The sequence below is a fragment of the Halocynthiibacter sp. C4 genome, from assembly GCF_028823805.1.
In the GTDB taxonomy this organism is placed as follows: Bacteria; Pseudomonadota; Alphaproteobacteria; order Rhodobacterales; family Rhodobacteraceae; genus Falsihalocynthiibacter; species Falsihalocynthiibacter halioticoli.
Map to the genome: position 1 here is coordinate 1,419,427 of NZ_JAPEIE010000001.1, position 47,611 is coordinate 1,467,037.

Annotated in this window: 45 protein-coding genes and 1 tRNA gene (1 of these 46 cut by a window edge); 17 read left to right on the forward strand and 29 right to left on the reverse strand. The window is 54.8% G+C overall.

Going from position 1 to position 47,611, the window contains the following annotated elements; genetic code table 11:
- The 8 genes from bamA to pyrH all read right to left on the reverse strand — a co-directional run.
- On the reverse strand, positions 1–1,089 hold the 5' portion of the coding sequence (bamA, locus tag OU789_RS06895) for an outer membrane protein assembly factor BamA (RefSeq protein WP_274654390.1). The gene continues 1,296 nt to the left of window position 1, outside the view; 1,089 of the gene's 2,385 nt are visible here — the first part of the coding sequence; the start codon lies at positions 1,087–1,089; the stop codon falls past the left edge of the window.
- Positions 1,090–1,228: 139 nt separating this feature from the next.
- Positions 1,229–1,351 (reverse strand): hypothetical protein, encoded by a 123-nt coding sequence (locus OU789_RS06900; protein ID WP_263953126.1) that lies wholly within the window; start codon positions 1,349–1,351, stop codon positions 1,229–1,231.
- 80 nt (positions 1,352–1,431) lie between these two features.
- The gene (rseP, locus tag OU789_RS06905; RefSeq protein ID WP_274654392.1) at positions 1,432–2,769 is read right to left on the reverse strand and encodes an RIP metalloprotease RseP; all 1,338 of its coding nucleotides are present in this window, start codon (positions 2,767–2,769) and stop codon (positions 1,432–1,434) included.
- Between the two features lie 39 nt (positions 2,770–2,808).
- Positions 2,809–3,999: a 1-deoxy-D-xylulose-5-phosphate reductoisomerase gene (gene dxr / locus OU789_RS06910; RefSeq protein WP_274654394.1), complete on the reverse strand. Its 1,191-nt coding sequence runs from the start codon at positions 3,997–3,999 to the stop codon at positions 2,809–2,811.
- A gap of 1 nt (position 4,000) precedes the next feature.
- Positions 4,001–4,714, reverse strand: coding sequence for a phosphatidate cytidylyltransferase (locus tag OU789_RS06915; RefSeq protein ID WP_274654396.1), 714 nt, complete (start codon positions 4,712–4,714; stop codon positions 4,001–4,003).
- Positions 4,711–5,430, reverse strand: coding sequence for an isoprenyl transferase (locus tag OU789_RS06920; protein ID WP_446719159.1), 720 nt, complete (start codon positions 5,428–5,430; stop codon positions 4,711–4,713). The genes OU789_RS06915 and OU789_RS06920 overlap by 4 nt, the downstream gene beginning before the upstream one ends.
- Before the next feature lie 24 nt (positions 5,431–5,454).
- Complete coding sequence (frr, locus tag OU789_RS06925; protein WP_274654400.1) at positions 5,455–6,021, reverse strand: ribosome recycling factor; 567 nt, start codon at positions 6,019–6,021, stop codon at positions 5,455–5,457.
- Positions 6,022–6,066: 45 nt separating this feature from the next.
- The gene (gene pyrH, locus OU789_RS06930; protein ID WP_263953120.1) at positions 6,067–6,816 is read right to left on the reverse strand and encodes a UMP kinase; all 750 of its coding nucleotides are present in this window, start codon (positions 6,814–6,816) and stop codon (positions 6,067–6,069) included.
- A 137-nt stretch (positions 6,817–6,953) separates the two neighbouring features.
- Here pyrH and miaA point away from each other — a divergent pair, with 137 nt between their 5' ends.
- From miaA to OU789_RS06960, 6 genes are all read left to right on the forward strand, one after another.
- Positions 6,954–7,835 (forward strand): tRNA (adenosine(37)-N6)-dimethylallyltransferase MiaA, encoded by an 882-nt coding sequence (miaA, locus tag OU789_RS06935; RefSeq protein WP_274654405.1) that lies wholly within the window; start codon positions 6,954–6,956, stop codon positions 7,833–7,835.
- 233 nt (positions 7,836–8,068) lie between these two features.
- Positions 8,069–8,920 (forward strand): AraC family transcriptional regulator, encoded by an 852-nt coding sequence (locus OU789_RS06940; protein ID WP_274654407.1) that lies wholly within the window; start codon positions 8,069–8,071, stop codon positions 8,918–8,920.
- Positions 8,921–9,157: 237 nt separating this feature from the next.
- Positions 9,158–10,816, forward strand: coding sequence for an ABC transporter substrate-binding protein (locus tag OU789_RS06945; protein ID WP_274654409.1), 1,659 nt, complete (start codon positions 9,158–9,160; stop codon positions 10,814–10,816).
- A gap of 124 nt (positions 10,817–10,940) precedes the next feature.
- Positions 10,941–12,023 carry an ABC transporter permease gene (locus OU789_RS06950; protein WP_274654411.1) on the forward strand — a complete coding sequence of 361 codons (1,083 nt, stop codon included), beginning with the start codon at positions 10,941–10,943 and terminating at the stop codon, positions 12,021–12,023.
- 9 nt (positions 12,024–12,032) lie between these two features.
- Positions 12,033–13,223: an ABC transporter permease gene (locus OU789_RS06955; protein ID WP_274654413.1), complete on the forward strand. Its 1,191-nt coding sequence runs from the start codon at positions 12,033–12,035 to the stop codon at positions 13,221–13,223.
- Positions 13,224–13,226: 3 nt separating this feature from the next.
- Positions 13,227–15,314, forward strand: coding sequence for an ABC transporter ATP-binding protein (locus tag OU789_RS06960; protein WP_274654415.1), 2,088 nt, complete (start codon positions 13,227–13,229; stop codon positions 15,312–15,314).
- 3 nt (positions 15,315–15,317) lie between these two features.
- Here the strand turns inward: OU789_RS06960 and OU789_RS06965 are convergent, their stop codons facing one another.
- Positions 15,318–15,893 carry a lytic transglycosylase domain-containing protein gene (locus OU789_RS06965; RefSeq protein ID WP_274654417.1) on the reverse strand — a complete coding sequence of 192 codons (576 nt, stop codon included), beginning with the start codon at positions 15,891–15,893 and terminating at the stop codon, positions 15,318–15,320.
- Positions 15,894–16,094: 201 nt separating this feature from the next.
- On the opposite strand from OU789_RS06965, the gene OU789_RS06970 reads away from it, so the two are divergent.
- Complete coding sequence (locus tag OU789_RS06970; protein WP_274654419.1) at positions 16,095–16,595, forward strand: single-stranded DNA-binding protein; 501 nt, start codon at positions 16,095–16,097, stop codon at positions 16,593–16,595.
- Between the two features lie 80 nt (positions 16,596–16,675).
- Here OU789_RS06970 and aroB read toward each other — a convergent pair whose 3' ends face one another.
- Both aroB and OU789_RS06980 read right to left on the reverse strand, forming a co-directional pair.
- On the reverse strand, positions 16,676–17,809 hold the full coding sequence (gene aroB / locus OU789_RS06975) for a 3-dehydroquinate synthase (RefSeq protein ID WP_274654421.1): 1,134 nt from the start codon (positions 17,807–17,809) through the stop codon (positions 16,676–16,678).
- Entirely contained in the window at positions 17,806–18,315 is a 510-nt protein-coding gene (locus tag OU789_RS06980) for a shikimate kinase (protein ID WP_446719167.1), read from the reverse strand. The genes aroB and OU789_RS06980 overlap by 4 nt, the downstream gene beginning before the upstream one ends.
- 210 nt (positions 18,316–18,525) lie before the next feature.
- Here OU789_RS06980 and OU789_RS06985 point away from each other — a divergent pair, with 210 nt between their 5' ends.
- The 4 genes from OU789_RS06985 to OU789_RS07000 all read left to right on the forward strand — a co-directional run bounded on the left by OU789_RS06985 (position 18,526) and on the right by OU789_RS07000 (position 22,558).
- Positions 18,526–18,660 (forward strand): hypothetical protein, encoded by a 135-nt coding sequence (locus OU789_RS06985; RefSeq protein ID WP_263953109.1) that lies wholly within the window; start codon positions 18,526–18,528, stop codon positions 18,658–18,660.
- A gap of 19 nt (positions 18,661–18,679) precedes the next feature.
- Positions 18,680–20,197, forward strand: coding sequence for a hypothetical protein (locus OU789_RS06990; protein WP_274654424.1), 1,518 nt, complete (start codon positions 18,680–18,682; stop codon positions 20,195–20,197).
- 2 nt (positions 20,198–20,199) lie between these two features.
- Positions 20,200–21,141: a site-specific tyrosine recombinase XerD gene (locus OU789_RS06995; protein WP_274654426.1), complete on the forward strand. Its 942-nt coding sequence runs from the start codon at positions 20,200–20,202 to the stop codon at positions 21,139–21,141.
- Positions 21,142–21,280: 139 nt separating this feature from the next.
- The gene (locus OU789_RS07000; RefSeq protein WP_274654534.1) at positions 21,281–22,558 is read left to right on the forward strand and encodes an HlyC/CorC family transporter; all 1,278 of its coding nucleotides are present in this window, start codon (positions 21,281–21,283) and stop codon (positions 22,556–22,558) included.
- A 33-nt stretch (positions 22,559–22,591) separates the two neighbouring features.
- Here OU789_RS07000 and OU789_RS07005 read toward each other — a convergent pair whose 3' ends face one another.
- The 3 genes from OU789_RS07005 to OU789_RS07015 form a co-directional block, all read right to left on the reverse strand.
- The gene (locus tag OU789_RS07005) at positions 22,592–24,049 is read right to left on the reverse strand and encodes a carboxypeptidase M32 (RefSeq protein WP_274654536.1); all 1,458 of its coding nucleotides are present in this window, start codon (positions 24,047–24,049) and stop codon (positions 22,592–22,594) included.
- Positions 24,050–24,086: 37 nt separating this feature from the next.
- Positions 24,087–25,226: a heme A synthase gene (gene ctaA, locus OU789_RS07010; RefSeq protein WP_274654428.1), complete on the reverse strand. Its 1,140-nt coding sequence runs from the start codon at positions 25,224–25,226 to the stop codon at positions 24,087–24,089.
- Positions 25,227–25,342: 116 nt separating this feature from the next.
- A complete protein-coding gene (locus tag OU789_RS07015) occupies positions 25,343–26,101 on the reverse strand; it encodes an RNA methyltransferase (protein ID WP_274654430.1) in 759 nt (252 codons plus the stop codon).
- Between the two features lie 93 nt (positions 26,102–26,194).
- Here OU789_RS07015 and OU789_RS07020 point away from each other — a divergent pair, with 93 nt between their 5' ends.
- Together OU789_RS07020 and OU789_RS07025 are read left to right on the forward strand one after the other, a co-directional pair.
- Positions 26,195–26,524, forward strand: coding sequence for a TfoX/Sxy family protein (locus OU789_RS07020; RefSeq protein WP_274654432.1), 330 nt, complete (start codon positions 26,195–26,197; stop codon positions 26,522–26,524).
- A 74-nt stretch (positions 26,525–26,598) separates the two neighbouring features.
- Positions 26,599–27,258, forward strand: coding sequence for a thiamine phosphate synthase (locus tag OU789_RS07025; RefSeq protein ID WP_274654434.1), 660 nt, complete (start codon positions 26,599–26,601; stop codon positions 27,256–27,258).
- Positions 27,259–27,271: 13 nt separating this feature from the next.
- On the opposite strand, the gene OU789_RS07030 is transcribed toward OU789_RS07025, so the two are convergent.
- From OU789_RS07030 to OU789_RS07040, 3 genes are all read right to left on the reverse strand, one after another.
- Positions 27,272–28,114: a lysophospholipid acyltransferase family protein gene (locus tag OU789_RS07030; RefSeq protein WP_274654436.1), complete on the reverse strand. Its 843-nt coding sequence runs from the start codon at positions 28,112–28,114 to the stop codon at positions 27,272–27,274.
- The gene (locus OU789_RS07035; protein ID WP_263953101.1) at positions 28,111–28,890 is read right to left on the reverse strand and encodes a GNAT family N-acetyltransferase; all 780 of its coding nucleotides are present in this window, start codon (positions 28,888–28,890) and stop codon (positions 28,111–28,113) included. The genes OU789_RS07030 and OU789_RS07035 overlap by 4 nt, the downstream gene beginning before the upstream one ends.
- 85 nt (positions 28,891–28,975) lie before the next feature.
- Positions 28,976–29,152, reverse strand: coding sequence for a DUF3553 domain-containing protein (locus OU789_RS07040; protein WP_263953100.1), 177 nt, complete (start codon positions 29,150–29,152; stop codon positions 28,976–28,978).
- A gap of 27 nt (positions 29,153–29,179) precedes the next feature.
- Here OU789_RS07040 and OU789_RS07045 point away from each other — a divergent pair, with 27 nt between their 5' ends.
- Positions 29,180–29,779: a histidine phosphotransferase family protein gene (locus tag OU789_RS07045; protein WP_274654440.1), complete on the forward strand. Its 600-nt coding sequence runs from the start codon at positions 29,180–29,182 to the stop codon at positions 29,777–29,779.
- 2 nt (positions 29,780–29,781) lie between these two features.
- On the opposite strand, the gene OU789_RS07050 is transcribed toward OU789_RS07045, so the two are convergent.
- From OU789_RS07050 to OU789_RS07080, 7 genes are all read right to left on the reverse strand, one after another.
- Entirely contained in the window at positions 29,782–31,035 is a 1,254-nt protein-coding gene (locus OU789_RS07050; protein WP_274654442.1) for a glutamate-5-semialdehyde dehydrogenase, read from the reverse strand.
- A 111-nt stretch (positions 31,036–31,146) separates the two neighbouring features.
- Positions 31,147–32,280 carry a glutamate 5-kinase gene (gene proB, locus OU789_RS07055; RefSeq protein WP_274654444.1) on the reverse strand — a complete coding sequence of 378 codons (1,134 nt, stop codon included), beginning with the start codon at positions 32,278–32,280 and terminating at the stop codon, positions 31,147–31,149.
- Positions 32,268–33,305, reverse strand: coding sequence for a GTPase ObgE (gene obgE, locus OU789_RS07060; RefSeq protein ID WP_274654446.1), 1,038 nt, complete (start codon positions 33,303–33,305; stop codon positions 32,268–32,270). Before obgE ends, proB begins: the two co-directional genes overlap by 13 nt.
- A 119-nt stretch (positions 33,306–33,424) precedes the next feature.
- A complete protein-coding gene (locus tag OU789_RS07065) occupies positions 33,425–33,955 on the reverse strand; it encodes a GNAT family N-acetyltransferase (protein WP_274654448.1) in 531 nt (176 codons plus the stop codon).
- 167 nt (positions 33,956–34,122) lie between these two features.
- A complete protein-coding gene (gene rpmA, locus OU789_RS07070) occupies positions 34,123–34,392 on the reverse strand; it encodes a 50S ribosomal protein L27 (protein ID WP_263953094.1) in 270 nt (89 codons plus the stop codon).
- 11 nt (positions 34,393–34,403) lie between these two features.
- Complete coding sequence (locus OU789_RS07075) at positions 34,404–35,105, reverse strand: 50S ribosomal protein L21 (protein WP_274654451.1); 702 nt, start codon at positions 35,103–35,105, stop codon at positions 34,404–34,406.
- Positions 35,106–35,360: 255 nt separating this feature from the next.
- A complete protein-coding gene (locus tag OU789_RS07080; protein ID WP_274654453.1) occupies positions 35,361–36,197 on the reverse strand; it encodes a DUF2059 domain-containing protein in 837 nt (278 codons plus the stop codon).
- 197 nt (positions 36,198–36,394) lie between these two features.
- On the opposite strand from OU789_RS07080, the gene OU789_RS07085 reads away from it, so the two are divergent.
- Together OU789_RS07085 and OU789_RS07090 are read left to right on the forward strand one after the other, a co-directional pair.
- Positions 36,395–36,484 (forward strand) — tRNA-Ser (locus OU789_RS07085).
- A 130-nt stretch (positions 36,485–36,614) separates the two neighbouring features.
- Positions 36,615–37,967 (forward strand): DUF6538 domain-containing protein, encoded by a 1,353-nt coding sequence (locus OU789_RS07090; protein ID WP_274654455.1) that lies wholly within the window; start codon positions 36,615–36,617, stop codon positions 37,965–37,967.
- A gap of 1,049 nt (positions 37,968–39,016) precedes the next feature.
- On the opposite strand, the gene OU789_RS07095 is transcribed toward OU789_RS07090, so the two are convergent.
- Genes OU789_RS07095 through OU789_RS07115 form a run of 5 tightly spaced genes read right to left on the reverse strand, consistent with a single transcriptional unit; the run spans position 39,017 to position 45,377 of the window.
- Positions 39,017–41,170 (reverse strand): beta-galactosidase, encoded by a 2,154-nt coding sequence (locus OU789_RS07095; protein WP_274654457.1) that lies wholly within the window; start codon positions 41,168–41,170, stop codon positions 39,017–39,019.
- A gap of 14 nt (positions 41,171–41,184) precedes the next feature.
- Positions 41,185–42,315: an ABC transporter ATP-binding protein gene (locus OU789_RS07100; RefSeq protein WP_274654460.1), complete on the reverse strand. Its 1,131-nt coding sequence runs from the start codon at positions 42,313–42,315 to the stop codon at positions 41,185–41,187.
- A 3-nt stretch (positions 42,316–42,318) separates the two neighbouring features.
- On the reverse strand, positions 42,319–43,170 hold the full coding sequence (locus OU789_RS07105) for a carbohydrate ABC transporter permease (RefSeq protein ID WP_274654462.1): 852 nt from the start codon (positions 43,168–43,170) through the stop codon (positions 42,319–42,321).
- Positions 43,170–44,054 (reverse strand): carbohydrate ABC transporter permease, encoded by an 885-nt coding sequence (locus OU789_RS07110; protein ID WP_274654464.1) that lies wholly within the window; start codon positions 44,052–44,054, stop codon positions 43,170–43,172. The genes OU789_RS07105 and OU789_RS07110 overlap by 1 nt, the downstream gene beginning before the upstream one ends.
- A gap of 57 nt (positions 44,055–44,111) precedes the next feature.
- The gene (locus OU789_RS07115) at positions 44,112–45,377 is read right to left on the reverse strand and encodes an ABC transporter substrate-binding protein (RefSeq protein WP_274654466.1); all 1,266 of its coding nucleotides are present in this window, start codon (positions 45,375–45,377) and stop codon (positions 44,112–44,114) included.
- Positions 45,378–45,465: 88 nt separating this feature from the next.
- Here OU789_RS07115 and OU789_RS07120 point away from each other — a divergent pair, with 88 nt between their 5' ends.
- Positions 45,466–46,632 carry an ROK family transcriptional regulator gene (locus OU789_RS07120; RefSeq protein WP_274654468.1) on the forward strand — a complete coding sequence of 389 codons (1,167 nt, stop codon included), beginning with the start codon at positions 45,466–45,468 and terminating at the stop codon, positions 46,630–46,632.
- Positions 46,633–47,611: the final 979 nt, after the last annotated feature.

The following is a 47,611-nucleotide window of genomic DNA, read 5'->3' on the forward strand; positions in this document are numbered from 1 at the left end:
CTGGATATCAAGCGTGCGATTGCGGCTGTTGCGTGTAATACGAGGCTCAACCCGCACGAAGGAATATCCCTTCTTAAGTGCGAGATTTTCCATGCGTGTCACAGATGCTTCAACCGTCAATGGCGAGTAAACCTTGCCTGAACGCAAACGGTTCTGTCTCTGAAAATCGGCTGGATCTGCTTCCGGAATTTCCGACACAACAGAGACTCTGCCTACTCGGAATTGCTGACCTTCACGAATGCGGAACGTCAGGAAGACGCCATCGCGCTCTTGGGCAAGCTCGCTCGTTACAGATAGTGTCTGGAAATCAATATAACCGTTGTCGTTGTAGAATTCCTTGAGGATCTGCTTGTCAAACTCGATGCGGTCGGCAACGAAAGTGTCTGCTTGAACGAAGGTCCGAAGCAAGCCGGCTTGCTTTGTCTCCAAAACACGACGCAGGCGACGGTCTGAATAGGCACGGTTGCCAAGGAAGCTCAAGCGCTCAATCTCAACGGTTTTGCCTTCTGTCACTTCAAAGACAAGGTCAACGCGGTTGTCAGAACGGCGGATGATCTTTGGAGTCACTGTTGCAGCAAGTCGCCCAGAAACCTCATAGGCCTCGGTGATCGAGAACGCATCCTGCTCCGCCAATGTGGGGTTGTACACAAGGCGCGGTTGCGAACGGACCACTTCAAGCAGCACGTCATCTTTGAGGCGCTTGTTGCCTTCGATGTTGATCTGATTGATTGTCGGCCATTCCCGAACCTGAACACGAAGCGTGTTCCCCTGTGGCGTAATCTCCACAGTTTCGAACAGACCTGAGCGCACGAGCCGCTGGTAACCGTCGTTCAACTCGCTGGTTGAGACCGGCTTTCCGCGCTCGATTCCCAGATAACTGATCACGGTGGCCTGATCTACACGGATCGCTCCGTCGATCTGCACGTTGCTGAAAGTGTAGTTTTGCGCCTGTGCTGCCGTTGGTGCAACGGTGTAAACAACTGATACGCACAGAAAAACTAAAGCTGCAAAACGTCGCATCCAAGCTGAAATCGCCTGTCCTGCGCCGCTCTTGGCGTGTGTCCCCACAGCCGCAACAAATCCGCTCATTGGCCCCCGTCCATTTTTTATGTTTTTTACTATGAACCTGACTTAGCGTGAAATGCCCTTTGAGTCAAAAATGAAAAAGCGCCCCGGAAGGACGCTTGTTCTCGTTTTGATAAAAATATTTGGGTCGCGCAGGCGTGTCCTACGAAGCGAAATACGCTCCGACCGCTAGAGATCCTGCAATCACACCAAGTGCGATGATCCGATCAAGATTCAGCCCAACAAGGAGCGAAAGACCACGATATCCGGCTGTCAAAGTCTGCATGACGTACCTCATCCATTTCTATCACCCGAAGATGTAGCAATCGAATATGGCACAAATTGGGCAATTTCGGCAAAATTGCCTTAACAGAAGATATCCGTCGTGAGCCCCAGCGTCATAAGCGACAGGATCAGAACAAGCCCGAATGACATCAATATCCGCATCGCGCCATCACTAGGAGGTTTGCGGAATACGGCTTCATAAGCGTAAAACACCAGATGACCGCCATCGAGAACCGGAATGGGGAACAGGTTCATCAATCCGATTGCCGCCGATATCAGGGCAATAAAGCCAACGAAATCCATAAATCCACCACTTGCCGCCTGCCCGCTTGCTTGCGCAATGCCAAGCGGCCCGGCGATGTTACAGGTAGAGATTGCGCCCGTCACAAGGTGGTACATTCCAGACAGAGACAGCTTGATCACGCCATAGGTGCTCATCACGCCGATCTCAGCGGCCTCAAAAAGCCCCACGCTTTCGGTTGCTGGTGTAAAGGCAAGGCCGCTGCTTACGCCCATAAGGTAACGGGTTTCAAATCCGCCGTCCGCATCGGGAATGTCGGTGCGCTTTGGTGTGAGGGTCAGGCTGATCTCCTCCCCGTCGCGCCACAGATCAACAGCGATTTCCTGCCCGCCAGAGGCTTCGACAATCGGAATCATCTGCTCAAAGGTGGCGATCGGTGTATCGTTAAGGCGCAGGATAACGTCACCTTCTTCAATACCCGCGGCCAACGCAGCACTTTGCGGCGATACATTCTGAACGCGTGGTGGTTGAAGGTGTGGACCGAGGATGCTCATCGGCGTTCCGTCACGCTCGATCGCATACGTCAGGAACGGCTCGTCTCGTGGCAAATCTCTCAAGGCCGCAATCAAGGTTTCTTCGCCCTCAAGGCCGATTTCCTCAACCCCGAGCAAAACGTCACCACTCCGCAATTCCGCACTTCCTTGCGGCAGCGGCAATATCTCTCCAACGGTCAGAGGCTCTTTACTAACGCCGGTTGCGAGCGCCATGGCCGCAAAAATTACAATGGACAGGGCAAAGTTAAACAAAGGCCCCGCCGCAACGGTTGCTGTTCTTGCCCACAACGGTGCGCCTTGCATCGTGCGGCGCTTTTCACGCTCCGAAAGCCCCGTGAGCGCCTCCGGATCAGCGGCACTCGCCGCATTGGCGTCACCGGCAAATTTGACGTAGCCACCAAACGGCAGCGCCGCGACCTGCCACTTGGTGCCGTGCTTATCGACTCGCGAAAAGAGCACTTTGCCAAAGCCAAGCGAAAACACATCCGCATGAATGCCCGACCATTTGCCAACGATGTAATGGCCGTATTCATGGATCGCCACGATAATCGAAAGCACCACAACAAAGGCAACAAATGTCGCCAGCCCGCCGCCAAGCGATGGTAAAAACGTTGATAAATCCAAGAGTCGTCCTCGTTTTAAATTCGGTCGGCGCTCTGCCGATTATCCTGCCGTTAACTCCGGCGCGATTTCTCGCGCGCGAATTCGTGCAATCTGGTCATATTCCAGCGTGTTTTCCAGAGGGATCACGGCATTATTATGACCATTCGTTGCGGAAGGCTCCTCTGCCCAGAAATTCTGCAAAACGCGCTCAACCAAACGCGCCATATCCTGGAAGCCGATTTCCCCCGCGATAAAGAGATCGAGCGCAGTTTCCTTTGCCGCATTGAATATCGTTCCAGATAGCCCGCCCCGCTCCATCACATGATGCGCAAGTGTCAGCGCGGGCCACCGTTCGAAATCGGGAGCGGCAAAATCAAGCTGGCCGATCTTCGCAAGGTCAAGCCGCTCAACAGGGAGATGCGCGCGCTCTGGCCAGTTGAGCGCATAACCAATTGCGTGCCGCATATCGCTCGGCCCCACATGAGCCATCAACGCGCCGTCATTAAACCCAACAAGCGCATGCACGAGGCTCTGGGGATGTACGAGCACCTCGATTTGGTCAGGCCTGAAACCGAAAAACTCTTTAGCCTCAATAAGCTCCATCGCTTTGTTGAACATCGAAGCGGAGTCAATTGTGATGCGTTGGCCCATGTCCCAATTGGGATGTGCGCTGGCGTCTGCGACCGTGGCCGTGGCCAGCTTTTCCTTGGGCCAGCTTCGGAGTGCGCCGCCACTTGCCGTAATAATCACGCGCTCGACATGGGCAATATCCTCGCCCACCAGCGCCTGAAACACTGCTGAGTGCTCACTATCTACCGGTAAAACTTTAGCGCCATGTTTGGCAGCTTCGGACAATAGAAGCGGCCCTGCGGTCACAAGGCTTTCTTTATTGGCTAGAGCGAGCGTGCCCCCATGGCGCAAGCTGCGCAAACCAGGAGCGAGCCCCGCTGCGCCGAAAATCGCGCTCATGGTCCAATCTGTTGGACGGTCCGCTGCCTCGAGCAATGCTTGCTCACCTGCGGCGGCTTCAATCCCCGATCCGGCAAGCGCCTCTTTGAGCGCAGGCAAACAGGCCTCATACCCTGTCACGGCAATCTCGGCATTCAAACGTCGTGCATCTTCAGCAAGCTTTTTCACATTGCGCCCACCGGTGAGCGCCACAACGTGATACGCCTCCGGCGCGCGGCCGATCAAATCAAGCGTGGACTGGCCAATAGACCCCGTCGCCCCAAATACAGAAACGCGCCGCATGTCAGCCTCCGGCCACCAACGAGCCGACTGTCATGGCGATGCCGCCGACAAACCCAAGACCAACCATACCGTCGAACCGGTCCATAAACCCGCCATGTCCCGGAATGAGGTTGGAGCTGTCTTTAATGCCATAGCGACGTTTGTAAGAGCTTTCGACGATATCGCCCATTTGCGCGGCAAAAGACAGTGCGATGAACAGGATGATCGTACCGATGGTTTCAAGGTGAAAACTATGAACAATATCGCGCGTCTCAAACTGCGTTACCGAGATGCCGAGCGTTGCAGCTCCAAGCCAGCCGGCCACGGTTCCAGACCATGTTTTCTTGGGGCTAATGCGGGGCCAAAACTTGGGGCCTCCGAGCGTACGCCCCGCAAAATAGCCAAGCACATCTGTGATTACGACAATCGCAAAAAGCTGCACCGTGGCTTGCAAGCCGCCACCAAAGAGCCGCACATAGATAAAGAACGCCGCCGCGATCACAATCGCCACAGCATAGATCACGAAGCGCGCACGATCCCGCCCTTCGGCAAGCGCCCCGCGCATCATGCGCCAGAGTTCCCAGAGCATCGCACCGGCAATCCCGACAAGAAGCGCAACAAACCAAATGCCGCCAGCCCACGTCGCCCCGCCAGCGATTATCACCATCGCAATCGCAGATAACGTGCGCGGCGCGAGATCAGACCAGTTTGTCTTGGATTTCGGTAATTCGTTCATGTCAAAACCGCTCCGAAACGGCGCTCGCGAGTTCCGTATTTGGCCAAAGTCTCGGCGAAAACATCACGCGTGAAATCAGGCCAAAGTGTTTCGATAAATTCGTACTCGGAATAGGCCGACTGCCAAAGAAGGAAGTTACTGATCCGAGCCTCTCCAGACGTGCGGATCACGAGGTCCGGGTCTGGTAAAACATGCGTATCGAGATAACGCGTTAGCGTCGATTCATCGACCGTTTCCGGATCAAGATCGCCTCCCGCAACATCTTGCGCCAGTTTCTTGATCGCGCGGGCCACCTCATCGCGCCCGCCATAGTTCAGCGCAATGGTGAGGTTCACCAATGTGTTGTCTTTGGTCAGATATTCGAGGTTGTCCATCAGCTTCTGCAACTTCGGATCAAGCTGTCGCCGATCACCGATAAAGCGCACGCAGACACCTTTTTCCACGAGCTCTCGTGTCTCGCGCTGGATGTAACGGCGGAACAGGCTCATCAAGCCTGCCACCTCGCTCTGTGTACGCTTCCAATTCTCTGTCGAGAACGCGAAAATCGTCAGGTATTTGACCCCATGTTCGGGACAGGCTTCAACGATCTCGCGAACACGTTTCGCACCCGCGTGATGTCCGAAAAGCCGCGGCCGCCCGCGTTTCTGCGCCCACCGCCCATTGCCATCCATAATGATGGCAACATGTTCAGGGCCGTTTTCAATTGATTGGGGCACGCGGGCCACCTTTCGAAATAAAGGTCAAACCTGCATAATCTCGGCTTGTTTCGCTTCAAGCGCGCTGTCGATGCTGGAGATGTATTTATCGGTTAGATCCTGAACCTCATCACTCCAGATCTTGTGATCGTCCTCGCTCATGCCGTCATTCTTGGCTTTCTTGAGCTGGTCCATCCCGTCACGACGCACGTTGCGCACGGATACACGGGCGTTTTCGGCGTATTGCGCGGCAACGCGTGTTAGGTCGCGGCGGCGCTCTTCGTTCAGCTCGGGGATTGGCAACATAATGATCGTGCCGTTGAGTTGCGGGTTAATGCCCAGACCGCTTTCACGAATGGCTTTCTCCGCAGGGCCGATCAGCGCCTTGTCCCAAATGTTCACAGTGACCATGCGCGGCTCCGGAACGTTGACGGTTCCGACCTGATTGATTGGTGTTTTCGAGCCATAGGCGTCAACCATCACCGGATCGAGCATGCTTGCGCTGGCGCGGCCTGTGCGAAGCGATGCAAACTCCGAACGCAACGCCCCCATGGCGCCGTCCATCCGGCGTTCAAGGTCATCCATGTCAATTTCAAATTCTTCGTCGGCCATAGTCCACTCTTTTCTCTTATTCTGGCGGTTCGTTCCGTTATACGTCTATCCAGCAACCTTTGTATAGGTGCCCTCACCGGCAAGGATTCCTTTGAAGCCACCAGGCTCGTCCAGCGAGAATACGATAATCGGCAGGTTGTTGTCCCGCGCGAGTGCGATTGCGCTGGCGTCCATAACCCCAAGGCGCTTCTGCAAAACATCATCATAAGACACGTTGTCATAGCGCACGGCATCGTCGTTCTTGGCAGGGTCTTTGTCATAGACACCGTCAACCTTGGTGCCTTTAAAGATCGCCTCGCAAGACATCTCGTTTGCGCGCAGGGTCGCAGCGGTATCCGTTGTGAAATAGGGGTTGCCCGTTCCGGCCGCAAAGATACAAACACGTTTTTTCTCTAGGTGGCGCACGGCGCGGCGGCGGATATATGGCTCACAGACCTGATCCATCGGAATGGCCGAAATCACCCGAGTATGGATGCCCTGCCCTTCAAGCGCGCTCTGCATCGCAAGTGCGTTCATCACAGTGGCGAGCATTCCCATGTAGTCAGCCGTTGTGCGCTCCATCCCTTGCGCGGAACCTTGAAGCCCGCGGAAAATGTTGCCGCCGCCAATGACCATGCAAATTTCCACGCCAAGGTCGTGGCACGTTTTGACTTCACGCGCGATCCGCTCAACGGTTGGGGGATGAAGTCCAAAACCTTGGTCGCCCATCAGCGCTTCGCCGGAAATCTTCAGCATCACCCGCTTGAACGCAGGCTCCGCGCTTTGGGCGCTGCTTTCTGTTTGTGCTTCGCTCATCCCGCATCCCCTATAATTTGTGTGTTTGCTTTAGGGGGCAAAATGTCTCAAAACGGACGCGGGTTCAACGGCTAAACCACCGTCTCCCGTGCAATTTGAGCGAAAACCCGAGTATCTCGCAAAGCAAGGCAATCAATATGCAGGCCCTTCCCGAAATTCCCGCTGACAAACCGGTGTTGATTGCCGGTCCGACGGCCTCGGGTAAATCGGCATTGGCCCTTGAAATTGCCGAGCGACACGGCGGCGTCATTGTGAACGCCGATGCGCTTCAGGTTTTTGATGGCTGGAACATCCTGACCGCACGCCCTCCTGCCGAAGACCTCGCCAAGGCGCAGCACTATCTCTATGGGCATGTGCCATTTGACGCGAATTATTCCGTTGGCCATTGGTTGCGCGATGTGACGCCCTATTTGCAAGGAACGGGGAATGCGCGGCCGATTATTGTTGGTGGCACAGGCCTGTATTTTCTGGCCCTCACTCAAGGACTTGTGGAAATACCGGAAACTCCAGCCGAAGTGAGGCAATTGGCGGATACCCGCAAAAACGCCGAAGGGTTTGAGGCGCTTTTAGCAGAGCTCGACGCCGAAACCGCAAGCCGCATCGATACGCAAAACCCCATGCGTGTTCAGCGCGCTTGGGAAGTGTTAACCGCAACGGGTCGTGGGTTGGCCGCGTGGCAGGACGATACACCGCCCCCGCTCTTGCCGATTGAAGCGGCGACTCCAATTGTAATGCAGGCAGAGAAAGACTGGCTCAACGACCGAATCGAGCGGCGGTTTAACCAAATGATCGAGCAAGGCGCTTTGGATGAGGCCCGCGCAATGGAGCCAACCTTTGATCCGAACTACCTTTCTAGCAAGGCCATTGGCGCGCCGGAGTTGATTGGTTATCTGCGCGGCGAACACACGTTGGATGAGGCCATCGAAGCCGCGATCATTGCCAGTCGCCAATATGCCAAGCGCCAACGCACATGGTTCCGGAGCAAGATGAAGCACTGGTACCCCTATGTTCCCGTTTAGTTCGCGTCCTTCGTGTCACGGTTGTGGATAACTCGCGCTGAATTGTCCTTTTCCGACATTTTCCTTTTGGGATTGCCGGAATGCTGCGTCAAACTTGTCAGCAACGAACATACGACCGATCTCGCGTGTCTCCCTCGCCCGGTATTCACAATCAGATCAAATACTTGAATGTCGCAATTTCTGTGTCTGCTTACGGAAATGCTGCCTGCGATTAAAAACAACGGACTTGTGACATGACTCAAATTGCGACCAATTCACCTCACATCATGACTCCCTCCGAACTTGCGGAGCGGATTGCGCGGCCTGAACCTGAAGTGCGGATGACACCCATCCCGCAACTGGCAAAGGGTGGCCGTTGGCGGGTTGAGGCGATGCGGAGCTATTCAAGCTCGGTGTTCCTGTGGTTCACACGCGGCCAAGGCCGCATCACCGTAGGCGGTGTCACGCGCGGCTATGGTGCACATAACGCAATTTTCATTCCTGCAGGCGTCATGCACGGCTTTGAGGTTTCGACACAAGTCTTTGGGTCCGCACTGTTTATTCCGCCGCTCGATGGCATCTCCCTACCCCAGAAAAACATGCACCTGCGCATTCGCGAAACCGCCCCCCAGAGCGAGTTGACAGGATTGCTCGAAGCACTGCAGCGCGAAATTGAGGGAAATCGCCCAGAACGTCGCCGCGCCATGGCCTATCACACAGGGCTTCTAACTGTTTGGCTTCAACGCCAAAGCCTCTTGGCCGACCTCAATGACAACAGCGCCGATTCCGGCCAACGCCTCGCCGCGCGCTTCTCCGAAATGGTCGAAAAACACTACGCCGAGGGGATGACGATCAATGACTACGCCGACGCGCTTGGCGTTACACCAACGCATCTCACACGTGTCTGTAACAAAGCCTGCGGCCGTCCTGCTTCTGCGCTTTTGAATGATCGCGTTCTCTTTGAAGCGCGCCGTCGCCTTGTGGAAACAGAAGAGCCAATCCAAGACGTCGCCGAGGCGCTCGGGTTCCGCTCTGCGGCGTATTTCACCCGCGCCTTCCAGCACCACATCGGCTGCACGCCCTCAAGTTTCCGTCGCGACAACTGATTTTTTCCGGACTTTTCAAATCCTCCTCCGGCCCCTTGTCTGCTTGGCAATTGTCGTTTTTTGGCAGGTTTCATGTCGCTTTTGTGACTTGAAATGCCTGTCCCCGCTGTTGACGCGCCCAATTATACGTGCACCCTTAAACTCATAAGGAAAAACACACTGTCACGCGGCATCAATAGTGCGGCGCGGCTTAGCGACTGTGTTTAAACAATAATTGACGACTAGGGAGCCAAAAATATGACGAAAAAGACCATTACCGGAAAACCGGTCCATTCCGCCGCCGCCGCCTTCATTGACGAATTCAAGGCCGGAAAACTTGACCGGCGCGAATTTTTGGCCCGCTCTACGGCCTTTGGTCTGACAAGTGCCGCGGCTCTGACAATTGCGGGCGCACCGAAACCAGCTGCTGCTGCCGAAGCTCAGATGGGTGGCACATTGCGCATTCAACAATCCGTACGCGCTATGAAAGAACCGCGTCTTTATGATTGGTCCGAGCTTGGCAATGTGACCCGCGGTTTCCTCGAGTATCTCGTACTCTACACCAAGGAAGGTACATTTGAGCCTTACCTGATGGAGAGCTGGGACATTAACGAAGACGCTACCGAATATACGCTCAACCTGCGCAAAGGCGTCACTTGGAACAATGGCGATCCATTCACCGCCGAAGATGTTGCGATGAACATCGAATGGTGGTGTGACGGCACAGTCGAAGGCAACTCCATGGCCACGCGTTTTGATGTTCTGGTTGACCCAGACACCAAAAAACTGCGTGAAGGTGCGGTTGAGGTAATCGACGAAACGACCCTCAAACTCACATTGCCGCGCCCTGACATTACGCTCATCGCGGGTATGGCCGATTATCCTGCTGCGATTGCGCATAAATCCCTCAATCATGGTGATCCGTTCGACAATCCGGTTGGAACAGGCCCCTACATCCCTGAAAGCTATGCCGTGGGTGAAAGATGCGTGCTCGTGCGCAACGAAGATCATACGTGGTGGAACGAAGGTAATGGCGCATGGCTCGACCGGATCGAATTTATCGACTACGGCGAAGATCCTGCTGCTTGGGTCGCCGCATTTGAGGCCGAAGAAGTTGACACCATGTATCAATCCACCGGCGATTTCATCGACATTCTCGACAGCCTCGGCCTTGAGCAATCCAGCGCCGTTACGGCCGCAACCCTTGTCACCCGCCCCAACTCGGAAACCGAAGTGGACGGGATCAGACCATACGAGAAAGCCTCGGTGCGCCGCGCTCTGGCGATGGCCGTGGATAACGCCGTTGTGCTTGAGCTTGGGTACAACAACCGAGGCACCGTGGCCGAAAACCACCATGTTTGCCCAATTCATCCTGAGTATGCAGAGCTTCCGCCCCCCGTTCACGATCCTGAAGGCGCGTTCAAAATCATGCAGGACGAAGGCATGGCCGATTACGAGCACCAGCTTGTGTCGATCGACTCTGGGTTCAACACCGACGCAACCGATGCCGTCGCCGCGCAGCTGCGTGATGCAGGCATGAAGGTAAAGCGGATTGTTCTTCCGGGTGCAACCTATTGGAATGACTGGGCAAAAATCTCGTTCAGCTCTACTGAATGGAACCAGCGCCCGCTAGGCGTACAGGTTCTTGTTCTTGCTTATAAGAGCGGTGTTCCATGGAACGAAACCGGCTTTGCCAACGCCGAGTTTGACGCGCTTCTTGATGAGGCGCTCGCAATTGCCGACGCCGATGCGCGCCGTGAAGTCATGGCGAAACTCGAAAAAATCATGCAGGATGAAGGGGTTACAATCCAATCCTTCTGGCGCAAGATTTACCGTCATTCGGTGCCGGGCCTCGTGGGCAACGAGATGCACCCGCAATTCGAGATTGCTCCGCAGTTCATCGGCTGGGCAGCTTAAATACGGACTGCAGGGTCGGGCTATCCGGCCCTGCGCCATTCGCCTGATCCGCGTTTGAAATCACGGACCAAGCCAAACAAAAGCACGGGTGGACTGCAAAAACCACCTCAGAACAGGGCTTTACATGGGGTACTTCATTCTTCGCCGCGTCGGCTTGATGGTGCTAACCGCGCTGTGCCTGACGTTCATTGTTTTCTTCCTGACCAACCTTGGCCCCAATCTTGAGAAACTCGCCAAGAGCCAAGGTTCCGTCCGTATGGAGGACGCACAGGTTGAAAGCTGGCTGGCGAAAAACGGCTTTGATCGCCCTCTCGTCACCCGCTACGGCGAATGGATCGGGGTTGTGCCCGGCTGGACCTATAAGAACGACGACGGACAGGTATCCGGTCGCTGTGTTGATGCTGCAACCGGTGAACAATGGGGAACCTATTGCGGCATCCTGCAAGGGTATTGGGGCGAAAGCAGTGTGTTCAAAACCGAAGTTGGCCCGCTGTTGTTGCAAAGACTGGCCCTCACTGGGAAGCTGATGTTCGCGGTGATGATGGTCATGGTGCCCGCCGCGCTCTTTGTCGGCATTATGGCCGGCATGCGCGAAGGGAGCCGCACGGATCGGACCTTCTCGACCATATCTATCCTTTCGACCGCCACGCCTGAATATGTCTCTGGCGTGATCCTGATCGCGTTTTTTGCCTCTTCTCAAGTCGGGATTTCGCCAATCCTTGCGGAATGGGGCTGGATCGAAAGCAAAACCCTGTTCAAAGGAACGGCAACCACCGCGGCCAAAGATGCCAACTGGCAGAACTTTACGCTGCCCGTCATAACAATCGCCGCCTATGGCATGGGCTATATCGCCCGCATGACCCGTGCGAGTATGACCGAAGTGATGACCTCGCAATACATCCGAACAGCGCGCCTCAAGGGTGTGAGCTTTCCGAATATCGTGATGAAACATGCGCTCCGCAACGCTTTGATTGCGCCTTTCACTGTTATTATGCTGCAGTTCCCTTGGCTGTTGAACGGGGTCGTGATTGTTGAAACCTTGTTTAACTACAAAGGCTTCGGGTGGACATTGGTTCAGGCCGCAAGCAACAACGACATTGATCTCTTGCTGGGCTGTTCTGTTGTTGCGGTTGTTGTTGTGTTGGTGACGCAGCTCATATCCGACATCGGGTATGTCTATCTCAACCCCCGCATTCGGTTGGCATAGGAGGCACTCATGGAAACCATCGGTTGGGGCGCCATCATCCTACGCATCCTCTTTCAATTCTGGCCCGTGTGGATTGCGCTCGCAGCAACATTCGCCCTATCGGTTCGCTATAAAAAACGGCTGGGCCTATACGGCAAACTCTTTGACAGCCCCATTGGCATGATCGGATTTGCGATTGTGATGTTCTGGGTCTTTACGGCAATCTTCGGTGCGGCTGGTTTTATCTTGACCCATCCGCCGCTTGAACAGATCTCAGGCCTGAAAAACAAGGTTCCAGGCACACCTTTGCCCGACGGGGTTGAAGGCTATCCCTATTACCTCCTTGGCGGCGACAACCTTGCCCGCGATGTGTTTAGCCGCATGGTCGTCGGTGCATGGGAAGTCCTGAAACTCGTACCTCTGGCGACAATCTTCGCCTTTATGGTCGGCATCACACTGGGCCTTCCGGCGGGTTACTATGGCGGGAAGCTCGACACGAGCCTATCGTTTGCAGCAAACCTTGTACTGGCGTTTCCGGTGATCCTGTTGTTCTACTTATTGGTAACGCCCGAAATCGTTGAAACGGGCCTGCCGAGCTATATGGCGGCCGTGCTTTTCCTGTTTCCGCTGATTTTTGTCACGCTTGTTATCAACTCGCGCTACCACACCCAGCCGCAAACACGGAACCGCATCCTTGGCGTCACCTTGCTCATCGGTGGTGCCGCTTATCTCGCCGTAATCAGCGAAGGCGGTACGGCGCTGAACTTCGTACCAAACGCCATTGATTTCATTAGCATTCCTGGCAACACGCTGATTGTTTTTGTGGCCGTGGTGTTTGTAAACGCACCTTTGGTGTTCCGCATCGTGCGTGGGCTAGTGTTTGATATCAAGACCCGCGATTACGTTGCCGCCGCACAGACCCGCGGCGAAGGCGCGTGGTATGTGATGCTCTGGGAAATCCTGCCTAATGCGCGCGGACCATTGATCGTCGATTTCTGTCTACGTATCGGATACACGACCATCCTGCTCGGAACACTTGGGTTCTTTGGCCTCGGTCTTGAGCCGGAAAGCCCTGACTGGGGCAGTACGATCAACGATGGTCGTCGCCTCCTCTCCATCTATCCTCACGCGGCCCTTGCCCCTGCGATCGCGCTCATGAGCCTTGTTCTTGGGCTCAACCTCTTGGCCGACGGGCTGCGTGAAGAAAGCCTGAAGGATTAAGCCATGACAAATGAGTATACCGGCCCCATCCTTGAGATAGACAACCTCTCGATCAGCTTTTTCACCCGAAAGGGCGAAATCCCTGCGGTGATGGACTTTTCATGCGCCGTGCAACCTGGCGAGGCGCTTGGCCTTGTGGGGGAAAGCGGTTGCGGGAAATCCACTGTTGCACTTGGGGTGATGCAAGACCTTGGCGAAAACGGGCGCGTCGTGGGCGGCACGATCCGGTTCAAGGGCCGTGACCTTGCCACCTACTCTGCCGAAGAACTGCGCGACCTGCGCGGATCTGAGATCGCGATGATCTATCAGGAACCGATGGCCAGCCTGAACCCTGCTATGCGGGTTGGTGCGCAATTGATGGAAGTTCCGATGATCCATCAGGGCGCGAGCAAGAAAGAGGCCCGCGCACTCGCCCTTGAGGTCGTGAATGATGTGAAGCTTCCAGACCCCGAGCGCATCCTGAAAAGCTACCCCCACCAACTCTCCGGAGGCCAACAGCAACGCATCGTCATTGCCATGGCGCTGATGAGTAAGCCCAGCCTGCTTATCCTTGATGAGCCCACGACCGCGCTTGATGTGACGGTTGAAGCGGGGATTGTTGATCTTGTGAAAGGCTTGGGCGAGAAATACGGCACATCAATGCTCTTTATCTCGCACAACCTCGGCCTTGTTCTGGAAACATGCGACCAACTCTGTGTGATGTATTCGGGCGAAGCCGTCGAGCGCGGCAGCATTGCCGATGTGTTTGACGATATGCGTCATCCATATACGCAGGCCCTGTTCCGCTCGATCCCCCTACCCGGTGCCGATAAAAACGAACGCCCTCTTGTGGCCATACCGGGGAATTTCCCGCTGCCGAACGAGCGTCCGCAAGGATGCAATTTTGGGCCGCGCTGTGATTATTTTCAGGCTGGGATTTGTGATCAGGGCGATATCGCCATGTTCCCCGTGCCGGATAACGCCCGTCACACCACCCGCTGCGCCCGATTTGCCGATATCGACTGGGACGCGCCGCTCAAGGTTGAAACCGAAACCGAAGCCACAGATGCGGGTCGCACGGTGCTTAAGGTCGATAATCTCAGGAAATACTACGATGTGCCCTCGGGCCACTTTGGTGGGCCAAACCGCGTTGTGAAGGCCAACGAGAGCTTGAGTTTTGAAGCACGCGAAAGCGAAACCCTTGCCATTGTGGGGGAAAGCGGCTGTGGGAAATCGACACTCGCCAAGGTTTTGATGGGCTTGGAGCCTGCGTCCGAAGGGACAGCGATCCTGTTTGACGAGCCGGTTGAGGACATCGCAATTGATGACCGCGGGGCCGAACTTGTCTCGCGGCTCCAGATGGTGTTCCAAAACCCGTTTGACACGCTTAACCCGTCTATCGGTATTGGCCGCCAAATCATCCGTGCGCTTGAGGTGTTCGGGATTGGCGATAACGATGCGGAACGACACGAGCGCATGTTGGAACTGCTTGATCTTGTGAAACTGCCGCGTGAATTTGCCGAGCGCATGCCACGCCAGCTTTCTGGCGGTCAGAAACAGCGCGTCGGTATCGCGCGTGCCTTTGCGGGCGACGCAAAGCTCGTGATTGCGGATGAGCCTGTCTCTGCGCTTGATGTGTCGGTTCAGGCGGCGGTGACGGACTTGTTGATGGAGCTTCAACGCAAGAACAAAACCACGCTCCTGTTCATCAGCCATGACCTTTCGATCGTGCGCTATCTCAGTGACCGTGTGATGGTCATGTATCTTGGTCATGTGGTTGAGATTGGAACCACCGATCAGGTGTTTGCCCCGCCGTATCACCCTTATACCGAAGCTCTTCTTTCGGCTGTTCCAATTGCGGACCGCGCGATTGAGAAACAGCATATCGTGCTTGAGGGGGATATCCCCTCGGCCATGAACCCGCCAAGCGGTTGCCCGTTCCAGACGCGCTGCCATTGGAAAGACAAGGTTGAAGGCAACATCTGCGAGACCGAGGTTCCTTCGGATCGCACTCTTGCCAACGGGCATAAGATCAAATGCCACCTCTCCGAAGACATGCTGGCACGCATGAAGCCGGTCATTGCAACCAAAGATACAGAAAAAGCTGGTTAGACCCTAGCGGCCAAGAATGGCCACAACGTAGTTCTGGGTTTCTTTGTAGGGCGGAACACCGGAGTGTTTGCTGACCGCTTCGGGGCCTGCGTTATAGGCCGCAAGCGCAAGGCGCCAAGAGCCGAAGCGAATATACTGTTCCCGAAGATAGCGCGCGCCGCCTTCAAGGTTATGCACGGGATCATTGATATTCACACCAAGATAGCGCGCCGTGTCAGGCATAAGTTGGGCGAGCCCAGTGGCACCTTTGTGTGATTTCGCATAGATGTTCCAGCCGCTTTCCTGCTGTACCAACCGCAGGAACAGGTCTTCTGGAATATTGTATTTACGGGCCATCTCGCGGGCAATCGGAAGATACTGCCCCTTGTATTTGCCGTTATAAGCCGGAACCGCATCGCCCGCACCGCGGGGGCGCAAACGCTCGGAGCCACGATACTGCGTGGCCGCGCGTGTATCCAGAACTTTGAGCTGTGAGGAAAACAGATTGCGCTTGGATTTTGTACCGGTTGCAAGCGGGTCAGCGAAGACCGCCGTTCCGATAACAAGAGCAGCGCAAGTTGTGATTACTCTTACAAACATCCTAAATACAATTCCTTGGCAACAAACGAGCGACACTGTCGCAACTCGGAAAATATACCCGAAACGAAAGCTAAATCCACCCCTCTTAAAACCTCGGCCTATGGGACCAAAGGAAATTTGCACATATTTTACCTTGCCCCGAACCTTGGCGGGTGGTGTAACTTTGCGTTCAACACAATAGATTCGAAGGGAGCATCCTGCATGGCGGGTTCGGTCAATAAAGTTATTCTAATTGGTAATCTTGGAGCCGATCCAGAGATCCGCTCCTTCCAGAACGGCGGTAAGGTTGCCAACCTGCGTATCGCGACTTCTGAGACGTGGAAAGATCGCAATACAGGTGAACGCCGCGAAAAGACCGAATGGCACACTGTGGCAATTTTCAGCGAGGGATTGGTTCGAGTTGCTGAACAATACCTGCGAAAAGGCTCTAAAGTTTACATCGAGGGCCAGCTACAGACTCGCAAATGGCAAGATCAAAGTGGCAACGACCGGTATTCAACCGAAGTTGTTCTGCAAGGCTTTGGCAGCACATTGACCATGCTCGACGGACGCAATGACGGTGGCTCTGGCGGCGGCGGCGGATATTCCGGCAGCAGCAGCGGTGGCTACTCCGGTGGTGGCGGCAACGATTACGGTGGAGGCTCCCAAGGCGGCGCGCCAAGCGGCGGCGGCGGCAACATCGACGACGAGATCCCGTTCTAAAAAACAGAACACCACAAAGACAAAAGCCGCCCCATTTGGAGCGGCTTTTTCTTTTAATAACAATATAGAACGCGGCGACCTTAACGCTCGCCCAAGGCATCCTTCAGAACCGACAAAACAACATCGGTATCTGTGTCCGGCGAAACGAACGCATCCCCAATTCCACGTGTCAGGATGAACTTGATCTTGCCATCCACGACTTTCTTGTCTTGCCCCATCAAATCAAGCAGCGCCCGTGCATTGGGAAGGTCACCAGGAATGTCAGAGATATCCGCCTTCATCCCCATGTCTTTCAGATGCGCACGCAGACGGCTTGGGTCTTCTTGGGAACACAGCCCCAAACGCGCCGACGTTTCCAATGCCAACGCACACCCAATCGCAACACCCTCGCCATGCAGCAACCGGTCGCTATAGCCCGTCGCCGCTTCCAGCGCATGACAGAACGTATGCCCAAGGTTTAGAAGAGCGCGATCCCCCTGCTCTGTTTCGTCGCGCGCAACGATATCGGCCTTCATCTCGCAGGACCGCTTCACCGCATATGCCCGCGCCGCAACATCGCCTTTGGCCATCGCAGGCGCATGTTCTTCGAGCCATTTAAAGAACGCGGCATCTCCCAAAAGGCCATATTTAACGACCTCGCCATAACCAGACAGGAAATCACGCGCCGGCAAGGTTGCGAGAATACCGATATCTGCCAAAACCAACGAGGGTTGATGGAATGCACCGATCAGGTTCTTGCCCTGTGGTGCGTTGATACCGGTTTTCCCGCCAACGGAACTATCGACCTGCGCCAATAGCGAGGTGGGTATCTGAACAAACCGAACGCCACGGCGCACGACCGCTGCGGCAAAGCCCGCCAGATCTCCAATCACACCGCCACCAAGCGCAATCACAACATCGTTGCGCTCGACTTTGCTTTCAAGCAACCACTCAACGGCGCGCGAAAATTGAGGCCACGCTTTTGTAGCCTCTCCCGCAGGCAATGCGAGCGCATCGGACTCTATCCCCGCCGCCGCCAAACCGTCTTGAAGTGTTGCAAGATGAAGCTTCGCCACCGTCTCATCCGTCAGAATCGCAACCTTCTTTCGGCGCAACAACGGTGCGATATAGGTGCCTGCATCTGCGAGCAGCCCTTCGCCAATCTTTATCTCGTAACTCCGCTCCCCAAGCGCAACTTGTACGGTTTCGATGTTGGTTTGCGACGCGGTATTCACGCGATTTCCTCCAGTAGATTATCTTGTTTTTTCAATTCGCTCACCACGGCATCCACCATATCCTCGATGGAATATTCTGCCTTACCTTTGACCGACAGATCTGCCAGCTCATAAGACGGCACCCGCGCCTCATAGAGGGTTTTAAGGGTCTCGTAGGGGTTGTCTGTCCGCAGCAAAGGCCGCGTATTCTTGTGCCGAACCCGCGACCACAAAAGCGCCAGATCGGCGTTGAGCCAAACAGCTTTGCCCTTCTCTGAAATGATCTTTCGGTTACGTTCTGAAAGGTATGCGCCGCCTCCGGTCGAAAGCACACAGCGCTCCTCGGTCAAAAGTCGCGTAATAACTTGCGTTTCCTTGTCACGGAAGAAGGGCTCTCCATCGCGCTCGAAAATCTCGGCAATCGACATATTCGCCGCCTTAACAATCTCTTCGTCGCTATCAAGAAACGGAACACCAATGCGCGCCGCGAGCGCCTTGCCGACGGCCGTTTTTCCGGCCCCCATCATTCCGACCAACACAACCGTCTTATGTAACTTGAACCCCAAAACAGGCTGCCATCCGCTTAAATTTTCACTTCTTTACCTGAATGGCGTGATCTTGCAAAAAAGGCCATATATAAAGAGACATATCCGACAAAAAACTGCATAATCACGGCAGCAGGAAATCATCATCGCCAAACAATGGCGAGAAACACAGAATAGAGACAGGACAGAGTCATGGGGCGACTTCTAAAATTGATCATCGGGCTGTTGATCGGAATCTTTATCGGATTTGTGGCGTTTGCCTATTTTGGCAATCTCGATCCGAACATAACCGAAATTCGCCAACCCGTCACATTGAGCGACGGTTAACGTGCGCAGGGCATTTCTTTTGAAAACCGTGGCGGTTGCCGCGCTCTTTTCCGGTTTTTCCGCACCTATCGTCGCGCAGCAAGAAGAGCCGCTATCTGCGATTGACTGGTTGTCGGAAACGGTTGTTACGCCGCAGACCGCACCAAATTCCGACGTGACCGACTCCGCCGCGATCGAGGAGATCGAGACATCTCCGCTTGGGCAACCATCGCGGGATGGAGTGGGCTTGCTGCCTGTTAGCGTGACAGGGTTCCCGCGTGAATTGTGGGGTCCAACCCCGAGCGAAGATCTTGCGCGCGCTCTTTTGTCCCAACCCGTAGAGACATACCCCGCGTTGCAAGCGCTTCTGATGAAGCTGCTTCTTGCCGAAGTTTCTCCGCCATCTGACACCGATCCGCGCGCGGTTTTGTTTCAAGCCCGTATCGATAAGCTGCTCGACATTGGAGCGCTCGACCAAGCGGCGTCATTGATGGAAATTACTGGCACAGAATCCGCAGAGATGTTCCGCCGCTATTTCGACATCGCGTTGTTGATCGGCGTCGAAACCGCGGCCTGCGAAAACCTACAAAACACCGCTACAATGGCACCAACCTTGCCTGCCCGCGTGTTTTGCCTTGCGCGGACTGGGGATTGGAATGCTGCGGCGCTGACCTTGGAAACTGGGCGTGCACTTGGCTATATATCGGAAGAGGAAGACGAGCTTCTAGCGCGGTTCCTTGATCCAGAGCTTTTCGAGGGCGCGGATGAATTGCCGTTGATTGCAAGGCCTTCGCCGCTGACTTTCCGACTCTATGAGGCCATTGGCGAACCGATTCCAACAACCCATTTGCCCCGCGCTTTTGCGCAAACTGATCTCAATAAGAACAACGGATGGCGCGCGCGCCTTCAGGCCGCAGAGAAACTCGCGGCTTCTGGTGCTGTGGCCGACAACGTTTTGTTCCCGCTCTATACAGATCGTAAACCACCAGCTTCTGGCGGCTTGTGGGACCGTGTTGCGGCGGTGCAGGATTTTGATGACGCGTTGCGCGCCAAAGACACCGCTGGCGTAGCCTTAACATTGCCAAAAGCACAAAGCGCCATGGCAGAGGCCAACCTGCTTACCCCCTTCGCGCGTTACTATACCCCTTTGCTTGCGCCTTTGCTGCTTGACCCGGAAACGGCGCAGGCGCGGTTTCACCTCGGGCTGTTAACGGACGACTACGAAACCGTCGCGCTTCAATACGCGCCAGGTACAGCAGAAGATCGTTTCCTCGTTGATTTGGCCAAAGGTATGCCCAAACTCCATGGCCTAACCTCTTCAAAAGCCCGTGCGATTGTGGACGGGTTTAACACCCTTACTCCGCCGCCCGCCGAAGCAGCGATGCTCAAGAATGGCGAGATTGGACGTGCGATCTTGTCGGCAATGACGCTTTTTGAACGGGGCAGCACTGGCGATCCGGACGATATTGCCGCGGGGCTTACGACGCTTCGTGCTCTTGGTCTTGAGGATGTGGCGCGCCGGGCGGCCTTGCAACTTATGCTGCTTGAACGGAGCTGATCATGTCACTCGCCCAAATGCACCGCGAAATCGAAGATTTCATTCTGGCGCAGGTGGCAGAGCGCAATTCCTCGCCCAACACTCAAGAGGCCTATCGGCGGGATTTGCAAGACTATGCAGAGTTTCTTGCCAGCAAGAAGGAAACACTCAACAGCGCCGTTCGCGACACGGTTGAGGACTATTTGATCCATTGTGACGCGCAGGGGTTCTCGCAATCCACGCGCGGACGCAGGCTTTCAGCTATCAAGAGCTACTACCGTTTCGCTTATGAAGAAGGGCTCCGCGAAGATCACCCTGCCCTGCAAATCCGCGGACCAGGACGGAGCAAGCGCCTGCCGAAAACCCTGTCAGAAAACGATGTAGACCGCCTTCTTGAGGCCGCAAAATCGCAAGGACGAAACAAGACAGACCGTTTGCGCAACACATGCCTGATGGAACTTCTCTATGCGAGTGGCATGCGTGTGACGGAACTTGTGAGCCTGCCCGTCGCCTCTGCGCGAGGGAATCCGCAAATGCTGCTGATCAAAGGCAAAGGCAGCAAAGAACGGCTTGTACCATTATCTCCGCCGGCGCGTGACGCTTTGGAGGCGTGGCTTGAAACGCGTGACGCACAGGAAGAGGTGGAGCGCATTGAACACGGCACACCGCCCTCGTCTTTCCTGTTCCCCTCTCGTGGCAAACTCGGACACCTCACGCGGCATCGGTTCTATGCGCTGATCAAGGAGATCGCCGTTGCGGCGGGTGTTGATCCGTCTTCTGTCACTCCGCACCGCCTGCGCCATGCGTTTGCCACGCACCTTCTGGCAAATGGCGCAGACCTTCGTGTGATCCAGACACTCATGGGCCATGCGGATTTGTCGAGCACCGAAATCTATACCCATGTGCTAGAGGAACGCTTGCAATCTCTGGTGCTTGAACACCACCCTTTGGCCAAACCTGACTAGCAAATCCCGATAACCGCACCAAAATTCGCCCCCTCGTCTTGAACCCGCGGGGTTTGCGCCCCATAACGGAATGGCTGGCATAGTGCTGGCATACCGCAACCAATTGGATGTTTTTGGCCTCGTGTTTGACACCGCCCTCATGATTTCCGCCGGTGCAATTTTTGCACTTCTGATTTTCTCGGCTTTCTTTTCCGGCTCCGAAACTGCGCTAACCGCCGCCTCACGCGGAAAATTGCGCAATATGGCCGACAAGGGTTCTCGCGGGGCCGAACGCGCGCTCGACATTACCGAAGACAGCGAAAAGCTGATCGGCTCGGTGCTCTTGGGCAACAACCTCGTCAACATCCTCGCAACTTCGCTTGCCACCGCTCTGTTTACCCGTCTTTACGGCGAAAGTGGTGTGGCATTGGCGACGCTGGTCATGACCCTGCTGGTCCTGATCTTTGCCGAAGTGCTGCCGAAAACCTATGCGATCACCAACGCTGAAACCGCAGCCAGCGCCGTCAGCGGGCCGATTGCACTGGTGATCAAAATCTTCGCGCCTGTCGTTGCTTTTGTCCGAATGTTGGTGCGCGGCGTTCTGCGCGTGTTTGGTATCCAAACAGACCCTGATGGCGCGATCCTTGCTGTGCGCGACGAGATTGCTGGCGCGATCTCTCTTGGCCATTCCGAAGGGGTTGTCGAAAAAGAAGACCGCGACCGTATCCTTGGCGCGCTAGACCTTTCTGAGCGCACCGTTGAAGAGATCATGCTTCACCGCAGCCAGATCGAGATGATCGACGCGGATCTGACCACCGATGTTGTTCTGGAGCAGTGCCTCAAGAGCCGTCATACGCGCCTCCCGCTGTATCGGAACGAGCCGGAGAATATCGTCGGTGTCATCCACGCCAAAAGCCTGTTGCGCGCCATCCATGATCTTTCGCGCGAGAGCGGGTCTGCGCGGGATGCTTTGGCCGAGATTGACCTGATGGATATCGCGTCGGAACCCTACTTCATTCCCGAAACCGCAACGCTTGATGATCAAATGCACCAGTTCCTGCGCCGTCGCACGCATTTTGCGTTGGTCGTGGATGAGTACGGAGCGCTTCAGGGGTTGATCACGCTCGAAGATATCCTTGAAGAAATCGTGGGCGAGATCACCGATGAATTCGACATCACCGACGCGCCAGTTCACGAGAAAACCGAGGACGGTCAATTCCTTGTGGATGGAGCCGCAACCATCCGCGACCTGAACCGTGCGACGGATTGGTCTTTGCCGGATGAAGAAGCCAATACCATTGCTGGTCTTGTGATCCACGAAGCACAGCGTATCCCGTCAAAGGGACAAGTTTACTCGTTCCATGGCTTCCGTTTCGAGATTATGGAAATGGATGGCAACCGGATTTCCAAGCTGAAAATCCGGCCTTTGATGACATAGGGCGGCGGCTCTAGCACCGCCCCCTTTGACCAACTACAGGTTATAAATCCGGCCGAATTTCTCTTCGAGATACGCCAACAGTGGCGCTTCGCTTGGTTCTTTGCCGCAGGCGCGCGTGATGACGTCCGCTGACGTATAGCGCCCGCCGTGTTGCTGCACGTTTTGTGCCAACCATGCTGTTGCGCGGCTTGTGTCACCTTTGGCAAACTCTGCATCCAGACCTGGCTCCGCGGCGTGCATCGCCTCGTTCAGGCAGCCCGCGTAAAGGTTCCCCAACGAGTATGTCGGGAAATAGCCAAACAAGCCCACAGACCAATGCACATCCTGCAAACACCCGTTGCTTGGCTTATCAACAGCAACGCCAAAGTCGGATTCAAACCGCGTGTTCCACGCATCGGGAAGATCCACAACATCGAGCGCGCCAGAGATAAGCTGCTGTTCCAGATCAAACCGCAGCATGACATGCAAGTTGTAGTGGATTTCATCAGCCTCGGTGCGAATGTAACCAGAGCGCACGCGGTTCACAGTCGCAAAGAACGCCTCTGCATCGGCCACTCCGATATCACCAAAGGCGTCTTTCATCTTGGCAAACAGATAGGACGTATAGGCAGCGCTGCGTCCGATCTGGTTTTCATAGATGCGGCTCTGGCTCTCGTGAACCCCCATAGAAACGCCGCGCCCAAGTGGTGTGAGCAGATAATCTTGCGAGATATTCTGCTCGTAGCAGGCGTGGCCAACCTCGTGGATTGTGGAATAGATGCAGTTGAACGGATCTTGTGCCGCCGTGCGCGTGGTTATCCGCACATCATTGCCAGACCCGCTCGAGAACGGGTGCACCGCTTTATCAAGGCGCCCACGGGTGAAATCATACCCGAAACCGATCGCAAGCTCATTCGAGAGGCTCATCTGCGCGTCAATGTCAAAATCACGCGTCAGGGCAACGGGTGTGAACTCCGAACCAAGGATACGCTCGCGCAGCGCCACAAGACGCGGGCGCATGTTGTCAAACATTGTACTGATTTCGGCGGCAGAAGTGCCGGGTTCATAATCTTGCAACAATGCATCATACCGGTCCCCGCCTTGGGCGAGCGCATCCGCTTCTTCGCGGCGCAAGGCAACGACCTTTTCCAAAGTCGGCGCAAAATCGGCGAAGTTTTCGGCGGCACGGGCCTCTGCCCAAATCCCCTGCGCAGCAGAAGTTACCCGAGCAATTTCGGACGCCAGCTTAGCAGGAACCTTTGTCGCGCGGTCAAACTCACGACGGATCAGGCGAAGCTGTGCTGCCTCGACCTCTCCAACGTCCGCACCCTCAAGCGCATCAAGCCATTCGCCTACCCGTGAATCCATTTTGCGGGCGTGCAGAACCGACTCCATTGCAGCCATTTCCTCGGCCCGTTGAGGCGCCGACCCCGGAGCCATCATCGTTTCCTGATCCCAGCCCAAACGGCCCGCAATCTCGCCTAGCGCACAGGTTTCGCGCACAAAGCCCATAAGCTCGTTGTATGTTGCAGCGGTCTTGTCAGCCACGTTAGGCCCTCCGGATTGTTTGTTCGGGTGGATATTGCGTCATGAAACGCGCCCGCAGAATCAGCACCCACAGGATAATCGCGCCAATTTGGTGCTGGATCGCGATTGAGAGTGGTGCCGCGTTCCAAACGGTCAGAACCCCAAGTACAGCCTGAAGCACCATCATGCCCAACACGAGGTCAAACCCACGCCGCACGGCCAATTTCCCGCTTGCACGGCTCTTGCGCCAAACAATGAATGTAAAGATCAGCAACAGATACCCAACGATCCGGTGCATAAACTGAACCAGTCCTGGGTTTTCAAAGAAATTGGTCCAAAACGGTGTCAGCTCGAACATTCCAATGGGGAAGAACCCACCAGCCATCAACGGCCAATCGGTAAACGTACGCCCCGCGTCAATTCCAGCCACAAGTGCGCCGATCAGGATTTGCACCATGCTGAAATGCATAAGGCCCGTGGACATGGAGAAGAGCTTGCCCTCGCGGTCCCGCCGCGCCTTGAGTAACTCTGCCTCGCTGCGCCCCAAAAGAAGGATGTACCATCCAAGGAATCCAAGGATCAGAAACGCCAGCCCAAGGTGAACCGCAAGCCGATAAGAGGCCACAGCGATCATCCCGTCTTTGAGGCCAGACGCCACCATCCACCAGCCAATCGCCCCCTGCAATCCGCCAAGCGCACCGAGCAGCAAGAGCCGTCCTGTCCAACCCGTTGGAATGTTTTTCGTCGCCAGAAACCCGAGGAACCCAAGCGCCCAGACCAGACCAACTGTGCGGCCAAGCTGTCTGTGGCCCCATTCCCACCAATAGATGAACTTGAACTCCGCAAGCTCCATCCCGCGGTTCAGCGCCTCATATTGTGGTGTTTCCCTGTATTTCTGGAATTCGCCGTCCCATGCCTCCGCAGACATTGGTGGCACAGCCCCCGTAACAGGTTTCCATTCCGTAATCGAAAGGCCGGAATCCGTTAAGCGCGTTAGCCCGCCAATTACGACCATCGCCGCAACCATCAGAAAAATCACCATCAGCCAGAGCCGGATCCCCCGCCGCGCTCCTTTGGGGGCACGATCAATGCCACCCGGCGTTGGGGTTGATGGCTTCTCCTGTTCGGAGACTTCTTCGAAAATACTGCGTGGCTTTGACATGGCTGCCCTTTCCCTCACCCGATCCTGCGGCGATATGTTGCCGCGAATTTAGGCTTTGATCCCATAGGCTTCAACGGCCCATTTTCGCTTGGTGTGAATTAAACGTCGCAAGGCGCTTATTCATCGCCACGTTCTTTCCAGCGCACCATCTGGCGCAGCATCCCGTGGAGCATCTGAACATCCGAGCGTGTAAGCGGCATCCGCGCCCACATATTGCGCAGATTGAGTTTCATGTTGGCAGCCTTGGCCTCTGGGAAGAAGAACCCTGCGTCTTCTAACCTCTGTTCGAAATGATCGCCCAGCTTCTCGACCTCAAGCCCTTCTGCGAACTCGGTTTTTGCCATCTCAACCGTTTCCGGCACGACCGTTTCAGATTGACGCCGCCACTCATAGGCCGTCAGCAACACACATTGTGCGAGGTTGAGCGAAGGGAACTCCGGATTGACCGGCACGGAAATAATCGCATTGGAGCGCGCAACATCCTCGTTTTCAAGGCCAGAACGCTCAGGACCAAACATCACGCCGACCTTTTTTCCCTCGGCTATCAATGCGCGCGCATGTTCCATCGCGCGTTCAGGTGACATCACGGGCTTGGTCAATCCCCGATGACGCGCCGTCGTGGCAAAGACATAGTTACAATCGGCAAGCGCGTCAGGCACATCATCGTACAGCCCCGCCTCATCCAACAATCGTCCCGCGCCGCTCGCCATCGCAACGGCCTTCTGGTTTGGCCAGCCGTCGCGCGGATCAACGATCCGCATCCGGTCCAGCCCGAAATTCCACATTGCCCGCGCCGCGCCGCCGATATTCTCGCCCATTTGCGGGCGTACCAAAACAAAGGCCGGCTGCGGCCCGCTCCAATTCTTATCGCTCACGGTCAAACGCTTTCTTTTGCCACGGATTTCGGATGTGTTACGCTCGCAAAACGACGGACGCAAGAGACAGACCACAGGAAAGAGAGGCGCGATATGGCATATGACGAAGGGCTGGCGCAGTTATTGCGCGATGATCTGGCCGATCTGGGAGGTATCACCGAGCGCAAGATGTTTGGCGGCCTGTGCTTTCAGTTGAACGGACACATGGTCTGTGGTGTTCACAAAGGCGGTGGTATGTTCCGCCCCGGAAAGCCGCGCGAAGCCGAAGCGCTCAAGGTTGAAGGCACAGCACCCCTGTCTTTTACCGGTCGTCCTATGGGCGGTATGATCGACGCAAACGAAGACGCCATATCAGATGATACGCGCCGCAGAATTTTGATTGATCTTTCGCTCGAAAACGTCAAAGACCTGCCCCCGAAGTAATCGGGACGAAAAAAGCCCGTTACAACACCGCCGAACACCGTTAAACGAACGGGAAGAGCTTCAAGGAGTCCGAGATGGCCGAGGTAAAAGACATGCCCGCAACAGATACCCAAGACACACCGCTTGTGCCGCAAACTTATCTGATCACGCCGCCGGAATTCGAGCTTTCAACCTTTCCTGATGTCTTTGCACGGGTTCTCGACAGCAATGAGATCGCCTGTGTGCGGCTCTCTATGGCAACGCAAGACGAGGACCGCATTTGCCGCGCCGCTGACGCCCTGCGCGCAATCTGTCATGAGCGCGACATTGCCATTGTGATGGACAAGCATATTCCATTGGTCGAACGCCTTGGGCTTGATGGCGTGCATCTTGGCAATACGGGCAACTCTGTACGCAACACCCGCAAAGAACTTGGGCCTGACGCAATTATCGGCGCCTATTGTGGCCACTCGCAGCATGACGGGATGACCGCTGGCGAAGCGGGCGCAGATTACATTGCATTTGGCCCCGTCGGATTGACACCGCTGGGTGATGGAAGCCGCGCCGAACTTGACTTGTTTCAGTGGTGGTCAGAAATGATCGAGGTCCCTGTGGTTGCCGAGGGCGCACTTGATGCGGACCTCATTGCGGCATTGGCGCCGTTTACGGATTTCTTTGGCGTTGGCCCAGAAATCTGGAGCCACGACGCACCAGCAGAAAGCCTCAACGCGCTCCTCGCACCGCTTCGCGGGTAATCTGAGAAGGCCGTTAACCGGCGTAGGTGTCACCAAGCGTTTTCTCGACCCCAGAGCGCACTGCGGCCTCGCAATCCGCGGCAAGTTTCTTACGGCAGTCGTAATCTGCGGCACGGTAAGGTGGATGATAAATCACCTTCACGGACCCAGCCTTACGCGCCGCCAAAACCTTGAGCATATGCGGCCCAAAACTCATATCGCCCCACCAGCCATAGAAATCCACAGGTGCACCTTCAGGCGCGGTATAAACAACGCTCACGGGTTGCACCCATGCTTCGGGCTTAATTTTTTCTGTGAGGAACGCGGCGAAAAGCGTTGATTTAAAACGCAAAACTCTCAACGCGTCTGTTGAAGTCCCCTCGGGAAAAAACAACAGCTTATGCCCCGCAAGCAGCCGTTCGGTAAAGGTATCGCGGTGTTTGTGGGCGTCTGTTACTTTGCGCGCGATGAACACTGTTCCTGTTGCCCGCGCGAGCCATCCGATCCCGGGCCACGAGGCCACCTCGGCCTTGGCAACAAAGTAAATACGGTTCTGCGCATTCAGCGCAAAGATATCCAACCAAGAGCCATGATTGGCAACAACCGCCCCTTTGTGGCGCATGATCTCGCCCTCGGCGCTATATCCCATGCCCAGAATACGAAAGGCATTCCGACATACAAACAACGTAAGATAAGGCGTAAACGGCCGCCGAACGCCGTAAATTGGCTGCTCGATAAGCCGCAGCAAAAGCATCAATATCAAGCAGGTGCTCGTCAAAAGGAGCAGTGGAACACCCCGTAAAACGGCGCGCACAACGCCACCGACCCCAATCTTAACCGGTGTGGGGGCCTTATCCGACGTCCATGTAGGCGTCACGCGTCTCGCGCCTTTGTGTAGAAATTCTTGTGCTTGGCGTTCATCCGTTCGGTATCCATCAGCAAACAGACATCCGTGGTGTTGAAGCTATAATCCAGATACGCCCCCTCGCCGACAAAACCACCAAGCCGCAGATAGGCTTTGATCAGCGCTGGCGTGTTGACCATCGCCGCACGGCGGTCAAGTTGATCGGTTGGCACAAGATCCATGGTCTGGAAATGCTCCGGAACAACGCGCACGCGCAACTCTTCGGGCGCGAGGTGATTGTGGTGCAGGTAGGCCAAAGATTGCTTGATATCTTCGACATTTGTGCCGTGAAAACTTGCAACACCAAACAGGATTTCGACCCCGTTCGACAGGACGTATTCGGCCAAACCATTCCAAAGGTGGAACATCGCCGTACCGCCACGATAATTCGGATGCACACAAGAGCGCCCCAGCTCCAAAAGCTTTCGACCACTTTGTTTTAGACAAGTCAGATCGTATTCATTTTCGGAGTAGAACTGGCCGATCTCTGCGGCCTTCTCGCCCAACAGCAGCCGATACACCCCGACAACTTGTTCTTCAACGCCACCCTCGCGGCTATGGTCGATCAGCAGGAGATGGTCGTAATGCGCATCAAAGGCATCCATCTCGAGGCGATTTTCATGGTCGACCATGTCGCCATCGCCACCCAGCTCCTCGATGAATACCCGGTACCGCAGTCGCTGCGCGGCACGCAGGTCTTCGGACGATTGCGCCAATCGAGTTTCGAATTTGGGGTCAGTTCTGCTCATAGAGTGCGGGATAGCTCCAGTTTGTCTGAGCAGCTTCTAGGGACTTGCGCCTTTAAATGCAACCAAAGCGCAACGGCAAGCCCGACTAACCCGCGTCAAAGACGATTTCGAGTGGCACATGCGCACTTTGCAAAGTTATTTTGCCGCATTCTTCAAAATTAACGGTTATTTTACCATCAATAACAGATTGTACCTGACCAAGGCCCCATTCAGGCTGCGCAGGGTTTCGCACCAGCATTCCCGGCTCTAGTATTTCGTTCATCTAACTGCCTCGCACGTCAGGAAAACCATGTCGCAGAAACCAAGAGACCTAACCGCCCTCCTCGGATCCCGCATCTGTCATGACCTTATCAGCCCTTTAGGCGCAATCGGCAATGGGGTTGAACTGTTGGAGATGAGCAACGCGGCAAATAGCGCCGAGGTGGCGCTTATTCGGGACTCGGTGACGAACGCCAATGCCAAGGTCCGTTTTTTCCGCGTCGCCTTCGGCGATAGCGCTCATGCCCAACAAATGCGCGGACGAGAGATCGGGGCAATCTTGAAAGAGTATAGCGACCAAGCCCGCGTTGACATCACCTGGACCAGCACAGAAGACCCAATGCGCCGTGAGGCAAAACTCGCGTTTCTTTTGATCCAATGCCTTGAAACAACAATGCCATTTGGCGGCAAGATTACCTGTAGCTGTGAAAGCGGAAACTGGACATTGCACGCCCAAGCGGAACGCCTGAAGATCGACACCAACCTCTGGCAACTCGTCTCAGAGGACAACCCAGAGATTGAGGTCTCTGCCGCGCAAATCCAATTCGTTCTTGTTGCTAGCGCGTTGAAAGACTGCGGAAAAATTCTTTCCGCAGAGTTTCACGACACCGAAATAACGATCACTTTCTGACGTTATGGCCGCGTGGTGCCGTCGCCTTTGACGATGTATTTGAAGCTCGTCAATTGCTCGGCTCCAACCGGTCCTCGCGCGTGCATCTTACCTGTGGCAATGCCGATTTCCGCTCCCATACCAAACTCGCCGCCGTCGGCAAACTGGGTCGAGGCATTGTGCATTAGGATCGCAGAATCCAAACGCGTAAAGAACCGATCCGCAACATCTTCATTCTCGGTAATCACACAGTCTGTATGATTAGAGCCATAGGTGCGGATATGATCGATTGCACCGTCAACATCATCAACAACCTTCGCCGCGATAATCATGTCGAGGAATTCCTTGCCGAAGTCCTCCTCATTCGCAAGAACGCTGCCATCAAGTCCCTCGGCTCGCACTTCGACACCAGCCTTCTTGAGCGCATCAACGATTTTTTGGCCTAATGTGTCTTTGATATCCTTATGCACCAACAGGCATTCCGCCGATCCACAAATCCCGGTACGGCGCGTTTTCGCATTCAGCACAACACGCAAGGCCTTCTCCGCATCTGCGTCTTTGTCCACATAAATGTGGCAAATCCCTTCAAGGTGGGCAAAAACAGGCACCCGCGCTTCGCGCTGAACTAGGCCCACAAGTCCTTTGCCGCCACGCGGTACAATCACATCAATCGCCTCGGTCATACGCAGCATCTCTGCAACAGCAGCGCGATCACGAGTTGGGACACGTTGTATTGAGTCTTCAGGAAGACCCGCTTCGCGCAAACCATCTTGAAGGCACGCATGGATCAAGCCAGAGCTATGGAAGCTTTCTGATCCACCGCGCAGGATAACCGCATTCCCCGCCTTGAGACACAGCGCGCCTGCGTCAGCCGTGACATTCGGGCGGCTTTCATAGATCACGCCGATAACGCCAAGCGGCGTGCGTACGCGCTTGATATGCAACCCGCTTTCCATGTCCCATTCGGTGAGCGTTGCGCCCACGGGATCCTTCTGCATCGCAACCGCGCGCAGGCCATCAACAATGCCCTTAATCCGATCCTCGTCCAGCATCAGACGGTCGAGCATCGCAGCGCTCAGCCCTTTGTCGCGGCCATATGCCATATCTTTTTCGTTGGCAGCGATGATCTCTGCGCGACGCTCCCACACCGCATCAGCGGCGGCCATCAACGCCGCTTCCTTCTGCGGACCCGGCGCAAATCCCAACTCACGCGATGCGGCGCGGGCGCGTGTGCCGATGTCTTGCATCAGAAGGGGGATATTGTCGCTGTCTTTCATGGTCTCGCCTTTTCAACGTTCACGGGAGTTCGGCGCAATATAATGCGGTTTCTGCCAATGAACCAAGGGGGTAACGCATGAAGAATTGCAATAAGCCCCATCACAGATGGTTCAGAGCACCATATCGTCGCGATGGATCAGGGCTGCGCGGCCGGCATAGCCAAGAATAGCCTGAAACTGGTCCGAAGGAACACCCTTGATCTGCTGCGCCTCTTCAGAGGTATAGCGCGTCAGGCCCGTTGCGATTTGTCCGTCTGGCCCATGGACCGCTACGGGATCGCCGCGCCCAAAAGTCCCGCTCACCGCCGTAACGCCCGCTGGAAGTAGGGACTTCCCGCGCTTGAGCGCCTGCGCTGCGCCGGCATCCACGGTTACAATACCGCGCGGCTTCATGGCCGATATCCAATGCTTGCGCGCCGCTTGTGGGGTATCTTTTGCGGTAAACCACGTACAGGCCGCGCCTTCGATCAGGCTTGTAATTGGTTGCACAACCGAACCTTCGGAAATGACCATTGCACAGCCCGCTTGGGTCGCGGTTTTTGCGGCCAAGACTTTGGTTTTCATGCCACCCTTGGACAGTCCAGAGGTCGGATCACCCGCCATAGCCTCGATATCGGGCGTAATGACATCAATGGTATCAAACCGCTGCGCAGTCGGGTCAATCCCCGGGTTGGCGGAGTAAAACCCGTCAACATCCGACAAAAGCACCAGCACATCCGCGCCGACCGTCACAGCAACTTGCGCTGCAAGGCGATCATTGTCGCCAAAGCGGATTTCGTCAGTGGCGATGGTGTCATTCTCGTTTACAATCGGCACCGTGCCGAAGCTCAAGAGTTGCTCCAACGTGGCGCGCGAATTGAGGTAACGACGGCGATCTTCGCTATCTTCGAGCGTGACCAAAACCTGCGCAGTTGTAATGCCTTCGGGTGCCAGAACGCCCTCATAGGCCCGCGCCAAACGGATTTGCCCAACGGCGGCCGCGGCCTGAGATTGCTCAAGTGCCAATCCGCCCGCTGGTAGCCCCAAGACCCCTCGCCCAAGCGCAATAGAACCGGACGACACCAAAACTACATCCGCGCCCTGTGCCTTGAGTTTGGCCACATCGCGGGCCAACCCTTGCAACCATTCTTCGCGCAACGCTCCGCTGTCTTTATCGACAAGCATTGCCGAGCCGATCTTGACCACAACGCGCCGCGCGCGGGCCAAAGCCTCTGCACTTCGGTTGGTGGCGGCTAGGGTTGCCATGGTTCGGGCTCCTCGTCGGCCTTTTTCTTGCGCAGTTTATCTTCGGAAATTTCGGCACGAACCGCGCGCAGCACATCGGTTACACCATCATGCGCAACACCGGACATCAGCATAACCGGCCCGCCGCATGCGGCCTCAAGTTCCGCGCGTTTCTCGGCGCGTTCTTCCTCGTCCAGCGCATCAATCTTGTTCAGCACTGTCACGCGTGGCTTATCTGCCAACGCGCCGCCATAGGCTTCAAGCTCGCCAATGATAGTTTTGTAATCCGCCGCAACGTCCTCGGCGGTTCCATCCACAAGATGCAGCAAGACCGAGCACCGCTCCACATGACCAAGGAACAAATCGCCAAGCCCACGTCCCTCGCTCGCGCCTTCGATTAGGCCCGGAATATCGGCAATTACGAATTCCGCACCATCAACACCAACAACCCCGAGGTTGGGATACAGCGTGGTAAACGGATAATCCGCAATCTTAGGGCGGGCGTTTGACGTGGCCGAAAGGAACGTCGATTTTCCCGCGTTCGGCAGACCGAGCAAACCAGCATCCGCAATCAGCTTGAGCCGAAGCCAGAGTGTTCGTTCAATCCCCTCTTGCCCCGGATTGGCACGACGCGGCGCTTGGTTGGTCGAAGATTTAAAGTGCAGGTTGCCGAAGCCACCATTGCCGCCCTTAGCCAGCACAACGCGTTGGCCCACCTCGGTAAGATCGGCGATAACCGTTTCCTGATCCTCATCAAGAATTTCCGTGCCGACGGGGAGTTTCATCACGATGGTTTCGCCATCCGCACCCGTACGTTGCGCACCCATACCGGGCTGGCCGTTCTTGGCAAAGAAATGCTGCTGGTAACGGAAATCAATGAGCGTGTTTAGCCCTTCAACGGCTTCGGCAATGATATCGCCGCCGCGTCCGCCGTCACCACCATCCGGGCCACCATACTCGATATATTTCTCGCGTCGGAAAGACACACAGCCACCACCGCCGCCACCGGAACGCACATAGACTTTGCAGAGATCTAGAAATTTCATTTGGCCGGCCTTCCGTCAATTTATCAAGGCGATACAGCAGGACGCGGCGAGGCTCAAGCCTTCACCGCGTCCGCTTTTGTTTCAGTTGCGGCATTCACCGCGTATTTCGTCCAATAGGATCAGTCGTATTTGCGCAGGTAAGTCCACGTTGCAACATTGGCATCCCGCGCCACGGAAAAGTGCTCCGCATCCCCGAGATACGTAAAACCAGCATTGGTCAACACGCGCGCAGAGGCCGGATTATCCTGAAAGACAACAGCGAAGATAGTTTTGCAGTTCTGCGGATTTGCTTCCAACAGCGCGTTAACGGCCTCAGACGCAAGGCCAGTTCCCCAAAACGCAGGTGCGACCCAATACCCGATCTCTGATTGGCTACGGTCCATCCTTTTAAGGCTGATCACACCCAGAATTTCGTCACCACCACGATCCATGACCCAAGCGTCCTCGTCGCGGTCGGGTTGCTGGACACGTTCGATAAAGGCTTGGATGACACCACGGGGCAGCGGATGTGGAATCGAAGAGGTTTGCTGTGCGACGCGTTTGTCCCCCGCATACATTCGCAACTGTCCGGCATCCGATTTTTGCACCGGACGCAGCGTGAACCGTTCGGTCTCTATTACCTGTTGGCCTGTTATCGTCTCAAGTCTCATGCCTCTCCTCCTCGAAAAGCATATCGCATAAGGAACATTTGCCCCTTAACGCATGTCAATTTCTCTACTGGCGCCTGTACGCGGCGTGGTTACCAAAGAAATGTTACAAAAATGAAAAGGGGCCGGTGTTTCCACCGACCCCTAATCTTGAACCATAAGGTTTCGGCTTACTCAGCGGCCTCCGCCACTGGGAGAACCGAAATAAAGGTGCGGCCCTTGAGGCCTTTGTGGAATTTCACGTTACCTTCAGCAGTTGCAAAGATTGTGTGATCTTTCCCCATGCCAACGCCTTGACCCATGAAGAACTTCGTACCGCGCTGACGCACGATAATGTTGCCTGGGATCACGGCTTCGCCACCGAATTTTTTTACACCAAGGCGGCGACCAGCAGAGTCGCGACCGTTACGGGATGAACCGCCTGCTTTTTTATGTGCCATGCTGTCTCTCCTTAGCCTTTAGCGAATTCTTTAGCTTGCTCGATCCAGCCTTCGCGCTCGATACGGCCTTTGAACGACAGTTTTTCGTCGAACTCGGCTACATCAGCATCAGTCCAGGCTGCGATTTGGGCAAATGTAGTGATGCCTGCATCGAGCAGTTTCTTTTCGAGTGCGGGGCCAACACCGGACAATTTCTTAAGATCGTCCGCGCCAGTTGCAGCAGCAGCCTTCTTAGGTGCGGCTTTCTTGGCGGCAGGCTTCTTAGCCTCGGCTTTGGCGGCGGGCTTCGCAGCTGCTTTCTTTGCAGGAGCGTTTTTCGCCTTCGGTGTCACGTCAGCCATTGCAGCAACAACGGATGCAGGAACGGAACCTGTACCCTGTGCCGCTTTCACGCCGGACTTCGATGCACCTTTTTCAAGGATATCTGTGATCCGAACGAGTGTCAGCTTTTGACGGTGACCTTTTGTGCGCTGGGAGCCGTGCTTACGGCGGCGCTTGACGAAATGGATAACTTTTTCGCCTTTGATCTGGTCGATCACTTCGGCCTGAACCGCAGCATCCTCAACGTTTGGCGTACCAACAGTGGCGCCAACCATGAGAACTTCGTTGAATTGAACAGTTTCGCCAGCATCTGCAGCAATACGCTCTACTCGCAGCACGTCGCCGCTTTGAACTTTGTATTGCTTGCCGCCGGTCTTTAGAACCGCAAACATCAGGTCTTCCTTTGCATTTCCGCGTCTTGTGGCCCCCGCATGGGAGTTTTTGCCAGTATGGCGCCTCGGACAGCGCGCCCGCTCGGGCGATGAATAAAACATAAACCAACACGAGAGTCCGAAAGGAATCCCGCATTGAGAGGCGGCTTATCGGTCCAATCCCAAAAGAAGTCAAGCCAAAGCCGTAAGTTTATTTGGCCTCTGTGCCGAAACTTCAATTTGGCAACATACCCAAGCCGAGCGCTATCTGCGCGCTTAGATATCCTGACTTGTTATATAGGTCGCCGCCGCATAACCAAGTGCCTCGGAAACGTCTTTGAACACTTCGTCAAAACTGCTGAACAACGCATTGTTGAACTGCCGCCCAGAAGCCGTCCGGCCGAAGGCAATATGATCGCGCAATTCGCTTTCCGTTAGCGGCTGATACGCCAAAGCCAAAAAGCTCATGACCCAAGCCATGGTATCCGCGCGGAATACCGGCTCTTGGTTATAGATATCTGCAAGAATATCACTGTCGGTCATCGAATTATCAACCGCGCCACCGCGAATTAGCCCCTGCATAAAGGCGTATTGCGCATTCATCGAGGAGACGACATTTGAATCGATCAGGTCGTTCACCTTTGCATATTCACGCAATGAAACAAGAAACGGATCCTGTTCCCGAACCATCGACGCAACAATTTCACTTGCCGCCTCTTCTACTGCCGGATCAAGAAACGAGCGGCGTGTCAGCAACTCTGCATCGGTGATTTTCGCGCCAAGCTCTGAATCATAAAAGGCGAGCGTTTCTGAAACTGTTTGGTCCGAAAGCGCTTCAGAGAACATTTGCCAAAAAGAGTCCTTCAAACGCGCCGAGGTATAGATTTCTTGTACGTCCTTGCGCCAAGTGTCTCCGCCCTTCCCTGCGAACAGTTGCTCCTCAAGGTCAACGGCATAGAGGTCACCCTCCTCCGCCATAATCTCAAACAACTCATCCAATCGCAGTATCTCATTCAAGCGCTCCAGTTCAGCCTCGCGGTCCGCAAACGCCGCAACCGAGGTCGCGATGAGAAAAACAAAGGCAGAAACTGTGCTTTGGATCAAACGGGCCATCGGGTCTCCTGAAGTCATCGGTGTTCGTCGTAGGATATATGTAGTAAGTTGTTGCAGCTTTCCAAAAGGATTTCACCCCCAAACGCCCCAAATCGCAGCCTCGTGACACGGCGCGAGCTGAAATTTTGGGTTTTTCTTGAAACTCAAGCGAATTTACCCTTGCGACCCTGCGCGATACTAACTAATCAGCGCACCACGGAGAGGTGCCGGAGTGGTCGAACGGGGCGGTCTCGAAAACCGTTGTGGGTGCAAGCCTACCCAGGGTTCGAATCCCTGTCTCTCCGCCATCACACTGATAGTATTGCGAAAATTTTTCAACAAAACTAACGACTTGCGACAAGATCGCTGTCATTGCCTCTCAGGCCGCCTTGATCTTCTACCCATTTTGCACCACATTGAGGCAAAGGTGAGTGGTATATGGACAATCTGGTTCGGCGTGGAACGACATGGTATTTGAAGCGGCGGGTTCCTGTTCAGTTTGCTAAGATTGAGCCACGCAAGATTATCTGGATAAGCCTCAAAACAGATTCTCAATCCCTTGCCCGCATCAGAGCGAATACGATTTGGGCTGAACAGGTTGCGCTGTGGGAAGCAAAGCTGCTGGGTCGCGATGGTTCCGAAGTGGATAAGTATCGCGCCGCCCAGCAGATCGCTTCTGCGCATGGCTTTACGTTTCAACATCTCTCAGAACTGCAATCCGCACCGCTGGAGGATATTCTTGAGCGCGTTGAAGCAGTGGCGACCCCTGATGGGAAGCCAGATGCAGAACTTGCACCCAGCCTCTTGGGCAATGTCACAGCTCCGTCTCTTAAGCTCTCCGGATTGGTGGAGCACGTTCAGAGACTTACCGCGCATGACAATCGGTTCAAAAGCCCCGAACAAATGCGGCTTTGGCTAAACCCTCGCAAACGGGCCGTTGGTAATCTCATCAAGGCTCTGGGAAAAGATTGCGATGTTATTGCTGTTGGCACCCCCGAAGCGCGCCGCCATCGAAAATGGTGGCAGGCGAAGATCGAACAAGAGGGGCAGTCGGTCAAAACAGCGAACAAAGATTTTCATTACCTTTCCGGGATGCTCGCGCGGTTTTACGATGACCTTGATCATGAAGATCCCCCCAGGCCATATGCCGGTGTTGCCATTCGTGATCGTCATGCGAGCAGCAGCCGTAAGGCTGAAGTGCCGGTTGAGTGGATTACCGAGAAATGGTTTGCGCCCGGTGCTTTCAATGGGTTGAACGCCGAAGCACGGGATATCTTGCTCATGTCGATTGAGACGGGATGCCGTCAAAGCGAGATCTATAACCTACCGGCCTCCGCCCTGAAGCTGGATCACCCAATTCCCCATATCGAGGTTGTTAATGAAGCCTCAGACGACCCGGACACCCGCCGCGAAGTTAAAAACCAATCCTCGCAACGGCAAATCCCATTGGTTGGCGTTGCGCTTGAGGCCGCGAAGCGTCATGCGGAGGGTTTTCCGCGCTACCGCAACAAGAGCAGCTATAGCGCGACGGTTAACAAATTCTTGCGCGAGAATAAGCTGCTTCCAGAAGGCGTCACCATCGGTGGTCTGCGCCACAGTTGGGAGAGCCGGATGAAGAAAGCGGGCTACGATACAGACGACCGCGGAGAGCTCATGGGCCACTCGCTGAAGGGGCGACGTGGGCGCGAAGTCTATGGTGACAGCATGCCCCTCGCTGAGCGGCGTGAGATTGCATTGTCGGTTATGCTGGACGTACCGGAGCATCTGATGGGGACAGCGGAAAACGGATAACCATGGCCTTTTGCTTCCAAGGCACTCCTAAGCAATTCCACCGGGTCGAGTGAACGAACCGCTGATATTCCTACCCCGCGATCTGGCAAAAATCTTGATAGAATGCAGGCTATGTTATGCTTAGCAAAACACCAGTTTTCCCCCACTTCTCGTTTGCAGCCAACCCGATATTCAAGATTACCGAACTGGGTCAGTTGGGGCGAGGATGGCGCCTGCAGTTTCGCGTGCAGAGAACAGCTTGTCACGGAGGTTATCTGATACATTTTTTTGGCTAGATCACCGCAATCTTGGTGTAGCCCTAACGGCCAAAGTTTCGCACGCGATCGGTGGGAATATGTATGGCACCTAGGGATACATTCTGTAAATTCCCTTATTTAGGATGGAGGAATTATTCATTACAAACGAAGAACGCGACATGCAACTCGGACTTCGAGCGCTCCGACACGCCAAGAAGGTCGGCAATGCTCGCAAAGCTTGCCGTTTTTTTGGGGCGCGCCCCGGTAACGCCCACATATTTAATGGGGCTCAACAGTAGAATTCACGCGGCGGCTTTTAGTTTCATAGCGAGTGTTCTGCCGCCGATACCCATGTTGGGTCTTTCGTTGCTGTAAGTCCAAAGCCATTTAGCCTCAGCTCTCCGAAAAACTCTGACTACGGACACCTCCTATGAGCGCTTGAGCTACGACCGCTCAAGTGTACTCATAATTCTCAAATGTACAGATTCGAAAAGCTCATAGCCCGTTCCTCAAATTTACCCTAGCCTTTTCTCAGCATACAGAACACGACATCGAAAACATCGGTTTCAGGTAAAAATCTGATATAGACTTGTGTTTGTTCTTGCTTCATATCTCGCCAATAACTGCGCTCACTTTTTATGAGGCTTTGCAGCGGCAACAAACTGGCCGCTGACACTTTGATAAAACACGCCGCTGACATTTCTGCCAGCGGCCTTCACCAATACCTATTTCTGCCAAGTCGTATACACAAACATCCGGCTGCTCAGCGAACTGGGCAAGCCCGTCAGTCAAGAGACGATCTATAGAGAGACATCATGCCCCTGCCCCCTTTGCGCACTCAACAATTGCGCATCCATGCGGGCCGAGATGTACCTCGCCGTGTTCATGCGTCCGATCCTCTTGACCAACCAATAGCGCACCGAAAACACCAGGCACGATAATCTTGTCGGCCGTCAAGTTCATTAGGAACAGAAGATCATAGTCTTCGCCTTGGCGCATAGACACTTCGACACCTTGCGGAAGATTCGGAACAAGTGGCATAACTTGCGTGGCCAAAAGGTCCTGCTCCAATAGGCGTGCAGCCAACTCATCTGTTAAGTGCGTTCCGACGTAGCAAACAGCCCCGCGCCCGACTTTGCGGCGTGTCAGCATCGCGCGCCCTTCCGCAAAGCGGTTAGACCAACTACCTAGAACATCAACATCTTGCCCTACCTCAAGCAGTTCATAGGTATGTGCTGCCGTGTACTCTTGATTGCCTACCTTGAAGTTATAGCGTCGCTCGCTGCTTTCAGTTGGTAGCGGCAAGACCGGGTCAGAACTATCGGACCACCCGAAGAAAAGCGCTTCGGCATCAGGACCAGCAAGACGACCGAATTCCTCGACCTGCACGCCCACAAGCTCGGAGAGCCCTTCGCCGGGCCTTACCGTGCGCAGAACATGATTGTTACGATCCCGTGTTCCGGTCTGTGAGGAGACAATCACAGTGCCACCGCCTTCAGCGAACTCGTGTAGGCGCTTTGTCCAACGTGTATCCCAAATAGGCCAATGCGGCACGTATAGTACCTTTAGGCGCGACAGATCATCGTCAAGGTGGATATACCCGCAGGAAATTCCGTTGCGGTAACAATGGCGGTGCATAACGGCACCGTCCTGCTCGGGACTAGGCATCCCCATCGAAAACGTCTTGTGAGCTTCCTGATTGTCGAAGTCTGCGGAAGCAATCCCGACGTCCATCCGAACATGCGTACCGAGAATTTTATCTTTCAGCGCTGCACATTCCGTCGCAAACGCCTTAGCCTCATGATATCGGCGGCGCGGCACGTCATCATGGTCCATTACGCCGTTCCAGTAAATCTCTGCCCCGAAATGGGCGGGCCTCCAACGGAAGAACAAAATTCCGTCTGCCCCCCGCGCCACTGACGACCACGCCATGCGGCGCATCTCACCGGGCTCGGGGTTCAAGGTGGCAAAAGGAGGCTGTCCACCCGATCCTGACTGCTGCTCAGGAACGATAAAGTTACCGGCATAGGCGCGAGATTTGTCAAGATAATGCGCTTGCGATAGCCCCATACCACCAGATCGACGCAATTCGTCGAATAACGCAGGATAGACATCATACCCCATAAAATCGAGATCTTCGCAAAAACTTCCACGAAAATCGATGTCGTCCTGACGCCCGATATTATGGAAAACGAACCAATCCTTGTTCGCCGCGCGCAGAATATCGATCTGGTCCTTTTGAAAGGCAGTTGTCGCCGCTGCGAGGAACCGATGATAGTCCTGAACATGCCCTGGGCTACAATGACCCGGTGCATCGGCAATGGGCAGAACAATTTGATCGAAATTGTCATAGGCGGTTGCCCAGAAGTCCCCGCCCCATGCATGGTTTAGCATCCCAATGTCGCCATCATAGCGATGTTCGAGATAGACTTGAAACGCGCGGCGAGATGCCGCCGAGTAGGACGTCGGGCTGGTGGTGTTCAGTTCGTTGTCTGTTTGCCAGCCGATTACCGCTTTGTTGTCACGGTAGTGATCGGCCATCGCACGAGTGATGCGGCGACTGTGATCACGGAACACGGGCGATGCAGTATCAGCGTGCTGACGAGAGCCGTGACTTGCCGTCCGCCCCTGCTCGTCAACGCGCAGTACCTCTGGATAATTCATGGTCAACCAGCGAGGAGGCGTAGCTGTAGGCGTACACATAATCGTATCGATGCCATGTCGCGCCAACACCTCAATCGCACGATCAAACAGATCGAAATCAAACACGCCTTCGCGTGGCTCAAAGATATGCCATGCGAATTCGCCAAGCCGCACGGTATTGAAGCCCGCCGCGGCCATTCGTTCCGCATCGCGCTCCCAATAGCTTTCGTCTACGTGTTCAGGATAGTGTGCCGCGCCCAGCATAAACCGATCCGTAGAGATCGGGTCCCAAACTGATTTTGCGCCAATAGGATAAGTTTCCATAGTCATGCCTGTGATTAAATGGTCTTTTCAGCGGAGATCGTCCGCCCGTTTTCGTCGAAGAGATAGAGACTGTCGGAAGCAGCAGAAATGGAAACAGAATTCCCCACCGTTGCGTTGAAACTGTGGCCTACCTGAACTGTCACATTCGCGGTGCCACTGTCGGAATCGATTGTACGAACTTGTCCACCGTCGGCATAGAAAACCGTCTCGCGCCCCAAATGTTCGATAACCTGAACACGCACGGACAGCCCTCCGTTGGCACCATCGTCGACAAGCTGAAATGCCTCGGGCCGAATTCCCAGAACGACACTACTCCCTGCGCTGAGCCGTGCATGTGGGGCGAGCCGAACTTCCTCAGCAAGCATGCCACCAACTTCAATGCATGCGATCCGGTCGTTCACCGAAGCGACAACTCCTTCGAAAAAATTCATCCGTGGCGCGCCGAGAAAACCCGCAACAAACCGATTTGCCGGATTAGTATAGAGCGCCAGCGGAGAGCCTATTTGTTCGATTTGTCCTGCGTTCAGAACGACGATCCTATCTGCCATCGTCATCGCTTCGACCTGATCATGCGTCACATAGATGATGGTCGCACCAAGACGTTCGTGCAGGGCAGACAATTCGACCCGCATTTGCGTACGAAGTGCCGCATCCAGGTTGGAAAGCGGCTCATCAAACAAAAAAACTTCGGGATTACGTGTAATTGCCCGCCCGATTGCCACGCGCTGACGCTGACCGCCTGATAGTTGGGCGGGCAACTTGTCGAGTTGACTCTCTAGCCGCAGGATTGCCGCCGCGTCGTGGACTGCTTTCTCGATTTCCGCGCGCGGTCGCTTTGCGAGCTTGAGGCCAAACCCCATATTCTGTTCGACGGTCATATGTGGATAAAGAGCATAGGATTGGAACACCATCGCGATTCCGCGATCATTCGGTTCCGCAGCGGTAACATCCTCGCCCGCGATATGAATCGCACCTTCCGTGACAGTCTCAAGACCGGCAATTACCTTAAGCAGGGTAGACTTTCCACAGCCAGATGGTCCGACCATGACGACGAATTCACCGTCTTCGACGGAAAAATCGACCCCTTCGAGTGCACGAAATTTTCCGTAAGTTTTGCCCACATTGGACAGTTCAAGCTTCTTCATTTCTTACCCCTTGACGGCACCGACAGTGAGCCCACTGACGAAATGGCGTTGCATCAGAAAGAACATGACCACAGGAGGCACGGCGACGATGACAGTCGCGGCAGAAATTGTGTTCCACGCGGAAACATACTGCCCTTTGAGCGTTGCGAGCCCAGCGGTCACAGGTTTAACGGTATCACTGAGCGTCAGGACGACCGCCCAGAAGTAATCGTTCCACACAAAAGTGAATGTTAAGATGGCAAGCGCGGCGAGCGCCGGACGCACCAGAGGTACAACCACATGGATAAGCACTTGCCACGGCGTGGCGCCTTCGGCCCTTGCCGCCTGAAACAACTCATCCGGCAACGCCGCGATAAAATTGCGCATAAACAAGGTCGCAAAACCTGTTTGAAACGCCACATGAAAGATCACCAGAGCTGTCATAGTGTCGAATAGGTCCAGCATAACCATAAAGTCACGCACAGGGATCATCATGATCTGAGCCGGCAAAAAGTTTCCGCCGATAAACATCGCAAAGATCACCATATTTCCGGGGAAACGATACTTGGCCAGCACAAAACCCGCCAGTGTCGACAAAATGAGCACAAACACGACGCTCGGCACAGTGATCAGTAGAGAATTCAGAAAATAGCGCGCCATCGGCGTACGTGTGAACACATTTGTATAGTTCTCAATGATTGCTATCTCGGTCGGCATCCCCCAAAGGTTGCCAAGACCGATGTCTTCGCTGGAGCGCACTGAAGTAAGTACAACGGCAAGCAGAGGCAACAACCACAGAAGGAGCACAACGACAGTGCTTGTTGCATAAAGCAGGCGATGCGTGCGCGCGTTTTCGGGAAGTGAGCGGGGAAACATCAGCTGGACCTCGCATCATTGCGGGTCACGCGGGACAAATACCACGCGATGAACACCGACATAATTGCAAACAGTACCGTTGCAATGGCCGCGCCATATCCGAAACGGTAAGAGAAAATCGACTGCTCATACATTTGATAGGCCAGTGTCGACGAGGATCCGAATGGCCCCCCTGCTGTCATGACCGAAATCATGTCAAAGGACCGAAGCGCCCCTATCGCAGTGATCGCGACCGCGATAAAACTCACTTGGGTCAATTGCGGCAACACAATGTGCCAAAGCATCGTCGCTCCTTTGGCACCGTCGACCCGCCCTGCCGCAATGAGATCTTCACTTAGGTTATTTAGCCCCGCGAGATAGAGCACCATACAAAAGGCTATCTGCGGCCACAGCGCCGCGCCAACGACTGCAAATGTTACCCATCTCTCATCTGATAAGAGCGCGGGCGCCTCGGCGCCAAACAGCGAAAAAACTTTGGACAACAGGCCGATCTGCGGCGTATACACCCAAGAAAACACCACCCCGACGGCAACGGGAGCCAACACCAGAGGCACAAAAAATAGAGATTTGGCGATCCGCATGCCGCGAATTTTCTGGTTCACAAGCAGCGCAACGGCCAACCCTAAGGGGGGCGCCAGCATGAACAGCACTAGCCAGATTACATTGTTACGCAGAGACACGAAAAATTGCGGGTCCTGCAAGAGCTCCTCGTAGTTTCCAAGCCCTATCCAAGTCAGGTCGCCAAAGCCGTCGTATCGATGGAACGATATCCATACGCTTTGAAACGATGTGAATACGATCACAGCCAAAAACAGGGCAACCGGCGGAAACAACAACAAAGCAGGCGTAAGCCAACTTCGGGTTTTGCGCGTCAATAATGCCATGGGGATTCTTACCTTTTTGTGTTGGACGGCAGAAGATTCTGCCGCCCGACAAATTGACTAGAGATTAAACACGCGACCACGGACGCGGTCCAATTCCGACAGAATATCGTCGCGACGTTCGGGCTGCGCCATGAACTGCTGGAAACCCTTCAGACCAGCTTGCGCCATATCTGGCGGCGTATCGCGATCGTAGTACTGCGCGGTGCCTTCAACACTTTTCAGGCTCTCCAATGCCGCATTGATCAAGGGATCGTCAGCAGGCGGCACATCAGAACGCGGCGGAATATTGCCTTCAGGATAGAGATAGGCAGCAAGGTTTTCGGGCTCGTAAAAATACGCAAGGAATTCGCGCGCAAGGTCCTTGTTCTCCGCCTTCGACGGTACATGGACTGAGTTGACCGAAAAATCCTCGTATCGCGCTATGTCCGCAATCTTGGGGAAGGGAGCAAAGCGTATTTGATCATGCTTTTCTTCGGGAATCGCAAAGCGAATAAAGTTCCCCAAGTGCATCATACCGCCCTTGCCCTGCCCGAGCAAAGCTCCTGCCTCTTGCCAGCCAAACGACGTATGATCCTTGAGGAAGTAGTCAGCCTCGATTAGCTCACGCCATTGATCAAATACAGGCGTCAACGCGGGGTCGAGATAAGACATTTCACCAGCCATCAGCGCCATGTGACGATCAAGCCCATTTATACGCAGGTTCAATGCATCAAACAGACCGGCCGCCGGCCAAAGTTCCTTCGTACCGATCACTTGAGGCGTAAGGCCAGCACCGCGTGCCTTTTTCCCATAGTCGAACATTTCATCCCACGTCGAGGGCGCGGTGAGCCCATGCTCATCCATGACATCCTGGAGATAGAAGTTACCCCAAAGCGTCCCGCCCATCGGCAGACCGTACTGGCGCCCATCAACCGTCACGGCGCTTGTCGTACCCCCCAATACGTCGGCATATCCTTGCGCCTCGAAGAAGTCGGTAATGTCGTCAAAGAGGCCACGCTCAACGAAGCCGCGCATCCGTGCACCCGAGAACCAGAACGTTACATCTGGCGGACCTGCCACAAGATAGTTGCGGATCGCGGTCTTGTGCCCCTCATGATCCATACGGTTGATCACCACCTCAATTCCGGTGTCCGCCGTGAAGTTTTCGGTGATTTTCTTAAAGTTGGTGAAAGACTCATCGCTGCTTTGGTTCGCAACAATCGTCACCTTCCGGTTCTGCGCGATCGCAGGTAACGACAAACCGGACGCGAGCGCGACACCGCTTGCCCCTGTGCTCCGCAGAAAACTGCGGCGCGTGATTCGAGATTTGTTCAAAATTCCCATTCGCTCCTCCCTATTTGACATTAGCAACCTTGTCTTTTCAGGCGCCATGAAGTATTGTTAATTTATTAAATTAATAAAGGCAACAGGCATGTCGCAAAAAATCGACCAAGGGACTTCGCGCGCCATCAATAGACGGCTGATACTCAATACTATCCGCACCAATGGCACTGTTAGCCGTGCGGAAATCGCCCGCATTACGGGCTTAAGCCCTGCAGCTGTTACCTTTGTGGTCAGCGATCTGATCGAAGAAGGCATCCTCACCACAGGTGCGGTGCAAAAGGCCAAAACAGGACGAAAGCCTGTATCGGTCACAATTGACTACGGTGCCAAGAGTGTTGTGGGGCTGCGCCTCAAGGCAGACGGCGTTTCGGCGATTCTGACTGACCTTGCGACCGAAACCATTGCCACGGCAGAAGTTGACTGCAGTGGATTTTCTCCTGAGGACATAGTCGAAGCCGCCGCTGAGGCAGTAGATGAATTGCGAAGCAAGGCAGGCGATCGGTCCGCGCCAATTTCAGGAATCGGCGCATCTATTCCCGCACGGCTAAACCGTAATTTGGGCGTGTGCATTCGAAGTCACCGTCTCAGATGGGAAAATGTGCCTATTGCAGAAATGATGTCGCGGCGGCTCGATGCACCAGTGTGGATCGACACTGACTTGAATGCTTACGCATTAGCACAAAGGTTGTTCGGGGCGGGGCAACATCACGATTGTTTCGTCGCACTTGCCATCGGTGTTGGGATCGGGATTGGCTCCGTCATCGGTAATAAGGTACATCAAGGCGTGTTCGGAAACGCAGGTAAAATTGGGCATACTACGCACGATCTTGAAGGTCCTCTCTGTGAATGCGGGCGCAAGGGATGCCTTCAAAGTTTTTTCTCAGTCCCAGCGATGGAAGCGGATTGGCAATCTAGAACCTCCACTTCTGGCACCCTGCTAGAAGCCGCAACGAAACAAGACCCGAACGCCATCAAATACTTGCAGAGGGCAGCAAGGTCAGTGGCACAGCATCTTGGAGTCGTATGCAATACCCTAGATCCGGAAGTGATCATCGCCGGCGGTGAGATTGTTGACTACGGCAGCAGCTACTTCAAGGCGTTGCACGACGAATTAGCCACCCTGACGCTCGGAAATGCACCGGCTATCAAAGTTGACTGGAACGATGACTCATGGGCGCGAGGCGCCGCCGCGCTCGCCACAGAGAAACTATTCGACCTATCCGCACCCGACGGCGCTTCACGCAGAAATTTTTGAGCATGGTTGCGGCTTCTGCGCACTTAAGCGCGGCTTCCAAAACAGCGGTATTCTATCCCGCGAAGTGTGGGTAATTAACCCATTTGGGTTGTTACCTCGACTTCAACGAAAACAGCCTGCCGATCAGCTGCAAGGCGCTACACTACGACCATTCGACAACTACGAGTCTCAGCATTGGGCGCTTTAGAAAGCCGCTTCCGCATCATTCGCCGTTATCGCTTCGAAGCCTGTTTCCAACAATGAGATTTCAAGGCCGCGCCGGCGGATAGAAGAATAGATTTTGGTATATTTTAACCTGAGGTATCCGCGCCCTCGGTACAGCATGCACACCTCAGCCAAAATGCTTGAAGTTTCTTTCATGAGTTTGTTGTGAATGTCGGTAGCAAGCGCATTCCATTACCAATGTGGTGACGTTTCTCCTTTTGCTTTCTGAGGTTCGGAGCACCATAGCAAGGATTTACCGATACTCTTCTATTTCTTCTGTCCTAACGACCCCCCCTCAGCTCAATTCTTTATCGTTGAGACGTAACATAATCAGCTTGTCTGGCTCTGTCCGTCGTCAGACACGATGGACCCACTACGCTTCTAAATCGAGTGCTGCGCCTTTGGAGGCGTTTCTGGGGCCTCAAGCAATACTCTACAGAGTTCCTGTTTGATCCAGAAATATTTGAAGGTGATTTGCCTCCTGCCGAGTATGCTTAAGAGGTTTTCTCACGCCAGCCGACCATGCGCATGTTTGCCTTGGGTTGGAACCGGGCATCTGTCTCGCCCGCTGTGAACTTCGGCTCTGGGACTGGGACCGGTCATCCTCTGCATCTGGCAGGAAGGTCGGCTTAGGGCCGGTTTGTCGGTTCACCGTAACCCAACGACTGAACATGCTGCGACCGGTCTAATGACGGCAGTGAGCCCATACCGGACATCTTTTACGCTTTAGTGTTGGCGGCCGGTGTACGTGAAATTAATCGTCTACCGAACGAAG

Excerpts from the sequence above, each read along its gene's own strand:
- OU789_RS06900 (WP_263953126.1), bottom strand. The coding sequence starts at position 1,351 with ATGCAGACTTTGACAGCCGGATATCGTGGTCTTTCGCTCCTTGTTGGG.
- dxr (WP_274654394.1), bottom strand. The coding sequence starts at position 3,999 with ATGCGGCGCGTTTCTGTATTTGGGGCGACGGGGTCTATTGGCCAGTCC.
- OU789_RS06915 (WP_274654396.1), bottom strand. The coding sequence starts at position 4,714 with ATGAACGAATTACCGAAATCCAAGACAAACTGGTCTGATCTCGCGCCG.
- frr (WP_274654400.1), bottom strand. The coding sequence starts at position 6,021 with ATGGCCGACGAAGAATTTGAAATTGACATGGATGACCTTGAACGCCGG.
- pyrH (WP_263953120.1), bottom strand. The coding sequence starts at position 6,816 with ATGAGCGAAGCACAAACAGAAAGCAGCGCCCAAAGCGCGGAGCCTGCG.
- miaA (WP_274654405.1), top strand. The coding sequence starts at position 6,954 with ATGCAGGCCCTTCCCGAAATTCCCGCTGACAAACCGGTGTTGATTGCC.
- OU789_RS06940 (WP_274654407.1), top strand. The coding sequence starts at position 8,069 with ATGACTCAAATTGCGACCAATTCACCTCACATCATGACTCCCTCCGAA.
- OU789_RS06945 (WP_274654409.1), top strand. The coding sequence starts at position 9,158 with ATGACGAAAAAGACCATTACCGGAAAACCGGTCCATTCCGCCGCCGCC.
- OU789_RS06950 (WP_274654411.1), top strand. The coding sequence starts at position 10,941 with ATGGGGTACTTCATTCTTCGCCGCGTCGGCTTGATGGTGCTAACCGCG.
- OU789_RS06955 (WP_274654413.1), top strand. The coding sequence starts at position 12,033 with ATGGAAACCATCGGTTGGGGCGCCATCATCCTACGCATCCTCTTTCAA.
- OU789_RS06960 (WP_274654415.1), top strand. The coding sequence starts at position 13,227 with ATGACAAATGAGTATACCGGCCCCATCCTTGAGATAGACAACCTCTCG.
- OU789_RS06965 (WP_274654417.1), bottom strand. The coding sequence starts at position 15,893 with ATGTTTGTAAGAGTAATCACAACTTGCGCTGCTCTTGTTATCGGAACG.
- OU789_RS06970 (WP_274654419.1), top strand. The coding sequence starts at position 16,095 with ATGGCGGGTTCGGTCAATAAAGTTATTCTAATTGGTAATCTTGGAGCC.
- OU789_RS06980 (WP_446719167.1), bottom strand. The coding sequence starts at position 18,315 with ATGATGGGGGCCGGAAAAACGGCCGTCGGCAAGGCGCTCGCGGCGCGC.
- OU789_RS06985 (WP_263953109.1), top strand. The coding sequence starts at position 18,526 with ATGGGGCGACTTCTAAAATTGATCATCGGGCTGTTGATCGGAATCTTT.
- OU789_RS06995 (WP_274654426.1), top strand. The coding sequence starts at position 20,200 with ATGTCACTCGCCCAAATGCACCGCGAAATCGAAGATTTCATTCTGGCG.
- OU789_RS07000 (WP_274654534.1), top strand. The coding sequence starts at position 21,281 with ATGATTTCCGCCGGTGCAATTTTTGCACTTCTGATTTTCTCGGCTTTC.
- OU789_RS07005 (WP_274654536.1), bottom strand. The coding sequence starts at position 24,049 with ATGGGCTTTGTGCGCGAAACCTGTGCGCTAGGCGAGATTGCGGGCCGT.
- ctaA (WP_274654428.1), bottom strand. The coding sequence starts at position 25,226 with ATGTCAAAGCCACGCAGTATTTTCGAAGAAGTCTCCGAACAGGAGAAG.
- OU789_RS07020 (WP_274654432.1), top strand. The coding sequence starts at position 26,195 with ATGGCATATGACGAAGGGCTGGCGCAGTTATTGCGCGATGATCTGGCC.
- OU789_RS07025 (WP_274654434.1), top strand. The coding sequence starts at position 26,599 with ATGGCCGAGGTAAAAGACATGCCCGCAACAGATACCCAAGACACACCG.
- OU789_RS07035 (WP_263953101.1), bottom strand. The coding sequence starts at position 28,890 with ATGAGCAGAACTGACCCCAAATTCGAAACTCGATTGGCGCAATCGTCC.
- OU789_RS07040 (WP_263953100.1), bottom strand. The coding sequence starts at position 29,152 with ATGAACGAAATACTAGAGCCGGGAATGCTGGTGCGAAACCCTGCGCAG.
- OU789_RS07045 (WP_274654440.1), top strand. The coding sequence starts at position 29,180 with ATGTCGCAGAAACCAAGAGACCTAACCGCCCTCCTCGGATCCCGCATC.
- OU789_RS07050 (WP_274654442.1), bottom strand. The coding sequence starts at position 31,035 with ATGAAAGACAGCGACAATATCCCCCTTCTGATGCAAGACATCGGCACA.
- proB (WP_274654444.1), bottom strand. The coding sequence starts at position 32,280 with ATGGCAACCCTAGCCGCCACCAACCGAAGTGCAGAGGCTTTGGCCCGC.
- obgE (WP_274654446.1), bottom strand. The coding sequence starts at position 33,305 with ATGAAATTTCTAGATCTCTGCAAAGTCTATGTGCGTTCCGGTGGCGGC.
- OU789_RS07065 (WP_274654448.1), bottom strand. The coding sequence starts at position 33,955 with ATGAGACTTGAGACGATAACAGGCCAACAGGTAATAGAGACCGAACGG.
- rpmA (WP_263953094.1), bottom strand. The coding sequence starts at position 34,392 with ATGGCACATAAAAAAGCAGGCGGTTCATCCCGTAACGGTCGCGACTCT.
- OU789_RS07075 (WP_274654451.1), bottom strand. The coding sequence starts at position 35,105 with ATGTTTGCGGTTCTAAAGACCGGCGGCAAGCAATACAAAGTTCAAAGC.
- OU789_RS07080 (WP_274654453.1), bottom strand. The coding sequence starts at position 36,197 with ATGGCCCGTTTGATCCAAAGCACAGTTTCTGCCTTTGTTTTTCTCATC.
- OU789_RS07090 (WP_274654455.1), top strand. The coding sequence starts at position 36,615 with ATGGACAATCTGGTTCGGCGTGGAACGACATGGTATTTGAAGCGGCGG.
- OU789_RS07095 (WP_274654457.1), bottom strand. The coding sequence starts at position 41,170 with ATGGAAACTTATCCTATTGGCGCAAAATCAGTTTGGGACCCGATCTCT.
- OU789_RS07100 (WP_274654460.1), bottom strand. The coding sequence starts at position 42,315 with ATGAAGAAGCTTGAACTGTCCAATGTGGGCAAAACTTACGGAAAATTT.
- OU789_RS07105 (WP_274654462.1), bottom strand. The coding sequence starts at position 43,170 with ATGTTTCCCCGCTCACTTCCCGAAAACGCGCGCACGCATCGCCTGCTT.
- OU789_RS07110 (WP_274654464.1), bottom strand. The coding sequence starts at position 44,054 with ATGGCATTATTGACGCGCAAAACCCGAAGTTGGCTTACGCCTGCTTTG.
- OU789_RS07115 (WP_274654466.1), bottom strand. The coding sequence starts at position 45,377 with ATGGGAATTTTGAACAAATCTCGAATCACGCGCCGCAGTTTTCTGCGG.
- OU789_RS07120 (WP_274654468.1), top strand. The coding sequence starts at position 45,466 with ATGTCGCAAAAAATCGACCAAGGGACTTCGCGCGCCATCAATAGACGG.